We start from the raw sequence: 45,158 nt of genomic DNA on the forward strand, positions 1-45,158 counted from the left end.
GGCGTAGACCTCATCGAGCATCTTGGTCGCGTGCGCGTCGTCGACGCCGTACACGAGTCGATCCGGAGTGAGGGTGTCGGCCACCGCGAAGCCCTCCCGCAGGAACTCCGGGTTCCAGGCGACGAGCGCGTCGCAGCCTGCCTCCCTGATCCGCCTGACGAGGTCGGCGGCGGTCCCGACGGGGACCGTGCTCTTTCCCACGATGAGCGAGCCGGCGGTCGCCGCGCCGGCGAGCGCGTCGAATGCACCGTCGACGAACCGCAGGTCGGCGCCGTCGGCGTTCGGGAGTTGCGGGGTGCCGACCGCGACGAAATGCACGCGAGCGTCCGACGCCTCGGCGATGTCGGTCGTGAAGCGCAGGCGCCCCGACTCGATTCCCTCGCGCAGGAGCTCGTCGAGGCCGGGCTCGAAGAACGGCGCGGTTCCGGCGGTGAGCTTGGCCACCTTCGAGGCATCGGTGTCGATTCCGACCACGTCGTGGCCCAGCTTGGCCATGGCAGCGGCGTGCACCGCGCCGAGGTACCCGCACCCGATCACCGAGATCTTCACATCGCTCCTTGCTGTTCGACGGCCCCTGACATTCTCGCCCACGTTGCGGTCCCCGCCGACCGCCGGGCGCCCGCGCGGTCCGGATCCGGGCGGTAGCCTTGTCGGCATGACCACGGGCCGACGCGACGCGTACGCGGGCGCGTTCGCCACGTTCGCCCTCTTCACCGCCTTCGCCGGACAGTTCTGGCGCAACCTGCTGGGCTGGTGGGGCTTCGGCGCGATCGCCGCGCTCGTCGTGGTGGGTGCCGTCTGGCTGTGGCTGGCGTACCGCCCGCGCCTCGCGTGGCGGCGCGTGCCCAAGTCGACGCTCGCCTTCCTCATCGTCGCTACCGCCTCGATCGTGTGGTCGAACTACCCCGGCACGAGCGCGGTCGCCGTCGCGCTCACGCTCGCGACCACGTTCGTCGCACTCTCGCTGGCGTTGTCGCTCGGCTGGCACGGCTTCCTCCGCGCACTCGGCGGAGCGCTCAAGTGGCTCCTCGTCCTGTCGCTGCTCTTCGAGCTCTGGGTCGCGGTGTTCGTCCGCGAGCCGCTGCTGCCCAACTTCCCCGACTTCGATCCCGACGCCGGCACGCTCCCGATGGCGTTCTACTGGTCCCGCGCGCTGCTGTTCGAGGGCGGTCCGATCGAGGGGATCGTCGCGAGCCGGAACCTGCTCGCCATGGCGGCGCTCCTCGCCGTCATCCTGTTCGGCGCACTGCTGGCCAGCGGGGGCATGCGTCGCGCCCAGGGCATCGGATGGCTCGTGGTGGCCTCGCTCGTCCTCGCGCTCACGCGCTCGGCCACCGTCATCGTCGTGGCGGTCGTCGTCGCCGTCGCCCTCGCGTTCGCGCTCTGGGCGCGACGGGTCGGTCCGGATCGCCGGAGGGTCGTGTACGCGACGGCCGCCGCGACCCTCGCCGCCTCCATCGCCCTCCTCGCCGTCTTCTGGAACACCCTGCTCGACCTGTTCGGGAAGGGCGACGACCTCACCGGCCGACTCGACATCTGGGATGCCGTGATCGGACTCGCGACCGAGCGCCCGTGGCTGGGCTGGGGATGGGTGAGCTACTGGGCGCCCTGGGTCGAGCCGTACGACGACCTCGCCGTCCGCAAGGGCGTCGAGTACCTCCAGGCGCACAACGCCTGGCTCGACGTCTGGCTGCAGCTCGGCGTCGTCGGACTCATCGCCTTCGCGTCGATCGTGCTCGGCGCACTGTGGCGCACCTGGTTCCTCGCCGTCGACCCGCCGATGGACGAACGCGGCACGCGACTGGGCTACTCGGCGGCCTCGCTCATCCCACTGCTCGCTCTGGTCGCGCTCATCGGCCAGTCGTTCGCCGAGAGCCGCATCCTCATCGAGTCGGGCTGGGTCCTGCTCATCGCCATCGCGTGGGGCACGAAGCAGCGGCAATGGGCTCCCGAACCATTGCCCGCGATGGCGCCGACGCGCCGGCCGCGCCGGTTCGCCCGGCCGCGGGTGCGTCCGTGAGGGCGGCGCTGCGCGAGTTCGCCGGATCGGCACGATTCGCCCAGGCGCTCACCCTCATCGCGATCGGGCTCGCGTTCTCGACGCATGCGGTGCGCTCGCTGGTCGGCTGGCCCGGCCTCCTGTCCGCGCTCGCGGCGCTGCTCGTGCTCTGCGCGCTCTCGCTCGTGGCCCGATGGCGCGCCGTCGAGTGGTACGGCATCCTGCCCCTGACGATCCTCGTGTTCGTCGGATGGGCCGGCGCATCGGTCATCTGGAGCGACGTCCCCGGCACGACACTGCTCCGGTTCGCCTACCTCGTGGCGTTCGGCGTGCTCGGCATCTTCACGGCGCTCATGCGGGACACGATCCAGATCGTGCGGGCGTTCGGCGACGTCTTCCGCGTGCTGCTCGCCGCCTCCGTCGCGCTCGAGGTGCTCTCGGGCATCCTGCTGGACCTGCCCATCGTCTTCCTCGGCATCCGCGGCGACATCGCCTCGCTCGGACCGATCCAGGGCATCTTCGGCTCCCGCAACCTGCTCGGGTTCGTGGCGCTCATCGCCCTGCTCACGTTCATCATCGAGTGGCGCACGCGAAGCGTGCAGCGGGCCCGCGCCATCGCCTCGTTGGCGCTCGCGGCCGCCTGCATCGTCCTCGCCGGGTCGCCCGTCACCTGGATCGCGCTCGGCGCCTCGCTCGTCGCCCTCGCCGCCCTGTACGGCCTGCGCCGGGTCGCCGCGGCGACCCGGTGGCGCTGGCAGCTCGCCCTGCTGATCGCCGCGGTGGTCGGCCTGGTGACCGCTTGGGTCCTGCGCATCCGCATCATCGAATTCCTCGACGCGCGCGGCGAGTTCGACGTGCGCCTCGAGGTCTGGCGCGAGGTGTCGCGATACCTCGCCGCGAACCCGCTGCAGGGCTGGGGCTGGGTGGGACGCTGGCCTGACGCTCCACCCTACGTCTGGATCGAGCGCGCCGTCGGCCGCGACCTCACGTCGGCGCTGAGCGCCTGGATCGATGCGTACTTCCAGGTGGGCGTCATCGGCATGCTCCTGTTCGCCGCCCTCATCGGCGTCGCTCTGGTGCGCTCGTGGCTGCTCGCGTCGAACCGTCGCAGCGTGGTCTACCTCTGGCCCGCCCTGATGCTCGTCGCGATCTCGGTGACGAGCTTCGCCGAGAGCTTCGCCCTGCAGGAGGGCGGATGGATGCTGGTGGTCGTCTGCGCCGTCAAGGCGGCGCGCGACATGAGCTGGCGTGACGCGCTCACGCCGTCCGGGTGAGCACACCACCATCATCACCCCGGAGCACGGACAGGTGCCCAGCAGGGTGCCGCTACACTACCCCGAGTGACCACGCCCGCCCCTGCCGAGGACCTCGCGGGCTTCGACGTCCCGGGCAGCGGACGCGGAATCCTCGACGTGTTCCGCTACCGCTACCTGCTGCGACTCCTCGTCCGCAAGGGCATTCAGACCAGGTACCACGGCTCGGTCCTCGGCTGGACTTGGTCGTACGTGAAGCCGGCCGCCCAGTTCGCGATCTTCTACGTCGTGATGGGCGTGTTCCTCAACCTCAACCACGGCATCGACAACTTCCCGATCTACCTGTTCTCCGGGATCATCGTGGTCAACCTGTTCAACGAGGCCTTCAGCAACGCGACGAAGTCCATCGTGAACAACAAGGCGCTGGTGAAGAAGATCTATCTGCCGCGCGAGCTGTTCCCGATCGCCGACGTCTTCATCGCCTTCGTTCACTTCCTTCCGCAGCTCGCAATCCTGGTGGTGGTCGTCCTCGTCGCCGGCTGGGTTCCCACGCTCGTCCAGGTCGCCGGCGCCCTCCTCGCGATCGTCGTCGTACTGGCCTTCGCGCTCGGCCTGGGGCTCTTCTTCGGCGCGCTCAACGTGTCGTTCCGCGACGCCCAGAACGTCGTCGAGATCATCCTCCTGTTCGCGACGTGGACGGCGCCGGTGCTCTACTCGTTCACCGTCGTGCGCGACAAGCTGCCGACGTGGTTGTTCGAGCTCTACATGGCCAACCCGCTCACGGTGGCGGTGGAGTTGTTCCACTCCGCATTCTGGTTTCCGACGACCCCCGAGACGATGGAACGCCCCGAGAGCCTGTGGGTGCTGGCGGTCGTCGCGATGGTGATCGTGGTCGCCTGGGTCATCGTGGGCCAGCTCGTCTTCCGTCGGCTGGAGGGCCGTTTTGCCCAGGATCTCTGATTCGCGCCCGAGCATCATCGTCGAGGACGTCGCGAAGCGCTTCACGCTCCGTCACACGCAGTCGTTCAAGGAGCTCTTCGTCGCCTGGACCCGGCGCAAGCCCCTCACGAGCACGTTCGACGCGCTCCAGGGCATCGACTTCCGCGTCCAGGAAGGCGAATCGGTCGCGCTCCTGGGGTACAACGGCTCCGGCAAGTCCACCCTGCTGAAGCTCATCTCGGGAGTGCTCCGACCCGACCGCGGGCGGATCCTCACCCGAGGACGCGTCGCCGGTCTCATCGAGGTCGGAGCAGGATTCCATCCGGACCTTTCCGGTCGCGAGAACGTGTACCTGAACGCGGCCATCCTCGGCATGTCGCGAGCCGAGATCGAGGAGCGATTCGACGAGATCGTCGCGTTCTCCGAGATCGGGGAGTTCATCGATACGGAGGTCAAGCACTACTCCTCCGGGATGTTCGTCAGGCTCGCCTTCTCCGTCGCGATCCACACGCACCTCGACATCCTCCTCGTGGATGAGGTGCTCGCAGTCGGTGATGCCCCGTTCCGGGAGAAGTGCAAGACGCGGATCCGGCAACTGGCGGCCGAGGGCAAGACGATGTTCGTCGTGAGCCACGACCTGGGGATGGTCCAGGAGCTCTGCACTCGCGGCATCGTCATCCGACGGGGGGAGACGATCTTCGACGGCCCGGTCGAAGACGCCATCGCCGCACTGAAGGCGAGCGACCGATAGTGACCGTCGAGCACACCGTCGCCGTGGTGCTCGCCGGGGGCGTGGGCGCACGACTCGGCCTGGGCGTCCCCAAGCAGCTCATCCGGGTCGCCGGCAAGGCGATCGTCGAGCACACCATCGAATCGCTCCATCGGAACCCCTTGATCGACGAGATCCTCGTCATGATGCACCCCGACTCCTTGGACGAGGTCGACCACCTCGTCGGCAGCGCTCGGTTCCCGAAACTCAGAGCAGTGCTGCCCGGAGGCGCGACCCGCAACGACACGACGTGGCTCGCGCTGGAGTCCTTGCCCGACGACCCCCGGGTGAAGGTTCTGCTGCACGATGCGGTCCGGCCCTTCATCGACGATCGGATCATCAGCGACTGCGTCCATGCGCTCGACGAGTACGACGCGGTCGACACCGCGATCCCCTCGGCTGACACGATCATCCAAGTCGATGAGGGCCTGATCTCCGACATCCCCGTTCGCTCACGCCTTCGGCGCGGTCAGACCCCGCAGGGCTTCAGGCTCGGCACGATCCGACGCGCCTACGAGCTCGCGTCGTCCGACCCCGCCTTCGCCGCAACCGACGATTGCGGTGTCGTATTCAAGTACCTGCCCGAAGTCCCCATCCGCGTGGTCGAGGGATCGGCGGAGAACATGAAGGTGACCGAGCCGCTCGACCTGCACATCGCGGACAAGATCTTCCAGCTCCAGACCTCGAACGCGTCGACGGACGAGGCGACCGTCCCCGATCTGGCCGGCAGGACTCTCGTGGTGTTCGGAGGCAGTTCCGGCATCGGCGCGAGCATCGCGCGACTGGCGGCCGACACCGGAGCGCACGTGTTCGCGTTCAGTCGCAGCACGACGGGGACGGATGTCACCGATCGGGCGGCAGTTCGCCGCGCGTTGCATGCGGCATCGGCGACCGGACGGATCGACTACGTCGTCGTCACCGCGGGCGCACTCGCGATCGCGCCGCTCGCCGACCTCGACGAGAACACGTTGCGCTCCACCCTCCATGTCAACCTCCTCGCGCCTGCGGAGATCGCGCAGGAGGCGTTGCCGTTCCTCGCTCAATCAGGCGGACACCTGCTGCTCTTCACCTCGAGCTCGTACACGCGCGGGCGCGCGGGCTACAGCCTCTACTCAGCGACCAAGGCCGGGGTCGTGAACCTGACGCAGGCGCTCGCAGACGAGTGGACGCCGCTGGGCGTGCGGGTCAACTGCATCAATCCGCAGCGCACCCGCACCCCGATGCGAACGAACGCGTTCGGCGAGGAGCCGGCGCACACCCTCCTCGATCCGGACGACGTCGCGCGGGCGAGCCTGAGCGTCCTCGGGAGCGGCGTCACGGGCCAGGTCGTCGACATCCGACTCGCCTGATCTCCACGCCGCTCGCGTCGCCCGACGCCGATGTTCCCCGATGCGGACGTGGGCCGGCGATGCCCCGGCTGTGCGGTCAGCCTGCTGGCGGGCGGAGCCGCTCGAACACCAAATCGTAGAGCTCGGCGATCCGCGCCGAGTCGGCGCGGAGTTCGTCGAGTTCCGTCCGGAGCTCGAGGATCTGGCGTTCGAGCCGCTCCACGTCGGCCGAGGTCGTCGCCGGTCGCGGCACCAGCCGTCGCACGGCGTTCCGGATTCGCTTCACGTGATGATCTCCTCTGCAGGCGCGGGCGCTGATGCGGGTGCGGTCGCGGGCGACGCGCGCTCGCATTCGGCGGCTCGAAGCTCGACGGTCGTGACCAGGCGCAGGCCGGCCGACGTGCTGAGCCTGCGGCGATCGCAGACCACGACGTCGAGCCCGAATCCTGTGGCCTCCTCCCGGAGCCACCGGAGCGGGAGGTGCCAGGTGTCGGGCCGGTGATGGTCGTATCTCAGCGATGGATTGACCGGGAACGACGCGACGGCCACACCGCCGCTCGCGAGCAGCGCACGGAGCAGCAGCAGCACGTTGGCGCGGGACGATCGGGTCAGGTATGCGAGCACGTCGGACAGCAACACGTCCACGCGCCGGCCGCGAACGAGTTCGTCGGCCGCGAGCTCGAGCGTGGCGTGCCGGTCGGCGAGATTGAGCCGACGCACCTGGTACGTGCCCGCAGCGAGTGCGTGCGCCGCCGCCACCGCCGCGTCCGCATAGTCCACGGCGAGCACCTCGTGCCCGCGCTCTGCGAGATGGCGGGACAGGAGGCCCGGGCCGCATCCGAGGTCGAGCACGCGTCCTCCCAGGGGGGAACGCTCATGCAGGGCCTCGGCGTCCCACGCCCATGGCTCCCGCTGGGGGCCACGGGCCGTCCGCTCCCAGAAGTCGCGGTTGAGGTCGTAGACGCCGAACCAGTTCTCGAATCGACGACGCGTCGTCGACGGCGTGCTGAACCGGAAGGCGGGATCCGGGGTGCGCCACCCCGGGCCGTAGCAGAGTTCGAGCCACCCCTCCGGGTCGGCGACCGCCGGGTAGGCCCGTCCGTCCAGCTCGACGGAGCGGAGCGGCACTATCCGGTCCTCGCTGAAGGTGCCTCGAACGGCGATCGGCTGGTTGTAGGCGCCGGCGTGGACGAATCCGAGGAAGATGTCGACGTGCGCGGTCTCTGCTCCGGGGACGCCGACCAGTACCTGGAGGTGGGCGTCGCTGTGCCGGATCATGCGGTGACCGCGCGCGCGGAGCGACCGCTCGATCGCGTGGGACTCGAGCGTGACGTCGGCCGGATGCCTCAGCCCGAGGTACACGAGGAGGTCGACATCGTCGTCGCGTTCGAGGATCGCGCCCTGCCGTATCGCTCCGAGCAGGGTGCCGCCGGTGATGCTCGCGTCGTATCCGGCGGATTGCAGGTCGGCGAGGACCCGGTCCAGGCCCGCCATCAGGGCGCGGTGCAGCTTCCGAGTGGGCGCGACGACCAGCTTGCCCCACTTGTCGACCACGACCCCGTCCGCGGCGAGTTCGCGGATCGTCTTCCGATCCGCGGGCGAGCCGAGCGAGTAGCCGCCCAGGGCGACGACCTGGCCCGTCGACTGCTCGCGGAGCACGATCTCGCCCACGCCACCGAGATGACGGGCCAGCGCGCGGGGCCATACGAGGGCCCGCCGGCCGAAGCGACCCGGCATGGGGACGGCGGCGGACCAGAGGCGGCGGCCGTCGACCTCCACGTCGAGGACCCCGTCGCCGGTGGCGGCCGCCCAGGACAGCCGATGTCGGGTGACCAGCAGTGTCGCCGGACGCCTCGAGGCGGATCGTCGCGGTCTCGGCATGGCGGTCTGCGGTCTTTCTGGCGGGGTAGGGCGTAGTGGCCGCTCGCGAGACGGCCGCCACCAGTGTACGCAGGCGCGTGGGGCTTGCCCGGCCGCCGGTACTGGGCGCCGAGGCCCATGCGGCAGAATGGGGCGGATCAGCGCATGCCGACGGGCGCGCTGCCCGATCGATGAGGAGGACCGCATGCGCAGGGGCGTGATCGCGCGCGCGCTGGGCGGATACGGCCTCTCGGTCGTACTCAGCGGCATCGTGAGCCTGCTGGTCATCCCGGCGGTGATCATCGCCGCGGGCACCGAGTCGTGGGCCACGATCGCGGTCGCCCAGGCGGTGTCCGGGTTCGCGTTCGTGCTGGCCGTCTACGGCTGGGGCGTGGTCGGCCCGACCGAGGTCGCGTCGCGTCCGGTCGACGAGCGCGGCCGCTACTTCGCCGACTCCGTGCTGAGCCGCGTGTGGCTGAGCATTGTCGTCGTGCCGATCGCCGTGGTCTTGGCCATCGCGATCGTGCCGGCGCAGCCGCTGCTCGCGGCGCTGACGACGATCAGCGGCATCCTCGTCGCGCTCGGGGCCGGCTGGTTCTACGTCGGCGAGCGCAGCCCCATCCGCTTCCTCCTGCTCGACACCGCGCCCCGGCTCATCGGCACGCTCGCCGGCGCGGGCGCCGTGATCGCGACCGGCGACGCCGTCTGGTTCGCCGCCCTGCAGCTGGCCGGGGTCGTCGTCTCGGCGCTGGTCTGCACCGTCGACATCCTGCGCCGGCACGACGGGTGGCGAATGACGCTCTCCCCCGTCCGCGCGGTGCGCAACCTCAGGGGCCAGGGCCACACGGTCGCGATGTCGGCGACGTCCTCGGTCTACGTGAACGTGCCGATCGTGCTCGTCGAGCTGTTCGTGCCCGCGGCGACGGCGGTGTACGCGCTGGCCGAGCGGATGGTGCGGCTCGCGCTGTACGCAACCCGCCCGATCGTGCAGGTCGCGCAGGGCTGGGTGCCGCATCCCGACCCGGAGGTGCTCGCCGGACGTGCGCGGCGGGTCACGCTCATCGCACTCGGACTGGGCGCGCTCGGCGGACTCGCGTACGCGCTCCTCTCGCCATGGGCCGGCGGCATCCTCTCGGGCGGTTCGCTCGAGATCGGCTGGGACCTCGCGATCCCCATGGGCGTCAACCTCGCGGCGATCCTCGCCTCGCAGCTGACCGGCTTCGCGTGCCTGACGGCGCTCGGGATGTCGCGCGTGCTCTCGACCAGCACGATCGCCGGCGCGGTGGTCGGCACGGCGCTGATGATCCCGCTCCTGCTGCTGCTCGGCTCGCCCGGAGTGGCGTGGGGCCTGGCCGCGGCCGAGATGGCGGTGCTCGGCGTCCAGCTCTGGAAGCTCGCGCCACGCCTCCGGCCTCCGGTGGCGGTAGGCTCGTAGCGGCCGGCGGTCGTCGGTCCCACCGACTTCCCCGGAGAGCAAACCAGTGACCTCGACCTGGACCGAGCTGCAGCGCGTCGTCTTCCCGCAGGACGGCGACCCCGACGTCCTGCCCCTCTACGTCGACGCCGACGTGTGGGCCCGATTCGGCACGCGCGAGGTGCGCGTGAGCGACCGCGCGCACATCGACGACGTGCTCGGCCGTGACCGGTTCCGCGTGGCGTCCGGCGAGCGGATGTCCTTCGCCGGCTACTTCAACGCCTTCCCCGCCTCCTACTGGCAGCACTGGACGGTCGTCGACCGCATCCGCCTCCGTGCCACGCTCTCCGGGTCCGGCACCCTGCTCGTCTACCGATCCACCGCGCAGGGCGTGCCCCAGCGCGTGGCATCCGAGTCGTTCTCGGGCGACGGCTCGGTCGTGCACGTCGACCTGCCCGTGACCACGTTCGGCGACGGCGGGTGGTACTGGTTCGACATCGTCGCCGGGCGCGGCGAGGTCGTGCTGAGCGACGCCGCCTGGGAGACCGACGTGCCGGCCGTCCGCGACGGGCGCGCCTCGATCGGCATCACGACCATGAACAAGGCCGACTACTGCGTGCGCACGCTCGACGCGCTCGCCTCCGACGCGTCGGTCGGCGAGGTCCTCGACCGGGTCTACGTGGTCGACCAGGGCACGCAACTCGTCCGCGACCGCGACGAGTACCCCGGCATCGCCGAGCGCATGGGCGACCAACTCGAGGTGATCGAGCAGGCGAACCTCGGCGGCTCGGGCGGCTTCGCCCGGTCGATGCTCGAGACCCTCGAGGCGGGCGCGAGCGAGTACGTGATCCTGCTCGACGACGACGTCACGATCGAGCCCGAGAGCATCGCGCGCTCGGTCCGCTTCGCGCGGTACGCGACCCAGCCGGTGATCGTCGGCGGCCACATGTTCGACCTGCTCGACCGGCCCGTGATGCACGCGTTCGCCGAGAGCATGGACCTCGGACCCTTCATGTGGCACGCCCAGCCGCACGACGAGGTCCCCCACGACTTCCGGTTCAGCAACCTGCGCCAGACGCGGTGGATGCACGCCCGGATGGACACCGACTACAACGGCTGGTGGTTCTGCCTCATCCCGACCGCGACGCTGCGCGACGCGGGCCTGGCGCTGCCGGCCTTCATCAAGTGGGACGACGCCGAGTACTGCCTGCGCGCCCGCGCGAACGGCTACCCCACCGTGACGCTGCCCGGCGCGGCGCTCTGGCACGTGTCGTGGCTCGACAAGGACGACTCGATCGACTGGCAGGCGTACTTCCACGCCCGCAACCGGTTCGTCGCCGCGCTGCTGCACTCCCCGTTCGACGACGGCGGCCAGCTCATGGAGGACAGCTGGCGATGGGACCTCCGCCACCTGCTGTCGATGCAGTACTACCCGGTGACCCTCCGCCACCGGGCGCTGAAGGACGTGCTGCGCGGCCCGGCGCACATGCAGGCCGAGATCGGCTCGATCCTCGGCGAGCTCCGGGCCGAGGCGAAGCGCTTCCCCGAGAAGACCGTGCTGAAGACCGAGGAGGAGGTCCCCGCCACCGTCGAGGGCAAGAAGGTCTTCCCGCTGGGGCCCGACGGCAAGCCTGCGAAGGGGCCGCGCGGTATCCCGCTCGTGATCTTCACCGCACGGATGGTGGCGCGCCAGTGGTTCACGAAGCCGCAGCCGCGCAACATCGCCGCGCCGCAGGTCGAGCTCGCCAAGCGCGACGCGACCTGGTTCCGGCTGCCGGTCTACGACAGCGCCCTCGTCTCGACGGCCGACGGCACCGGAAAGGTGCGCTACACGCGCGACCCGCGCGAGTTCCGTCGGCTCGTCCGCCAGAGCCGACGGCTGCACCGCGAGCTGAAGCGCCGCTGGCCCGAGCTGTCGAAGCGGTACCGCGAGGCGCTGCCCGGGATCACCTCGCCCGAGGCCTGGCGCGACACGTTCGAGCGCTGAGCCCGAGCGGCCGCTAGGCCGAGAGGAAGGCCGCGTCGAGCACCTCGGCCGACCGGCCGCCGTCGTGCACCGAGCGCACGAACGCCGGTCCTTGCGCGGCGACGACGCGGAAGCGGTCCCGATCGGCGACGACGTCGCGGATGACGCCCTCGAGCTCGCTCGCGCGCGCCTGGACGATCGGCAGCTCCGCGCCTCCCTCCCGCCGCACGTGCTCGCGGACCTCGCCGCGCACGTGGCCGACGACGACCCGGCCGGACGCGAGCGCCTCGCACGCCGCCACGCCGTACGAGCCGAGCGCGAACTGGTCGAGCACGACGTCGGCCCGGCGGTACAGCTCGGGCATCGCGTCCGCCGCCACGCCCTCGCGGCGCTCGTAGCGGACCAGTCCCTCGGCGTCGAGCCGCCGCATGACGGGCTCGATCTCCGCGCTGCCCTTCAGCCCCGCACGGCTCGGGATGTGCACGACCGTCGGCACCGCAGCCTGCAGCACCGCCGGAGCATCCGCACCGGCGTCGTCGAGCCAGCGCTCCCCGACGACCACGGGCAGCCAGGTCGCGTCCGGGAGGTCGGCCAGCAGGTCGGGCGTCGAGACGAAGACCGGCGCGCCGACGCGGGCGAGGACGTCGAGGTTGCGCCGCGCCATCCGCTCGAGGTCGTCGGTGCCGTCGAAGCGGCCGGGGGCGAACGGGGAATCGGTGTCGAGGGAACGGTGCCGGCTGGGCAGCCGCACGTCGGAGCCGTGGGCGACCATGGCCACGCGCACCCCCTCGGCGCGCAGCGCGGCGACCTCGCGCGCGACGTCGCCGCGGAACAGTCCGCCGAAGATCGGGAGCTCGGCCTCGACGAGCACGTGCGTGAACCCGCTCGACACCGCGGCGAACTGCGCGCGCTGCCAGCCGCGGGAGCGCAGGAACGCGCGCGTGTCGACCTCGTAGTCGCTCCGGAAGCCGAAGCCCGCGGCGCCGCGGTGCGTCATGCTCCGTGCGCCGACGCCGTCGATCCGCTCGGCGGCGCGCGCCCACGCCCACCCCTGCCCCGCGAAGTTCGCGGGGGCGACGAGCAGGCGGCGTGCGCCGTCGGGCGGACGGATCGGCTCGGGCGCACGGCGCAGGTCCGGCACGGCCGACAGCGCGCGGTCGATGCCGCGCACCACCGGCCGGGGCAGCGCCGCGCGCACGCGTGCGGCGAGCGAGGCGGGACCCGGCGTCATCCGTCGCCGCCGATCACGTCAGGCCGGCCAGCGCCGCCTGGACCTTGAAGTCGGGCACCTGGGCGACGAGCTCGGCGAAGGTGCCCTTCGCGACGATGCGTCCGTCGTTGAGGTAGCAGAGCTGGTCGTTGTCGCGCACGGTCGACAGGCGGTGGGCCACCGACACCACCGTGACCTTGCCCTGGAGCTCGCGGATGGCGCGCGCCACGTCGGCCTCGGTCTTCGTGTCGAGGGCGCTCGTCGCCTCGTCCAGCACGAGCACGAGCGGCTCGCTGTACAGCGCTCGCGCGATCCCGAGCCGCTGGCGCTGGCCGCCGGAGAGCGAGATGCCGGCGTCGCCGATGCGCGAGTCCATGCCGCCGGGCCGAGCCTCGATCGCCGGCCAGAGCTGCGCCCGCTCCAGCGCGCGCCGCACCCGCTCGTAGTCGATCTCGCCCTCCCAGGAGAGCGCGACGTTCTGCGCGACGCTGCCGTTGAACAGCGCGACCTGCTGCGGCACGTAGCCCACGCGGTCGCGCCAGGCCGCGAGCACCCGCTCGAGCGGCATGCCGTCGACCTCGATCGTGCCCTCGGACGGGGAGATGAGGCCGAGCAGGATGTCGACCACGGTCGATTTGCCCGCTCCCGACGGCCCGACGAGTCCGAGGGTCGAGCCGATGGGGATGTCGAGGTCGACGCCCTCGATCGCCGGCCGCTCGGCGTCGGGGTACGAGAAGGCGACGTTGCTCAGCCGGAGGTGCTGGGGCTCGCCGCGCAGCGGCTCGTGGCCGATCTCCTCGGCGCGGCGCAGGTGCTCCTGTGCGTCCTCGACGTCGGTCACGACCATCTCGACGTGCGGGGCGTTCGCCTGGGCGTTGGTCAGCAGGCCCTGGAACGAGATGATCGACGGCACGATGCGGAAGCCGGCCACGCCGAACAGCGCGACCGCGGCGATCGCCTCGGAGAGCCCCCCGACGAGGTAGGCGGCGCCGCCGACGATCACGAAGCCGCCGACGAGGGCGCCGTCGAGCACGAACTTCGGCACGCCGCCGAGGAAGTAGAGGTTCGCGCGGGCCCGGGTCGAGGCGACGCGGTTGCGGTGCACGTTGGCCGCGACCTCGGCGGCCTTGTTGCGCAGCGTGATCTCCTTCAGGGCGTTGACCATGTCGGTCATGATCGCCGCGGCGCGGATCGAGTAGTCGCGGTTCACGCGCCCGGCCTGCACGGCGCGGCGCGACACCCAGCGGTAGAGCAGGAGGCCGATCAGGCCGAGGTAGACGACGGTGATGAGCGCCGTGAGCGGGGCCGCGACGAGCACGACCACGAGGACCGCGATGAACGTCGTGATCAGCGACGGCAGGGTGATCACCGGGAGCAGGAACCCCGCCGTCGTCGTCGCGACGCCCACGTCGACCAGCCGGACGAGCTGCGAGGTGCTGCGCGTGATGCGCTCGACCCAGGGCGCGCGGATGTACGCGTCGAACAGTCGGTCGCCGACCGCGAGCTCGTACTGCGCGAACTTGCGGGTCGCGACCCACTGCAGGAGCACGTTGAGGCCCGACTTCAGGATGATCAGCAGCGACACCGCGAGCAGCACCCACACGTAGCCGTCGATGCCGATCTCCCCGATGCCGGGCAGGTTGATCGGCGCCGACTGCACCATCGACCCCAGCGACAGCGCGAGGATGCCGAGGGCGAGGATGTCGAGCAGGGCGAGTGCGCTGGAGAGGACCACGAACCACCACAGGAACGTCCGTTCCTCCGGGGGCAGGATGGGCAGCAGGCGGCGCAAGGTCCGCCAGATGAGCTTCACGGAACCAGATTCTCCTCTCACGTGTCGCGGGGGTCATCCTCCCACACCGACGGTGCGTGCCCCCTGTACCGCCCGGCCCCCGGGCCCGTCGCCGGGCCCGCGGCCGTCGCCGCTGATACGATCCCTTCATGCTTCCGAGGCCCCAGGGCACGCTCATCGTGCTGCCCGCGTTCAACGAGGAGGCCTCGGTCGGAGCCGTGCTGGCGGAGATCCAGCGTGCGATGCCCGGGGTGCCCTGCCTCGTCGTCGACGACGGTTCGACGGATGCCACGGCCGAGCGCGCCGCGGCCGCCGGCGCGACCGTGCTGCGCCTGCCGTACAACCTCGGCGTCGGCGGCGCGATGCGCGCCGGCTTCCGGTACGCCCACGCGGAGGGCTTCCGCACGGTCGTGCAGCTCGACGCCGACGGCCAGCACGATCCGGCCGAGGTGCCCGAGCTGCTCGCCGCGCTCGACGACTGCGACATCGCGATCGGCGCGCGCTTCGCCGGCAAGGGCGAGTACGCGGCCCGCGGGCCGCGGCGCTGGGCGATGGTCGTGCTCTCGCGGGTGATCAGCGGCATCAGCCGCACCCGCCTCACCGACACCACGAGCGGCTTCAAGGCCAACGGCCCGCGAGCGATCGCGCTGTTCGCCCGCCACTACCCGGCCGAGTACCTCGGCGACACGGTGGAGGCGCTCGTCATCGCCGCCCGCGCGGGCCTGCGGATCCGCCAGGTCCCGGTCGCCATGCGCCCCCGCCAGGGCGGCGCCCCCTCGCACCACCCCGTCAAGGCGGCCGTCTACCTCGTGCGCGCCTTCGTCGCGCTCGCCTTCGCCCTGCTGCGCCCGCGCGTGGTCATCCCCGAGACCGGAGGAAGCCGATGAGCACCGGCACCTACCTGCTCGGCGTCGTCGCCGCCCTGATCGCCTTCGCCGCGGTCGTCGAACTGCTCCGGCGACGCCGGCTGCGGGAGCGGCATGCGGTGTGGTGGTTCTTCGCCGCCGTCGGCGCCCTCGTCATCGGGATCTTCCCGGGCCTGCTGACCTGGGTCGCCGACCTGCTCAACGTGGGCGTCCCGTCGAACCTCGTGTTCTTCGTGAGCATCGTGATCCTGTTCCTGGTGAGCCTGCAGCACGCGGGCGAGCTCACCGACCTCGAGGACCGCACCCGCACGCTCGCCGAGGAGGTCGCGCTGCAGCAGGTAAAGTTGGACCGCCTCGAACGAGCGTCCCGGCAGGGTGACGCCGAGACCGACTCCCCCGACTGATCACGGCCCGCGCCCGCCCGGGGCGCCGTGCCGGAAAGGACATCCTCGTGACAACGATCGCTGCGAGCGCGGACGTCGCCGACGACGCCGTCATCGGCGAGGGCAGCAAGGTGTGGCACCTCGCGCAGGTCCGCGAGGGCGCCCGCCTCGGTGAGAACTGCATCGTCGGCCGCGGAGCCTACGTGGGCAGCGGCGTCGTGATGGGCGACAACTGCAAGCTGCAGAACTACGCGCTCGTCTACGAGCCCGCCGAGCTCGGCCACGGGGTCTTCATCGGCCCCGCCGTGGTCCTGACCAACGACACCTACCCGCGCGCCGTGGGCCCGGACGGCTCGCTCAAGAGCGCGCACGACTGGACGCCCGTCGGGGTCACCATCCGCGACGGGGCGTCGATCGGCGCGCGCGCCGTGTGCGTCGCCCCCGTCACCATCGGCCGCTGGGCCACCGTGGCCGCCGGCGCGGTCGTCACGAAGGACGTGCCGGACTTCGCGCTCGTCGCGGGCGTCCCCGCGCGCCGCATCCGCTGGGTGGGCAAGGCCGGCGTGCCGCTCGAGCAGCAGGGCGACGCCTGGGTGTGCCCCGAGACCGGCGAACGCTACATCGAAGACGCAGGGATCCTGCGGGAGGAGCAGTCATGAGCGAGTTCATCCCGGCCGCGAAGCCGATCGTCGGTGACGAGGAGCGGGCCGCGGTCGACGCGGTCCTCGCCTCCGGCATGCTGGCGCAGGGCGCCGAGGTCGCCACGTTCGAGCAGGAGTTCTCCGACGTGCTGCTCGACGGCCGCGCCGTCGTCGCGGTGAACTCGGGCACGGCGGGCCAGCACCTCGGGCTCCTCGCCTCGGGCGTCGGTCCCGGCGACGAGGTCATCGTCCCGTCGTTCACGTTCGCCGCCACGGCGAACTCGGTCGCCCTCACCGGCGCGACGCCCGTGTTCGCCGACATCGAGCCGGACCACTTCTGCCTCGACCCGGAGGACGTCGCCGCCAAGGTCACCGAGCGCACGGTCGGCATCATGCCCGTGCACCTGTACGGGCACCCCGCGAACATGACGGCCTTCGAGGACCTCGCCGCCAAGCACGGCCTGGCCCTCTACGAGGACGCGGCGCAGGCGCACGGCGCGAGCCTCGACGGGCGCAAGGTCGGCACCTTCGGCCGGTTCGCCATGTTCAGCCTCTACCCGACCAAGAACATGACCAGCGGCGAGGGCGGCATGGTCTCGACCGGCGACGCCGGGGTCGAGCGGATGCTGCGGCTGCTGCGCAACCAGGGCATGGAGAAGCAGTACGAGAACGAGGTCGTCGGCTTCAACGCCCGCATGACGAACATCCACGCCGCCATCGGCCGCGTGCAGCTGACGAAGGTGCTCGGCTGGACCGAGAACCGCCGGCGCAACGCCGCGTTCCTCGATGCGAACCTCGACGGCGTGGTGACGCCCCCGGTCGCCGAGGGCGCCGAGCACGTGTACCACCAGTACACGATCCGCGTCCCGGAGGACCGCGACGGATTCGCCGCGGCGCTGCGCGAGCAGTACCAGATCGGCTCGGGCGTGTACTACCCGATCCCCAACCACCGGCTCCCCTCGTTCGGGCTCACGCTCGACCTGCCCGAGACCGAGCGCGCGGCCCGCGAGGTGCTGTCGCTGCCGGTGCACCCCTCGCTGTCGGACGGGGACCTCGAGCGCATCGTCGCCGCCGTGAACGCCCTCGCGAAGGCGGGTGCGTGATGGCTGAGCTCCGGATCGGCGTCATCGGCCTCGGCATGATGGGCCGCCACCACGTCCGCGTGACCCGCGAGCTCGAGGGGGTCCGCCTCGTCGCCGTCGCCGACGCGCAGGGCGACCCGCACGGCGTGGCGGGCGGGCTGCCCGTGCTGGAATCGGTCGCCGCGCTCATCGAGCAGGGCATCGACGCGGCCGTCGTCGCCGTGCCCACGGGCTACCACGAGGCGGTCGCGCTCGAACTGGCCGACGCGGGCGTGCACACGCTCGTCGAGAAGCCGATCGCGAGCGACAGCGCGGCCGGCGAGCGCGTGGCATCCGCGTTCGAGCGCGCGGGCCTCGTGGGCGCCGTGGGCCACATCGAGCGGTACAACCCCGCGCTGCAGGACCTCCGCCGCCGCGTGGAGGAGGGCGAGCTCGGAGACCTGTACCAGGTCGCGACCCGCCGGCAGGGCCCGTTCCCGGCCCGGATCGCCGACGTGGGCGTCGTGAAGGACCTCGGCACGCACGACATCGACCTCACGGCCTGGCTCGCGCAGTCCGCGTACACGAGCATCGCCGCGCGGACCACCACGCGCAGCGGGCGGCCCCACGAGGACATGGTGTCCGCGACCGGCCAGCTCGCGAACGGGGCGATCACGAACCACCTCGTCAACTGGCTGTCTCCGATGAAGGAGCGTGTCACGGTCGTCACGGGCGAGCGCGGCGCGTTCGTCGCCGACACGGTCACCGCCGACCTCACGTTCTTCGAGAACGGCACCGAGGCGACCGAGTGGGAGTCCGTCGCGGCGTTCCGCGGCGTCTCCGAGGGGTCCATGACCCGGTTCGCGCTGGCGAAGCGCGAGCCGCTGCGGTCGGAGCACGAGGCGTTCCGCGACGCCATCCTCGGTCGCGGCGAGAACACGGTCACCATGCGCGAGGGCCTGACCACCCTGCGCGTGGCGGAGGCCGTGGTCGAGTCGGCGCGCACCGGGCAGTCCCAGTCGCTCCCCGCCGCCTAGCGATGGCGGACGCTCCCCGGATCCTCATCGCCTCGCGCCTGTTCGCGCCCGAGGTGAGCGCCGGCGCGTTCCGGCTCCGCGCGCTCGCGCGCGGCTTCCTCCGCGCGGGATGCCGCGTGCGCGTGGTCACCACGACGCCGCCGCCGACCGCGCCCCCCACGCCCGTCGACGAGCCGGGGCTCGAGGTGTCGCGCCTGCCCGTGCTGCGCGACCGCGGCGGCAACGTGCGCGGATACGTGCAGTACCTGAGCTACGACGTGCCGCTGTTCTTCCGGCTGCTGTTCGCCCGGTTCGACGTCGCGGTCGCCGAGGCGCCCCCGACGACGGGCCTGGTGGTGTCGGTCGTGAGCGCGCTGCGCCGCAAGCCCTTCGCCTACTACGCCGCCGACGTGTGGACCGACGGGGTGATCTCGATGGGCGCGCCCGGGGTCGTGGTGCGCATCATGCGCGCGGTCGAAGGGCACGTGCTCCGGCGGGCCGCCGCCGTCCTGTCGATCTCCGACGAGGTCACCGACCGGCTGGTCGAGCTCGGCGCACGCCGCGATCGCATCGCCACCGTCGGCAACGGCGTCGACACCGGGCTCTTCTCCCCCGACGGTCCGGCGAAGGACGACGGCGGCCCGTACCTCGTCTACACCGGCACCATGTCGGAGTGGCAGGGCGCCGAGCTCTTCGCGAAGGCGATGCCCGCGGTGCTCGAGCGCCACCCCGGCGCGCGCCTGCGCTTCTTCGGCCAGGGTGCCTCCGAGGCGGCGATCCGCGCCGAGGCCGCACGCGTCGGCGGCGACCGGATCGTGCTCGGCGGCGTCGTCCCCCCGAGCGAGGCGGCCCAGTGGATCCGCGGCGCCGCCGCAGCGCTCGTCAGCATCGTTCCGGGCATCGGCTACGACTTCGCCCGGCCGACCAAGACCTACGCCGCCGCCGCGTGCGGCGCGCCCGTGATCTTCGCCGGCACCGGAAGCGGCGCGGCACTCGTGCGCGAACACGGCCTCGGCGAGGCGGTCGCCTTCACCCCGGAGGCGGCGGCCGAGGCCATGATCCGGGCGATCGACGCCCAGCTCGCGGGCGAGACCGAGGCCGGCCGCGCGGCGCGGGCGGGCTGGGTGCAGGCGAACGCCTCGCTCGACGCCGTGGGCGGTGCCGCCGCCGACGCGGTCCTGGCCGCCGTGCGCTGAGCCGTGGCATCCCCCACCGGCTCACACGAATCACGGATTCGCCGTCGAGTACGCTTGAACGTCGTCCCGAGAGGAACCCCCACCCCGTGAACACAGACCTGCTCGTCGTCGGATCCGGCTTCTTCGGCCTCACCATCGCCGATCGCGCCGCGCGCGACCTCGGCCTCCGCGTCACCGTCATCGACCGCCGCCACCACATCGGCGGCAACGCCTACAGCGAGAACGAGGCGCAGACCGGCATCGAGGTGCACCGCTACGGCGCCCACCTGTTCCACACCTCGAACGAACGCGTGTGGGAGTACGTCAACCGATTCACCACCTTCACCGACTACGTGCACCGCGTCTACACGCAGCACCAGGGCGAGGTGTTCCCGATGCCGATCAACCTCGGCACGATCAACCAGTTCTTCCGGGCGGCGCACGGTCCGGATGCCGCGCGCGAGCTGATCCGCGAGCAGGCGGGCGAGCTGGCGGGCACCGACCCGCAGAACCTCAACGACAAGGGCATCCAGCTCATCGGACGCCCCCTCTACGAGGCGTTCATCAAGCACTACACCGCCAAGCAGTGGCAGACCGACCCGAGCGACCTGCCGGCCGAGGTCATCTCGCGGCTTCCGGTCCGGTACACCTACGACAACCGGTACTTCAACGACACGTACGAGGGCCTGCCGACGGACGGCTACACCGCGTGGCTCGAGCGGATGGCCGACCACCCGAACATCGACGTGCGCCTCGAGACGGACTTCTTCGACGAGTCCCAGCCGTTCTCCAAGGGCAAGACCGTCGGGCAGGTGCCCGTGGTCTACACCGGCCCCGTGGACCGCTACTTCGACTACGCCGAGGGCGCGCTGCAGTGGCGCACGCTCGACTTCGAGGAGGAGGTGCTGCCGACCGGCGACTTCCAGGGGACGAGCGTCATGAACTACGCCGACGCCGACGTGCCGTACACGCGGATCCACGAGTTCCGCCACTTCCACCCGGAGCGCGACTGGTACCCGACCGACCGCACCGTCATCATGCGCGAGTACTCGCGGTTCGCCGAGCAGGGCGACGAGCCGTACTACCCGGTCAACACCGCCGCGGACCGCGAGCGCCTGCTGAAGTACCGCACGCTCGCCAAGCAGGAGCGCGACGTGCTCTTCGGCGGCCGCCTGGGCACCTACAAGTATCTCGACATGCACATGGCGATCGGTTCGGCGCTGACCATGTTCGACAACCGCCTGCGTTCGTTCCTCGACGGCTCCGCGCCGTTCGAGTCCGGCGACGGCGAGGACTGACCGAGGCCCACCCGCACTGATGAGCTGGCTCGAGGCGCTGCCCGCGGTCGCCGTGGCGATCGTGCTGTTCGTCGTCCCCGGTGCGCCGTTCGCGCTGCTCATCGGGCTCCGCGGCGCCGCGTTCCTCGGCGTCTCCGTGGCGGCGTCGGTCGCCGTCGTCGGCATCGCCTCGATCATCGCCCCGCTCGTGGGGCTCGGGTGGAGCCTGCTGCCCGTCGGGATCGCGGCGGTGGCCGCGGCCCTCGCCGGACTCGCACTGCGCAGGTGGACCCGCCGGCCCGACTCAGCCGACGCGGCCCGGTGGCGGGAGCTGCTCCCCGCCGGGGCCGGCGTGCTCGCGGGAGCAGCGCTGATCCTCGCGACCCTGCTGCCCGGCATCGGCTCGCCGGAGAACCCGTCGCAGACGTACGACGCCGTGTTCCACCTCAACGCGGTGCGCTGGGTGCTCGACACCGGCGACGCCTCGCCGCTGCACATGACGATGACCACCCCCGCCGCATCGTCGAGCTTCTACCCGACGACCTGGCACGCCTTCGCGGCGCTGACCGCCCAGGTCGCGGGATCCACCCCCGTGGTCACCGCGAACGCGCTCACCCTCGTGGTGGCCGGCATCGTCTGGCCCCTCGGATCCGTCGTCCTCGTGCGGTCGCTGTTCGGCTCGCGCCCCTTGGTCCTCGCCCTGGCGGGCGCGCTCAGCGCCGGATTCGCGGCCTTCCCGTACCTGCTCGCCTGGTACGGCGTGCTGTACCCGAACTCGCTCGCGATCGCCCTCGTCCCCGTGGCGCTCGGCGCCCTCACGGCGATGCTCCGCGGCGGCGCACGCCGCGTCGACGGCACCACCCGGACGCGCACGGTCGACGCGCCGCCCGTCGCGCTCGACGGCGGACTCTCGACCCTCGGCTGGGCGGTCGTCGCCGCGGCCGCGACCGGGGCGGCCACCCTCGCGCACCCGAACGCCCTCTTCTCGATCTTCGTCCTCAGCGCGCCGCTCGTCATCGCCGCCGCCGTGCGCGCCGTGCGCGAGGACGCGCGGACCTCACGTCGCCTCCTCGTCATCGACGGCGCCCTCGCGGTGTTCGCGATCGAGCTCTTCATCTGGACCCGGTTCCAGACCGGCGACAACGGCTGGCCCTCGGTCCGGCCGTTCTACGTCTCGTTCGCGGAGGCCCTGCGCAACAGCCCGCTCGACATCACGGTCGGCTGGGTGGCCACGCTCCTCGTCGCCGTCGGCGTGGTGGGCGGCCTCCTGCTGCGGCGCACGCCCGGATGGCTCGTCGCCTCGTGGCTGCTCGCGGCCGTGATGTTCGCCGTGGCGAACGGCTGGCCGGAGGGCGCCCTCCGCACCGCGATCACCGGGCTCTGGTACAACGACGCCTTCCGCCTGGCCGCGCTCGGCCCGGTCGTGGCGGTCCCGCTCGCCGTGGTCGGCCTCGTGATCGCGGCCGACTGGATCGCGGCCGGCTTCGACCTCGCCGCTCGGCGCCGCGGAGCCGAGCCCTCCGCGGGCCTGCGCGCGACGGTCGTCGCGCTCGTCGCATCCGTGGCCGTGGTGGGCACCCAGTTCGGCGCCATCCAGAGCATCGACGGCAACCTCGCCGACGCGTACCGCCTCGACGCCGACAGCCCGTCGCTGAATCCCGACGAGATCGCGCTGTTCGAGGATGTCGCCGAGCTCGTCCCGGACGACGCGGTGATCGCCGGCAATCCGTGGAACGGCAGCGCGCTCGTGTACGCGTACACCGGGCGCCGGGCGCTGTTCCCGCACGTGGGCGGGGCGTACACCGAGGCCCACCGGGCCGTCGCCGAGGGACTCGCCGACGCGACGCCCGAGGCGTGCGCCGCGGCCGAGGAGCTCGGCGTCACGCACGTCATCGACTCCGACCCGCGGATGCTGTTCATCGGCGACGCGCGAGCGGAGCTGTATCCGGGACTCACCGACCTGCCGCGCGACCCCGCGGGCCTGGCATTGCTGGCCGAACGGGGCGACGCGAGACTGTACGAGGTGACGGGCTGCTGAGGCCCGTCGCGCACACGAGGAAGAGAGCATCACTGTGAAGATCGCCGTCATCGCCCTGGGCAAGATCGGGCTGCCGCTGGCCGTGCAGTTCGCATCGAAGGGGCACGACGTCGTCGGCGTCGACGTCAATCCGCGCACCGTCGAACTCGTGAACGCCGGACTCGAGCCCTTCCCCGGCGAGGCGCGCCTGCAGGAGCTGCTCTCGGAGCTGGTGCCCGCCGGCCGGCTGCGCGCCACCACCGACTACGCCGACGCCATCCCCGGCGCCGACGCCGTCGTGCTCGTCGTGCCGCTGTTCGTCGACGCGGAGGCGCGCCCCGACTTCGGCTGGATGGACGCCGCGACGCGCTCGCTCGCCGAGCACCTCACGCCGGACACGCTCGTGGCGTACGAGACGACCCTGCCCGTCGGCACGACCCGCGGCCGGTGGAAGCCCATGCTGGAGGAGGTCTCGGGCCTGGTCGAGGGCCGCGACTTCCACCTGGTGTTCTCGCCGGAGCGCGTGCTCACCGGCCGCGTGTTCGAGGACCTCCGCAAGTACCCCAAGCTGGTCGGCGGGCTGTCCGAGGCCGGCGCGCAGCGCGCGGTCGAGTTCTACGAGGCCGTCCTCGACTTCGACGAGCGCACCGACCTGCCGCGCCCGAACGGCGTGTGGGACCTCGGCTCGGCCGAGGCGTCCGAGCTCGCCAAGCTGGCCGAGACGACCTACCGCGACGTCAACATCGGCCTCGCGAACCAGTTCGCCCGCTTCGCCCAGAAGTCCGGCATCGACGTGTACAAGGTCATCGAGGCCTCGAACTCGCAGCCCTACAGCCACATCCACCAGCCCGGCATCGCCGTGGGCGGGCACTGCATCCCGGTCTACCCGCGCCTGTACCTCTGGAACGACCCCGAGGCGACGGTCGTGCGCGCGGCGCGCGAGGCGAACCTCGACATGCCCGACTACGCGGTCGGCATGCTGGAGGGCGCGTTCGGCGACCTCTCCGGCGCGCGCGTGGTGGTACTCGGCGCAGCGTACCGCGGCGGCGTCAAGGAGACGGCCTTCTCGGGAGTGTTCGACACCGTCGCCTCCCTCGAGCGGCGCGGCGCCCAGGTGCTCGTCCACGACCCGCTGTACGCCGCCGAGGAGCTCGCGGGGTACGGGTTCACCCCCTACCGCCTGGGCGAGCCGGTCGACGCGGCGATCGTCCAGGCCGACCACGCCGAGTACCGGTCGCTGTCGCCCGCCGACCTGCCGGGCGTCCGGGCCTTCATCGACGGCCGCCGGGTGAGCTCGCCCGAGGCCTGGGGCGACGAGGTCATCTACCGCGTCATCGGGCGCGCCTAGCATCCGCACGGGCTCGCCCGCCCGCAGGCCGGACCTAGCGGCGGGCGAGCACCGTCGCGGTCATGTACCGCAGCGGCGCCTCGCGCGCCCCGACGAACCGGAGGCGGCGCGTCAGGAGGGCCTCGGGCGTGAGGAACCGCCGGCGAGCCAAGGCACGTCGATCGAGTTCCCCGTCGGCGATCGCGGCGTCGACGGCCGCATCGACGAGATCGCGCTCCAGCCGGGACAGCCGGTCGAGGGCGTCCGGCGCGAACTCCGCCAGCGCCGTGGCGAGCGCCGCGAGCGCGACGCGATCCTCGGGCGCCCACGGGCGCCCGCTGCGATAGAAGAGCGCGCCGAACACGTTGATCCGCCACGTCTTCACGGCCCACGCGGTCCGCAGCGGGCGCGCGGTCCGGGCCAGCCACGGCGCCGCCAGCAGCCGGGGCACGTACGCCAGCTCGTCGTCGATCGAGCGCGGCGTGAACGTCACCCTCGTCTCGGCGTCGTCGTGCACGAGGTAGGCGGGCGCGCGCCGCGCCAGGCTGATGCGCGCCCCCGAGCTCCAGAGCCGGCCCGAGTAGTCGAGGTCCTCCCCCACTCGCAGCCCCACCGACAGCCGCAGGTCGCCGAAGCGCTCGCGGGCGACCAGCCCGAGAGGGGCGCTGCGGTAGTTCAGCCGGTCGCGGACGGGGTCGAGGCGTCGTCGTCGGAGCGGCCGAGCGGGAGGGGTCGGGATCCGAGCACCGCTCGCGTGCCGGAGGGGCGGGATGACCACGTCGGCCCCGTCGCCGTCGGCGACGCGCAGCCATGCGTCGATCGCCCCCGGCTCGAGCTCGTCGTCCGATCCCATGATCGAGGTGAACCGAGCGGTCGCCGCGTCGAGGCCCGCGTTGAACGGACCGGCCGGGCTGGGCACCCCGTCGTGGTGCTCGATGAGGCGCACGCGGGGGTCGTCCGCGAGCGCCCCGAGCCGGTCGGCGACCGCGTCGCGCCCGAGCCCGTGGCAGACGACCGTCACGCGGAGGGGCGAACGGGATCGGAGCGCCGAGCCGACGGCGCGGTCGATGGCGCGGGTCGGGTCGTGCACTGCGATGACGACGTCGACCTCGGGCTCAGCCATGCGCGCGCACCGCCTCGCGGTACGCGGACCCGTACGCGGCCGCGCGGGCCTCGGGGCCGAATCGAGATCGCAGCGGCGCCGCGATCTCGTCGGCGCTGCGGTCCCGGGCGAGGTCGAGCGAACGTTCGACGGCATCGGCGTACGCGGCGCCGGTGCGCTCCCCGACGAGGACTCCGTCCGGTTCGCGGACGAAGTCGCGCTGGCCGCCGTTCGCCCCGACGACCACGGGCCGCCCGCTGAGCAGGGCCTCGGCGATCGAGACGCCGAAGGTCTCGACCGAGGTCGGCAGCAGGAACAGGTCGGATGCCGCGAGGGCGTCGAGCACCCCCTCGGGCGACCGGCCGCCGGCGAGGTCGACCGCGTCGGCGACGTCGAGCCGTGCCGCGAGCGCCTCGGCCTCGCTGCGCGACGGGCCCTCGCCGATCCAGGTGAGCCGGGCGTCGTGCCCGCGTCGGCGGAGCTCCGCGGTCGCCTCGATCGCGATGAGCGGGCCCTTGCGCGGGATCAGGCCGCCGACCGCGACCATCCGGAGCGGGCCGCCCGGACCGGCGCGGGGCGTGAGGACCTCGGGTGCGTCGACCGCGTTGGGGATCACCTCGACGTCGCGGCCGAGCCGTTCCGCGAGGTGCCCGGCCAGCGCGGTGCTGACAGCGACGACGACGTCGGGGCGCCGCATGATCCGGAGCGCCGCACGCAGGCCGAGGCGCGCCGGGAGGCCCACCGTCGCGGTGTCCAGCAGCGCGGACCAGTGCTCGGTGTGCACCCAGGGCACGCCGACCCGGAGGAGTCCGAACGGCAGGAGCGCCGAGGGCGACATCGTGTGCACGAGGTCGTACCGCTCGAGCCCGGCGCGCAGCGCCCGGGCGGCCCGCAGCACGTCGGCGGGATTCGACGGGGACATCGCCAGCCGGCGGACGCCGGGTGCGGCATCGGCCGGACCGACGGCGCCGGGCGGATGCAGGTGCAGCACGTCGACCTCGTGCGTCCTGCGGAGCAGCTCGACGTCGCGTCGGACGAAGACCCCGGAGGCCGGTGCGGACGCGGACGGGAACCACGTGGACACGACCAGGACCTTCACCCGAATACGCTAGCACCGGCTCGGCACGTAGAATCGTGGCCCGTGAAGGTCATCAGCGTCGTCGGTGCTCGCCCCCAGTTCGTCAAGCTCGCCCCCATCGCGCACGCGGCCGCCGCCGCCGGCGTGGACCACGAGATCGTGCACACCGGGCAGCACTACGACCCCATGCTCTCGGACGTCTTCTTCGACGACCTCGGCATCCCCGCCCCGGGCGTGCACCTCGGCGTCGGCTCGGGCAGCCACGGCGTGCAGACCGGGGCGATCCTCGGCGCCCTCGATGCCGTCTTCGAGGAGCACGCGCCCGACTGGGTCCTGGTCTACGGCGACACGAACTCCACACTCGCCGCGGCCCTGAGCGCCGTGAAGCTGCACCTCCCGGTCGCGCACCTCGAGGCCGGCCTGCGCTCCTTCAACCGTCGGATGCCCGAGGAGCACAACCGCGTGCTCACCGACCACGCCGCCGACCTGCTGCTCGCCCCGACCGAGGTCGCCGCGGGTCACCTCGCCGACGAGGGCCTCGCCGAGCGCACCGTGGTCGTGGGCGACGTGATGACCGACGTTCTGATGCAGGTGCGCGACGCGCAGCAGGGCCGCCCGGTCGCCCTCGTCGACGAGCTCGGGCTCGAGCCCGGCGCGTACTCCGTGGCGACCATCCACCGCGCGGAGAACACCGACGACCCCGCGCGCCTCCGGATGATCGTCGAGTCGCTCTCGGCCATGGACCATCCGGTCGTGCTCCTCGCCCACCCGCGCGTGATCGCGCGCGCCCAGCAGCACGGCATCGACCTCGCCGCCGGGTCGCTCGTGTCGCACGCCCCGCTGGCGTACCCCGACCTCATCAACGCCGTGCTCTCGGCCCGCGGCGTCGTGACCGACTCGGGCGGGCTGCAGAAGGAGGCGTTCCTGCTCCGGGTGCCCTGCACGACGGTCCGCACCGAGACCGAGTGGGTCGAGACGGTCGAACTCGGCTGGAACGTCCTCGCGAACAGCGCCGACGAGATCCGGACCGCCGTGGCCCGGCCCGCGCCGCAGCCGACCGAGGCCACGCCCTACGGCGACGGCCGCGCGGCGGAGCGCGTCATCGAGGAGCTCGTGCGCCGGTCACGCTGAGCCGGGGCGCGCGGCGAGCGCGTCGATCGCGCGACGCCACACCTCGACCTGGCTCGCGCTCGAGAGCTCGTGCGCGGCCGCGTGCGAGGCCGCCTTCCAGCCCGCGACCGCGGTGGCATCCATCCGGTCGATCTCGGCGGCGAGCTCGGCCGCGCCGAATCCGCTCGCGACGGCGCCGATCCCGTGGGCCTCGACGACCCTCGCCATCTCTGGCGACGGGCCGATGAGCACGCCGAGGCGGGCCTGCACGTAGTCGAAGAGCTTGTTGGGCAGCGCCCAGCGGTTGTTGAAGCTCGTCGGGGGCAGGGCGTGGATGCCGACGTCGTACCCGTTGAGCGTGGCCGACAGCTCCGCGTACGGCACCGGCGGGTGCAGCGTGACCCGATCCGACTGCCGGCCCCGGAGCTCCTCGATCAGGCTCGGGTCGTTCTCGGTGAGGTACAGGTCGAGCGTCACCGGCGACGTCGCGGCCTCGACCGCCTCGACGAGCGCCATGATGTTGCGGTCGCGCAGGCCGGCGCCGCTGTGCACGAGCCGGATCGGATCGCCGACCGGCCCGGGCTCGGCGTCGACGTAGGGTGCGGCGTTCGTCGCCACGCCGGCGTCGATTCCGAAGACCCGGCGGTACTCGTCCGCGATCCCCTGGCCGACGGTCGTGACCGAATCGGCCCGCGTCGCGAAGCGGCGCACGAGCCAGGTCATGAGCGGGCCGAGGAAGAGGCGCCAGACCAGCACGTCCTCCTTCTGCCGGGGCGAGTACTCGTGCAGGTCGGCGTGCACGCCCTTCGCGGGCGCGAGGCGGAGCGCGATCGGCACCGTGTCGACGTCGTCGGCGAGCACGACGTCGAACCGGCGACCCTCCAGGCCCGCCCAGGCCGCGGCGACCGCCGCGTTCGACCAGTACGCGCGCCGGAACCGCCGCAGGACGACCGCGGCCTTGTCGTACCGCCATGCGGGCGCATCGTCCGGCAGTCGCACGTGGTCGACGACGCCCTCCGGCGCCGGGCCGTAGCCGCAGGTGGTCACGTCGTAGTCGGGCGTGAACTCGCGGATCTGCTTGAGGACCCGGGCGTCGGAGACCAGGTTGGAGAACGAGACGATGAGCAGCGACGTCCGCGTCATGCCGCCGCCCCCCGCCCTGCGAGCAGGCGGTCGACGGCCGTCTCCCAGACGTGCTGCTGCTGCTCGGCGGAGACCTGCGCGGCCGCGTCGTGCGACGCCTGCTTCATCCGCCGCACCTCGTCGGCGTCGAGCGCGTCGATGGCGCGGGCGAGGGCCTCGGCGCTGAAGTCGTCGGCGACCGCGCCGAGGCGGTGCTCCCGCACGTAGTGGGCCATCTCCTCGGACGGGCCGACGAGCACGCCGAGGCGCGCCTGGATGTAGTCGAAGAGCTTGTTCGGCAGCGCCCAGCGGTAGTTGAAGTTCACCGGCGGCAGCACGAAGACGCCGACGTCGTAGTCGTTGAGCGTCGCGATGAGGCGGTCGTAGGGCACCGGATCGTGCAGCCGCACGCGACTGCTGCCCTCGGCGTGCCGTCGGATGCGCTCGACGTAGTCGGGATGGTTCGGCGTGAGGTACAGGTCGAAGGTCACGTCCCGGCGCGCGAGCTCGACGCCCTCCACCATCGTCATCAGGTTGCGGTTCGCGAGGCCGGCGCCGCTGTGCACGAGGCGGATGGGATCGCCGACCGGCCCGGGCGCGAGGTCCGCGTACGGCGCGGCGTTCGTCACGACCTCCGGGGCGAACCCGAACTGGCGTTCGTACTCCCGGGCCAGTCCCCCGCTCACGGTGGTCCACGACGCGGCGCGTGCGGCGAAGCGCCGGGTGAGCCACTCGTAGAAGGGGCGGAGCCGGCGGTTCCACGCGGCGTGCTCCTCGTGCAGGCGCGGCGCGTACTCGTGCAGGTCGGCGTGCACGCGGTTCCCGCGCGCGACGCGCAGCGCCAGCGGCACCGCCTCCAGGTCGTTCGCGAGCACGGCGTCGTACCGGCGCCCGGCGAGCGCCGCCCGCACCCACCGCACCGCCGGGAGCGCCTCGTACGCGCGGCGGTACCAGTGCAGCGTGATGAGCCGCCCGTTCAGCGCCGTGGCCGAGAGGCCGTCGGGGATGGCGATGTGCTCCGCGACGCCCTCGGGGGCCGGCCCGTAGCCGCAGGTGGTCACGGCGTAGCGATCGCGGAACAGCCGGACCTGCTTCAGCACCCGCGCGTCGCCGGCGATCGGCGAGAACGACAGGATGAGCAACTCGGGTCGGGACATCGTTCCCCTCTCGTCCGGCGCGCCGCCGGTCATCGTGGCCACCCCAGGTAGCGGAGCATGCGACGCAGGTCGGACTCGCGCGCCAGCACGTGTCGGAGGTCGCGCGGGAGCAGGCGGTCGATGCGGCCGGCGCGGTTGCGCCGAAGCCCGGCCTCGCGCAGCGCATCGAGGTCGGCCGGTCCGTCGGCGACGAGCAGGTCGAGGATGTCGCGATCGCGGCGCGACAGCGGTGCGAGCGCCCGCGGGGCGAGGCGGAGCCCGGCGAGCGCCATCCGCCGATACGCGTCGTGCTCGCGCGCACCGAGCGAGCCGTCCGTCGCCCGTCGGACCACCGAGGCCATCAGGTGGATCCGCAGCGTCTTCACCACGATCGCCTCGCGCCCGGGGGCGGGCAACGCCGCCACCCACGGCGATGCCAGGAGCTCGAGGAACGGCCCGGTCTCGTCGTCGACGTCCATCGGCCCGGTCGTCACCCGCTCCACGGCATCGGCTCCGATGACGTACCCGGGGTCGGCCGGGTGGAAGTCGATCCGACGCGCGAGGTTCCACAGCCGCGCCGAGAACATGGCGTCGTCGCCGGTCCGCCACTCCGTGAGGAACCGGAGGTCGAGCTCGGAGCGCAGGCGGCTCTCGATGAGGGCGAGCGGCGCGGTGCGGTAGGCGAGCCGGTCCTGCACCGGGTCCAGGCGACGGTGGCGCCATCGCCGGCTCAGCGGATTCGGCATCGGCGGGCCGTCCTGGTAGCGCAGCGGGAACACGAGCACCTCGGGCGCGTCCTCGTCGAGGTGGCGCACCAGCGCCTCCACGGCGCCCGGGTCGAACCAGTCGTCGGAGCCCATCACGCCGACGTACGGCGCCTCGGCGACGTCGAGGCCGTGGTTGAACGGCCCTGCCGGGCTGCGGATCCCGTCGTGCAGTTCGACCCAGCGCACGGGCCGGGACCGGAAGCGGTCGACCACGTCGCCGAACTCGTCGACGGAGATGTTGTGGCACACGACGACGACGCCGATGCGCCCCGCGGGGCCGGGCCCCTCGCCGACGATGGAGGCGATCGCGCGGCCGACCGGGCGTCGCACGTCGTGGACGGCGATGACGATCTCGGCGACCGGACCGGCCGCGTCCGTCACTCGCCTGACCTCGCGCAATTCACCCGACGATCCTAGCGGACCCCTGCCGGGCCGCCACGGCCGGGCGAGGACTCAACCGATGAGCTCCATGACGCCCCAGCCGTTGCCGATCTGCCGGACGGACAGCCAGCCGCCGCGGCCGTTGCCGGGGTAGATCCGCAGCGCGCCTTCGGCGGTGCGCGCCAGGACGTCAGGTCGGAGATCGCCGTCGAAGTCGCCGGGGCTGCCCACCCAGGTCATCCCCTGCCACCCGTTGCCGATCGTGACGGGAGACGCGTACCCGGTCGTGCCGCCCCGGTAGAGCCGCATGTCGCCCGCCGCCGTGATCGCGATGATGTCGGACCGGCCGTCGCCGTCGAAGTCGCCCGGGCTGAAGACCCAGAGCATGCTCTGCCAGCCGCTGCCCAGGCTGCGACGCGGTTCGAACCCTCCGGCGCCGTCCCCGGGGTACAGCCAGAGCGTGCCGCCCGTGTCGCGCGCGATGAGGTCCCAGTCCCGGTCCCCATCGGCGTCGCCGGCGCCGAAGATCGTGAAGTCGCTCCACCCGTTCCCGGCCTTGACGCGCGCCGCGAACCCCCCGGCGCCGTCGTTCGGGTACCGCCAGAGGTCGCCCGCCGCGTCGCGTCCGAGCACGTCGCGGTGTCCGTCGCCGTCGAAGTCGCCGCCGCTGATGAGCGCGTCGATCCCCGACCACTCGCCGGGCGCCTCGCGCCGGGGAAGCCACCCGCCGCTGCCGTTGGACGGGTAGATCCAGGTCCCGACGCCGTCGTCCTGGGCCAGGATGTCGCGCGTGCCGTCGCCGGTGAGGTCGCCCATGCCCGTCGTGAGCGGCACCGCGGAACCGGACTTCGGCCCCGGGCCGCCGATGACGTTCATCGTGTTCCATCCGCTGCCGACGACCTTCGGGGCGCGCCATCCGCCGGACCCGTTGCCCGGATAGAGCCAGAGCGCACCCGCCGCATCGCGTGCCAGCACGTCGGCGGCCCCGTCGCCGTCGAAGTCGCCGGGCGTGAGGATCCGGCTCATCACGTTCCAGCCGTTGCCGACCCGCACGCCCGTGCCCCAGCCGGCCCGCCCGTTGCCCGGGTAGAGCCACAGCCCTCCGGAGGCGTCGCGGCCGAGGACGTCGATCCGGCCGTCGCCGTTGAAGTCGATCGCCCCCACGATCAGGTTGAAGACGTTCCAGCCCGACCCGACCCGCTTCGGGGCGAACTGCCCGGCGCCGTTGTTGCGGTGCAGCATGAGCACGCCGTCGGCATCCCGGGTGAAGAAGTCCTGGTCGCCGTCGGAGTCGAAGTCGCCGGCTGCGAACAGCGCGGTGACGTCCTCGAAGCCGGTGCCCGCCGCGATGCGGGTCCGGAAGGTGCCCACGCCGTCGGTCGGGTAGATCCACAACGCGCCGGCGCCGTCGATCGCGAGGACGTCGCGGAAGCCGTCGCCCGTGACGTCGCCGGCGCCCTCGACGAACTCCATGCTGTTCCAGCCCGACCCGACCTGCAGCCGGGTGCGCCACGCGCCGGTGCCGGTGCCCGGGTACAGGTAGAGGGCGCCCGCCGCATCGGTGGCGTAGACGAGCGGGATGGTGCTCGTGGGGACGGCGGTCGGCGCCGGCGCGGCCGGGGTGCTCGTCGAGCCGAACCAGTCGGTGAACATCCGCCAGAAGTTGCGGTTGCCGTAGCTCGAGCACGCGTCGCCGGTGCCGTAGAGGTTCGCGAGCGCAGCGGCGTTCGGCCGGTAGGGCGTGTAGATGTAGAGGCCGGCGGTGGCCTGGTTCTGGATGTAGACCTGAGACGAGCCGCACGCGGTGTTCGGATGCCACAGGATCGTGTTGTACCGGCCGGCCTGGTAGGCGCGGATGCCGGGGTTCGCGCGGTACTTCCGGAACTGCCAGGCCGCGTTGTACACCTGGTTGAAGAAACCGTAGTACGTCGTGTCGCAGTCCGCCGTGTCCGGGCAGCCGTAGCCGGTCGCGGACCGGTACTGCCGCGAGGACGGCGTGGCGTCCGTGATGAGGCCCTGCTCCTTCTCGATCAGCACGATCAGCGAGCGCGGGTTGATGCCGCAGGCCCGCGCGACCTTGTAGATGATCAGGGCCGCCGACTCGCTCGACTGGCCGGCGTACGCCGCGCACCCCTCGCTGCGCGCCGGCTGGCTCGTCGTGGCCTGCGAGTAGTCCTTGAGGCACACGTACCCGCTCGCGCACGAGGGCACCCGGGCGTTCAGGAAGCTCTGGATCTGCGCCACCGTCATCGTCGAGCTGTCGTAGAAGACCTGGTCGCTGATGATCATGCCGGCGTTGAAGTCCTTGGGGTCGGCCGCCGCCGCCGCGCGGGGCACCGGTCCGGCCACGCTCGCGGTGAGCACGCCGGCGACGAGCGCGACCACCGCCGCCACCGCCGTCGCCATCGACCGAACCGACATCGGAATTCCCCCCGACCGTCCCCGCGCGCGGGGACACGGGCCCCATGGTAGGGGCGGTCGGGGGCGCGCCGGGGTCAACCCCGCTCGGCGCGTCGCGATGCCGTGGGCCGGCGCCGACGGGCCGCGCGAGGCGGGCGGAGGCCCGGGTCAGGCGTGGTCGGCGCTGGAACCGCGGGCGATCAGCCGTCGGTACGCGAGGCGGCGGATGGGCTCGGGCACGAAGCGGTAGGTGCCGCGCACGAGCACGTTCCGGGCGAACTGGAGGCGCGTCGTGAACCCGATCCGGCGCAGCGCCCGCTGCAGCTGCATCTCGCTGCGCCACTGCGCGCGGCCGCCCCGGCGCGCGTAGGCCCCCGCGCCGACCCGGTACATCACGAGCGGCTCGGCGACGTTGCCGACCCTGGCCCCGGCGTGCAGCATGCGGGCGAACAGCCAGTAGTCCTCCATCAGCCCGAGCGGGCGGTACCCGCCCGCGCGTTCGACGGCCGAGCGGCGGTACACCACCGTCGGGTGGCTGAACGGGTCGTGGAACCGGGCGAACCGCTCGATCTCCTCCTGCGAGGTGCGCGGCACGCGCCGTCCGACGATCGACCCGTCGTCGTCGAGGAACTCGAGCATGCCCGTGCCGACGAGGTCCAGTCCGCCCTCGACGAGCGGCACCTGCGACGCGAAGCGCTCGGGGAGCGAGATGTCGTCGGCGTCCATGCGGGCGACGATGTCGTGGTCGCACCGCGCGAGGCCCTCGTCGAGGGCCCGCGCGAGCCCGACGTTCTCGACGATGCGGTGGTGCACGACGGGCACGGGCGAGGCGGCGACGGCCGTCTCGATCGCGCCCTCGAGACCCGGCGAGACCGGCCCGTCCTGCACCAGGACGACCTGCGCGGGACGCAGGGTCTGGGACTCGACGCTCGAGGTGAACGCCTTGGCGAAGTGCACCGGATGGTCGCCCCGGTAGACCGACATCAGGAGGCTGAACGGCTCGCTCACCGCGCCTCCACCGCCGCCACCGCGTCGGAGGCCCGTCCGAGCCCGGCCAGCGCGTCGGCGTTGGGGCGCGGCCGGTAGCGGGTGCCGTCGCGCCATCCGCGCCGCCAGCCGTCGGCGAGCACGGCGCGCTCGTCCGAGCGGAGCACGGTCCGCAGCCACCGCAGCGCCGTCGAGCCGCCGTAGAGCGCCTTCTCCCAGGCCGCGAGGCTCCGCGAGCGGCGGAACATCCACAGCTTGTTGCGGACCTCGTAGTAGAACCGGGCGCCGGGGTCGGCGTCGGTCGAGCCGAGCACCCGCGTCTTGTGCACCACGACGGATGCCGGGACGTGCACCCCGCGTCGGCCGCGCAGCACGCGCGTCGAGTACTCGAAGTCGTCGTTCCAGATGAAGTAGTCCGCGATGGGCAGCCCCACCGCGCGCACGACGTCGGCGCGGACCAGCATCGACACGAACGAGGTGCTCCGGATCGGCATCGCGCCCCGGCCGGCGGCGGCCGTGCGCTCGCCGCGCGACGCGAACGGCTTCGGCCGCGGCGTGTTCATCGGGTGCTCGGTCCCGTCGAACCACTCGACCCGCGACCCGGCCACGACCGTGTCGGTGCCCTCGACCGCGTCGAGGAGCGCGCGCAGGGCGCCGGGCTCGGGCACGGTGTCGTCGTCCATCAGCCAGATCCAGTCGGGGCGATGGTCGGTCAGCGCGACCGCCGTGCCCGCGGCGAACCCGCCCGCGCCGCCGGTGTTCCGCGGCAGTTCGACCAGGTCGACGAGCTCGCCGGCGTCGCGGGCGACCTCGGACGAGCCGTCGGTGGAGGCGTTGTCGACGACGACCACGCGGGTCAGGGGCGTCTCCTGGGCGGCGAGCGCGGCGAGCACCTCGGCGAGCAGGTCTCGGCGGTTGTACGCGACGACCACGGCGACGACGCGCGCTGACGGGGTGCTGGGAGTCATTCGCTCTCGATCTCGGCTGGACGGGACCCATCCATCTTGCCCTGTCCGGGCGCGCTCGCCGTCCACAGGCGCGACGCGGCTGCCGAGATCCCGCGGGCCCGGCCGCTACAGTGGTCGGGCCGCCGAACGAGCGCCCGAGGGAGAGGCATGCCCACCACACTCCGCGTGATCGTCGACCAGGTCGTCGCACCCGTGCCCGGACCGATCGGGCGGTACGCCGAGGCGCTCACGCGCGGGCTGATCGCGACGGCGCCCCGGGGCTGCCAGGTCGAGGGCGTCGTCTCGAGCTCCCTTCCGAGCGACTACCAGCGTCTGCTCGACGTCCTCCCGGGCCTCTCCGGCCTCTACAAGTCGAGCCTCGCCCGCCGCGAACTGGCGGCCGCGTGGCAGTTCGGCCTCACCACGTCGCCCGGCGGCGGCATGATCCACGCCCCGAGCCTGTTCGCCCCGCTCCGCCGTCACGACCGCACCGTGCCCGGCGAGCAGGTGGTCGTGACCGTCCACGACCTCCTCGCCTGGACCCACCCGGAGTCGCTGACCTCCACCTCCGTCGCGTGGCAGAAGGCCATGCTCAAGCGCGCCCGGCGGCACGCCGACGCGGTCGTCGTGCCGACCCATGCGCTCGCCGAACGGCTCGCGATGGTCGTCGACCTCGGCGACCGGGTCCGGGTCATCGGGACGGCGCCGCGCGCCGGCCTCGTGGCGCCGCCGGATGCTCGCGACGTGGCCGCGCGGCTCGGCCTTCCCGCCGAGTACGTCGCGGTCGAGGGCACGCTCGAACCGCGGAAGGGCGTGATCGACCTGCTCCACGCGCTGGGCCGGCCCGGGGTCCCCGAGATCCCGCTCGTGGTGATCGGGCCCGAGTCGTGGGGCGAGCAGCACATGGCGACCGTGGCCGAGGAGGCCGGCGTCGCGCCGTCGCGCGTGACCGCGGTCGAGCCGGCGGACGCGGGCGAACTCGCCGCGGTGCTCTCCGGAGCCACCGCGGTCGTCGCCCCGAGCCACGACGAGGGCGACGGCACGTCCATCATCGAGGCGTTCAGCCTCGGGGTCCCCGTGATCCATTCGGACACGCCGGCATACTCCGAGGTCGCCGCCGACGCCGGGATCGAGGTCCCGGTCGGCGTCGGGGGCGGCTACGTCGAGCGCCTCGCCGCCGCCGTCACGGCCGTGGTCGAGCAGCGCGACGTGGCCGAGCGGCTCTCGATCGCCGGCAGCGACCGGGCGCAGGCGTTCGACTGGCGCGATTCCGCCGAGCGCGTGTGGCAGTTGCACGCCGACCTCTGACCGGCACGCCGGTCGTGTCGGCCGCGTCGGCCGGGGCTCACCCCGCCGAGGGCGTGGCCGTGGGTTCGGCGGTGGCGGAGGCCAGGGCCTCGTCGATCAGGCCGTGCACGACCTCCCAGTCCGGGTACCCGGGATCGACGCCGTTCTCGGGCGTGAGCTCCACCGTCTGGATCGGCAGCGCCCGCGTCTTGCCCGCCAGGTCGACGAAGTAGCCCAGCATCGACTGGGGGATGTCGGTGCGCACGGTCTCGGCGCCGGCCTGCGCCACCGCCTGGAACTTGGCCAGCACGTTGGACGGCGTGGACTGGCGCAGGATCGCCTCCTGCAGCACCCGCTGGCGCTGCATGCGGTCGTAGTCGGTGGCGCTGTAGCGCGACCGGGCGTACCAGAGCGCGGTGTACCCGTTCATCCGCTGGGTGCCCGCCTCGACCCATCCGTCGACGTTCTGCAGGTTCTCGTCCCCGCCGATCGGCAGCCGCTCCTCGACGGTGATCTCGACGCCGCCGAGCGCGTCGATGAGGGCCTCGAACCCCTGCATGTCGATGAGCACGTAGTACTGGATCGTGAGCCCCGTGACGCCCTCCGCGGCGTCGCGCATGGCGTCGAGGCCGGGCGAGCTGTTCCGCGTCGCCGCGTCGGGGTAGAGCTCGGGCGTGACCTGCTCGGCCTCGGTGTAGATCGAGTTCAGCAGGCACACGTCGACGAGGCAGCCCTGCTCCGTGCCGTAGCCGTCCGGGTAGGCGGCGGCCATGGGCGAGTCCGCCGGGAAGTGGATGTCCTCGAGGTTGCGGGGCAGCCCGATGAGGACGGCCTGGCCGGTCTCGGCGTCGATCGAGGCGACCGTCATGCTGTCGGGTCGGGTGCCCTCCCGGTCGGGACCGGTGTCGGCGCCGAGGAGGAGGATGTTGTACCTGCCGTCGACGGGCGGTTCACTCGGCCCCGCCGCGAACACGGTCGACAGGAATCCGCTCGCGGTGGTCGCGACGTAGGCGGCGTAGGCCGCACCGCCCGAGGCGAGGACCAGCACCACGGTCGCGAGCGCCGCGATCGGCGCGCGGGCCGAGGGCTGGGTCCGCACCAGGCGCACGAGCCTCAGCGTGTCGAAGGTGAGCACGAGCCAGAGCACGGCGTAGAAGACGAGCCCGAGTGCGACGACCCACAACGCGATGCTATTCGACGCGACCGTGTAGACGATCGTCGGCGCGACGAACCACGTCACGACCGCCGCGACGACGACGAGCCAGAGCACCAGCGTCGCCCCGAGACCGAACCGGCCGAGCCGGCGGTCTCCGGCGAGCACCTGGGCCGACCCCGGGATGAGGATGTTCATCCCCACGAGCCACCATCCGCGCCGCGTCATGAGCGGACGGGACGCCGTGTCGGGATGGCGGATGGGGCTGTCGGCGAGGGTCATCGGCTCGACTTCAGGCGTTCGTTCTTCTCCTCGACGAGCGCCGCGAGCCCGGCGGCGTACGCCTCGAGCGCGTCGCGGAGCCGGTCGTCCGCGGTCGCGAGGATCTTCACCGCGACGAGCCCGGCGTTCTTCGCGCCGCCGATCGAGACGGTCGCGACGGGCACGCCCGCGGGCATCTGCACGATGGAGAGCAGCGAGTCGAGGCCGTCGAGCCGCGAGAGCGGCACCGGGACGCCGACCACGGGCAGGGTCGTCACCGAGGCGAGCATGCCCGGCAGGTGCGCCGCTCCGCCGGCGCCGGCGATGATGACGCGGATGCCGCGCTCCGCCGCCTCCTTGCCGTAGGCGATCATCTTCTCCGGGGTGCGGTGCGCCGACACCACCTCGACCTCGTGCGCGACGCCGAACTCCTCGAGCAGCTCGGACGCCTCGCGCATGACGTTCCAGTCGGAGTCGGAGCCCATGACGACGCCGACGAGGGGTGCGGGGGAATTGCCTGCGATCACCCGTCGATAGTAGGGCCGACGGCTGGAAGAACCGTGATGCGGCTCGCGCGTCTAGTCCTGCAGTGCCGCCGCGACGGCGCGCGCCTCGTAGACGGCCTCGTCGAGGTCGGGTCCGGTCGCGGTCACGTGCCCGACCTTCCGGCCGGGACGGGGCTCCTTGCCGTAGTTGTGCACCTTCACCGTCGGGTGGCCCGCCAGGGCGTCGGCGTACCGCTCGGTGAGCGTGCCCTCGGCCGGCCCGCCGAGCAGGTTGACCATGACGGCCCATTCGTCGTGGCAGCCGGTGCCGCCCAGCGGCAGGTCGAGCACTGCGCGCAGGTGCTGCTCGAACTGGCTCGTCGTCGCGCCGTCCATCGTCCAGTGCCCGGAGTTGTGCGGACGCATCGCGAGCTCGTTGACGAGCACGCGGTCGTCGGTGGTCTCGAACAGCTCGACCGCGAGCACCCCGGTGACCCCCAGCCCCTCGGCGACGGCGATCGCCACGTCGGCCGCGACGTCCGCGAGCCGCCCAGCCGCGTGCGGCGCGGGGGCGATCACCTCGCTGCACACGCCGCCGACCTGGACCGTCTCGACGAGCGGCCACGCGACGACCTCGCCGGAGGGCCGGCGGGCGACCAGCTGCGCGAGTTCGCGACGGAAGTCGACGAGCTCCTCGACGAGCAGCGCGCCCTCGCGGCCGTCCTCGTCGAGGGTGGCGAACCACTCGGCGACCTCGGCCGCGCCGCGGACCACCCGCACGCCCTTGCCGTCGTAGCCGCCACGAGGGGTCTTCACGACCGCCGAGCCGCCGTGCTGCTCGATGAACGCGTCGAGCTCGGCGGGCGTGGACACGCGCGCCCACTCGGGCACCGGGAGCCCGAGTTCGTCCAGGCGAGCGCGCATGAGGAGCTTGTCCTGCGCGAAACGCAGCGCCTCGGGACCCGGATGCACCGGCACGCCGGCCTCGACGAGGGCACGGAGGACGTGCTGCGGGACGTGCTCGTGGTCGAACGTGAGCACGTCGACCTCGCGCGCGAACGCCAGCACCGTCTCGGGGTCGGTGTAGTCGCCGACGCGGTGCGCCGCCAGCGCGGCCGACATCCCGTCGCCTTCGGCGAGCACCCGGAGCTCGACGCCGAGTTCGATCGCCGCGGGGATCATCATGCGGGCGAGCTGCCCGGCCCCGACCACTCCGACTCGCACCGGTGTCACCGTCCGTCCTCGGTGCCCCGTGCACCGCCGGAACCATCCTAGGCCGCGCCCGCCGTAGGATCGTGGGGTGCCAGCGACGTTCCGCACCGTGGCGATGCGGGCGTGGAACGGATTCCTCGCCTACCTCGTGAAGTTCGGCGTGGTCGGACTCATCGGGCTGCTGATCGACGTCGCCCTCTTCAACGCGCTGCGGCTCGGGCTGCTCGGCAGCGACACGTGGGCCCAGTCGGCCATCGGCGCGAAGACCGTGTCGACGACCGTCGCCATCGTGTTCAACTGGCTCGGCAACCGCTACTGGACCTTTCGCCGGCACCGACGGCGGCACGCGCTGCGCGAGTTCGCCGAGTACGCGATCGTCTCGCTCGGCGGCATGGGCATCGCGCTGCTGTGCCTCTGGGTCAGCCACTACGTGCTCGGGTACACCAGCCTGCTCGCCGACAACATCGCCACCAACGTGGTGGGGCTCGCGCTGGGCACGGCGTTCCGCTTCCTGCTCTACCGCTACTGGGTGTTCGGGCACCACCGCGCCGACGGCCTGTCGAACCTCGCCCGGGTCGAGGAGGCCCAGCGGGCCCTGTTCGAGGAGCCGCCGCTCGACCCGGCGCCCGAGGTGGTCTCGGGCGCCGTCGCGGACGACGTCCCTCCCGGGACTACTCCGCCGCCTGGAACCACGGCGGGTACACCGCCACGCGGGTCTTCGAGCCCACCGCCTGCAGGGCGGCCCTGACCCGGTCGCGGACCCGGTCGTTCGCGACCGCGACGAGCGCGACCCGCTCGAGCGGCACGCTCCCGCGGACGAGGACCTCGGCGGCGCGCAGTCCCGCGCCGTCGTCCGCGAGGGTCAGGCGCACGAGGGTGCGCTCGGCCTCCGGCCAGCCGTCGGCGAACGGCGCACCGCCGACCGCGGCATCCGTCTCGGACACCACGACCTCGCCGGGCGTGCGCAGCCTCGCGCCGGCCGCGGCCGCGACGGAGGTGACGAGGATCACGTGGTCGGCGATCGGGCGGCCGACGGCCTCCGCGGTCAGCCGCGGGTCGGCGGCGCCCGTGCGGATCGAGTCCCACACGTGCGCGTCGGTGCTGAGGAGGAAGGGGACGTACTCGGCGACCGTCGCGCCGGTCTCCCCCACCGTCGCCGAACGGCGGAAGGCGCGCGCCGCGGGCGCCGCGAGGTCGACGACGGGCTCCGCCGGCGGATCGCCGGCGTCGGCCAGGAGCGCGCCGGCCCCCAGGATCCGGCCGAGGTTCTCGATGTGGGTCACGTGGTAGAGCCGCGAGGCGGCCGCGTCGACCGGCGCCTCGTGCACGCCCGCGGAGCCCCGCCCCGCGCGCGCCGAGGCGGCCGGCCGGCCCCCGCGGGCGGTCGCGGCGGCTCGGGCCGACGCCTTCGCGGTGGCGGCGCGGGCCTCGGCCGCGGCCGCCGCGGCGTGGGAGGTGCCCGGGGTGCGCGTCTGGCGGCTTCGCGCCGTGGTGACCGCCGGGTCGGGTTCAGCCGGCGGCGAGCAGATCGCGCAGAGACCCTCGTCGAATCCGTGGATGCATTCCTCGCCCAAGTGGTGCCTTTCGTCGCTCGGCCCGCGGGGAGGGCGAGCCGCCCGACTACAGTACGCGTTCCAGCCGAGCGGTCCGCATCGATGGCCCCGGCGCACGCCGCGCGCGGGCCGGCCGGGGGCCCGCGCGGCGCCGGGACTCAGGCCCGGAGCCGGGGAGCGGTGTCGCCGTCGAGCGCGGTGCCGGGCCCCACCGCCGGGGCTCCGAGCGCGTGCGCCGACGCCATGAGCTCGTGCAGCGCCGCCTGGACCCGGAGCGGGTCGGGGACGTCCCGGAGCACGACGGGCACGTCGTGCCCGGTCTCGAGCCGGACGTCGCCGGACCCGGCGACGCGCTGCAGCCATCCGCGGCTGACCTGCACGTCGTAGCCGCGGCGGTGCCACAGCTCGCGGCGCACCCGGACGAAGAGTCCGCGCCGCACGATGACGCGTCGCGAGGTGACGGTCGTGCGCGCGGCCAGCCACGACAGGTACGGCAGGACGCAGCCGAGGAGCACCACGAGCGCGGCCACCACCAGCGCGGCGAGGCGGGGCCAGCCCTCATCGAGCACCGGCAGGCCGAACCCCGACGCGCCCGCGACCCCGATCAGCAGCAGCGCGGGCAGGACGAGGACGCGGGCGTGCCGTCGGAGCCGCGCGACGACGTGCTCCCCCTCCGGCAGGCCGGGCGTACCGCTCGCCTCCCCCATGGCCCCATTAATACCGCAGGTGCGTGACGTCGCCCGCCGCGACAGCCTGCACCTCGCCGTTCTCACGATCGCGCACGACCAGCCGCCCGTCGGGCGCGACCGCCTCGGCGACGCCGAGCAGTTCGCCCCCGCCCGGCAGCTCGACGCGGACGTCCTGCCCGATGGTGCCGCACACGTCGGCGAGGCGCTGCGCGGCCCCGCTCGCGACCGCGTCGCCGCCGGCGTCGACGAAGGCGTCCACGAGGTCCAGCAGTCGGCGCAGGTAGTCGGCGAGCACCGCGTCGGCATCCGGACGCCGACCCGTCACGAGCAGCAGCGAGGTCGAGGTCAGGGTCGGCAGGTCGTGCTCGTCGAGCGTGAGGTTGAGTCCGGAGCCGACCACCACGGCGCCCGGCTCCAGCAGCTCGGACAGGATGCCGCAGACCTTGTACCCCGAGACGAGCACGTCGTTCGGCCACTTCAGCTCGACCTCGACGCCGCCGGTGCCGTCGTCCTCCCCGCCCCGATCGACGGATGCCGCGGCCACCGCCGACCGCACCGCCTCGGTCATCGCGATGCCGGCGAGCAGCGGGATCCAGCCGTACGCGTCCGGCTCGAGCCGGTCGCCCGGGCGGAGCACCACCGAGATCGCCAGCGTCTTGCCGGTCGGGGCGAGCCAGGTGCGGCCGAGGCGCCCGCGGCCCCGGGTCTGGTCGTCGGTCGCGATGACGGAGCCGTGCGGCCAGGACGCGGCATCCGCGCCGGTCGCATGCTCGCGGGCGAGGTCGTTCGTCGACCCGGCCGTCTCGAGCCATTCGAAGCGCGGGACCGCCGCCCGCGACCGCTCCCACTCCATGCGCGCCTCCCGATCCGTCGCCCTCAGGCTAGTGTCCGGTGCCACGCGAGGTGCCGAACGGCACCACACCCCCGCGCGTTTTTGTGGGAAACCGTCAACGAAGCGGCCCGGAGGCAGGCCGGTAGAGTGAACCTTCGTGACCGAATCGACGAACGACGGCCCCGACCTCTCCACCACCGCGGGCAAGCTCGCCGACCTCAAGCATCGCTACCACGAAGCGGTGACGGCCTCCGGCGAGGCGGCGATCGAGAAGCAGCACGCCAAGGGCAAGATGACCGCGCGCGAGCGCATCGCCGAGTTGCTCGACGCGGGCTCGTTCGTCGAGTTCGACGAGTTCGTGCGGCACCGCACCCACGCCTTCGGCATGGAGAAGAAGCGGCCCTACGGCGACGCCGTGGTCACCGGCGTCGGCACCATCCACGGCCGCCAGGTCGCCGTGTACTCGCAGGACTTCACCATCTTCGGCGGCTCGCTCGGCGAGGTCGCCGGCGAGAAGATCATCAAGGTGATGGAGCACGCGCTGAAGACCGGCGTGCCGATCATCGGCATCCTCGACTCCGGCGGCGCCCGCATCCAGGAGGGCGTCGTCGCCCTGGGCAAGTACGGCGAGATCTTCCGCCGCAACACCGCGGCCTCCGGGGTCATCCCGCAGATCTCGATCGTCTGCGGCCCTGCGGCGGGCGGCGCCGTGTACTCCCCCGCGCTCACCGACTTCGTGATCATGGTCGACAAGACGAGCCAGATGTTCGTCACCGGGCCGGACGTCATCAAGACGGTCACCGGCGAGGACGTCGGAATGGAGGAGCTCGGCGGGGCGCTCACCCACAACACCGTCTCGGGCGTCGCGCACTACCTCGCGAGCGACGAGTCGGATGCGCTCGACTACGCCCGCACGCTCGTGTCGTTCCTGCCCGACAACAACATGTCGGAACCGCCCGTGTACGACAGCGAGACCGAGCTCGAGATCACCGACGGCGACCGCCGGCTCGACACGATCATTCCCGACTCGCCGAACCAGCCCTACGACATGCACTCGGTCATCGAGGGCATCGTCGACCACGGCGACTTCCTCGAGGTCCAGCCGCTGTTCGCGCCGAACATCGTCGTCGGGTTCGCGCGCGTCGAGGGCCGCTCGGTCGGCATCATCGCCAACCAGCCGAGCCAGATGGCCGGCACGCTGAACATCGCCGCGGGCGAGAAGGCGTCGCGCTTCGTGCGGTTCTGCGACGCGTTCTCGATCCCGATCCTCACCCTCGTCGACGTGCCCGGCTACCTCCCCGGCACCGACCAGGAGTGGACCGGGGTCATCCGCCGCGGCGCCAAGCTGCTGTACGCATACGCCGAGGCGACGGTCCCGCTGGTGACCGTCATCACGCGCAAGGCGTACGGCGGTGCCTACATCGTGATGGGCTCGAAGCAGCTCGGGGCCGACATCAACCTCGCCTGGCCGACCGCCGAGATCGCCGTCATGGGCGGCCAGGGCGCCGTCAACATCCTCTACCGGGGCGAGATCAAGCGGGCCGAGGAGGCCGGCGAGGACGTCGCGGCGGTGCGCACCCGGCTCGCCAACGAGTACACGTACAACGTCGCGTCCCCGTTCCTCGCCGCCGAGCGCGGCGAGCTCGACGGGGTCATCGAGCCGTCGGCCACTCGCGTCGCGGTCACCAAGGCGCTGCGGGCGCTGCGCACCAAGCGCGCGAGCCTGCCGCCGAAGAAGCACGGCAACATCCCGCTGTAGGAGGCGTCATGAGCATCGCTGCCGCTGGACCGAACGGCGACGAGTCCGTCGACCTCCGGTTCGTCACCGCCGACGTGTCGCCCGAGGAGGCCGCGGCCGTGACCGCCGTGATCGTCGCCGCCGTGCACGAGGAGCAGGCGGCGCCGCCGCCGCCGGCCCGGAGCGCGTGGTCGCACCCGAGGAACGCGTTGCGTCCCCCGATCGAGGTCGGCGCGGGGCGGTGGTCCGCCGCCCTGCGGTGACCGATCGGGGTCCGTGTCCCCCGAAATGCTGACTTCCGCTCGCCGCTCCGATCCGTAGCATGGTGAGTGCGCACTCCGAGGAGTCGCTCCGCCGACGGCTGGGTACCGCCGGCGTTTTCTGGGGGCGAGTCAGCGCGGTGTTTCGGGTTCACCGCCGTGACTCGGGCTCGGGGGGGGGGGGGGGGGGGGGAGAAACCCACCCCCCCGGCGGGGCGGGGGGTGGGGGAGGGGGGGGAGGAGTGTGGGGGGGCCAGGGAGGGGGGGGTGGGGAAGGAGAAAGGGGGACAGTGGGGAAGGGGATTCGGCTTGAGCGATGACCGTGCGGGCGCGTTCGTGGAGCTCTTCGCCGATCAGGTCGGTTG

General features: G+C 72.6%; 40 protein-coding genes (1 of these 40 running past the window's edge). 21 read left to right on the top strand and 19 right to left on the bottom strand.

What is annotated here, in order from left to right:
* A protein-coding gene (locus ACUY4T_RS10260) for a UDP-glucose dehydrogenase family protein (RefSeq protein WP_446018830.1) crosses the window boundary here: on the bottom strand, positions 1-549 show its start. 753 nt of this gene lie to the left of the window's left edge; only the first 549 of its 1,302 coding nucleotides appear in the window; it begins with the start codon at positions 547-549; the stop codon falls past the left edge of the window.
* A gap of 106 nt (positions 550-655) precedes the next feature.
* On the opposite strand from ACUY4T_RS10260, the gene ACUY4T_RS10265 reads away from it, so the two are divergent.
* From ACUY4T_RS10265 to ACUY4T_RS10285, 5 genes are all read left to right on the top strand, one after another.
* Positions 656-2,020, top strand: a complete 1,365-nt coding sequence (locus ACUY4T_RS10265; protein ID WP_446018831.1) for an O-antigen ligase family protein — start codon at positions 656-658, stop codon at positions 2,018-2,020.
* Positions 2,017-3,273 (top strand): O-antigen ligase family protein, encoded by a 1,257-nt coding sequence (locus tag ACUY4T_RS10270; RefSeq protein ID WP_446018832.1) that lies wholly within the window; start codon positions 2,017-2,019, stop codon positions 3,271-3,273. The genes ACUY4T_RS10265 and ACUY4T_RS10270 overlap by 4 nt, the downstream gene beginning before the upstream one ends.
* A gap of 66 nt (positions 3,274-3,339) precedes the next feature.
* Entirely contained in the window at positions 3,340-4,212 is an 873-nt protein-coding gene (locus ACUY4T_RS10275; RefSeq protein ID WP_446018833.1) for an ABC transporter permease, read from the top strand.
* The gene (locus ACUY4T_RS10280; protein WP_446018834.1) at positions 4,196-4,942 is read left to right on the top strand and encodes an ABC transporter ATP-binding protein; all 747 of its coding nucleotides are present in this window, start codon (positions 4,196-4,198) and stop codon (positions 4,940-4,942) included. Before ACUY4T_RS10275 ends, ACUY4T_RS10280 begins: the two co-directional genes overlap by 17 nt.
* Entirely contained in the window at positions 4,942-6,309 is a 1,368-nt protein-coding gene (locus ACUY4T_RS10285) for an SDR family NAD(P)-dependent oxidoreductase (protein ID WP_446018835.1), read from the top strand. Before ACUY4T_RS10280 ends, ACUY4T_RS10285 begins: the two co-directional genes overlap by 1 nt.
* A gap of 76 nt (positions 6,310-6,385) precedes the next feature.
* On the opposite strand, the gene ACUY4T_RS10290 is transcribed toward ACUY4T_RS10285, so the two are convergent.
* Complete coding sequence (locus ACUY4T_RS10290) at positions 6,386-6,574, bottom strand: DUF6752 domain-containing protein (RefSeq protein ID WP_446018836.1); 189 nt, start codon at positions 6,572-6,574, stop codon at positions 6,386-6,388.
* Positions 6,571-7,959, bottom strand: a complete 1,389-nt coding sequence (locus tag ACUY4T_RS10295) for a class I SAM-dependent methyltransferase (RefSeq protein WP_446018837.1) — start codon at positions 7,957-7,959, stop codon at positions 6,571-6,573. Before ACUY4T_RS10295 ends, ACUY4T_RS10290 begins: the two co-directional genes overlap by 4 nt.
* A gap of 394 nt (positions 7,960-8,353) precedes the next feature.
* Between ACUY4T_RS10295 and ACUY4T_RS10300 the strand changes: the two genes are divergently transcribed.
* Together ACUY4T_RS10300 and ACUY4T_RS10305 are read left to right on the top strand one after the other, a co-directional pair.
* Positions 8,354-9,583: a lipopolysaccharide biosynthesis protein gene (locus tag ACUY4T_RS10300; protein WP_446018838.1), complete on the top strand. Its 1,230-nt coding sequence runs from the start codon at positions 8,354-8,356 to the stop codon at positions 9,581-9,583.
* A 46-nt stretch (positions 9,584-9,629) separates the two neighbouring features.
* Positions 9,630-11,549 (top strand): glycosyltransferase, encoded by a 1,920-nt coding sequence (locus tag ACUY4T_RS10305; protein WP_446018839.1) that lies wholly within the window; start codon positions 9,630-9,632, stop codon positions 11,547-11,549.
* A gap of 13 nt (positions 11,550-11,562) precedes the next feature.
* Here the strand turns inward: ACUY4T_RS10305 and ACUY4T_RS10310 are convergent, their stop codons facing one another.
* The gene (locus ACUY4T_RS10310) at positions 11,563-12,759 is read right to left on the bottom strand and encodes a glycosyltransferase (RefSeq protein ID WP_446018840.1); all 1,197 of its coding nucleotides are present in this window, start codon (positions 12,757-12,759) and stop codon (positions 11,563-11,565) included.
* A gap of 13 nt (positions 12,760-12,772) precedes the next feature.
* Positions 12,773-14,551 carry an ABC transporter ATP-binding protein gene (locus ACUY4T_RS10315; protein ID WP_446018841.1) on the bottom strand — a complete coding sequence of 593 codons (1,779 nt, stop codon included), beginning with the start codon at positions 14,549-14,551 and terminating at the stop codon, positions 12,773-12,775.
* Between the two features lie 128 nt (positions 14,552-14,679).
* Here ACUY4T_RS10315 and ACUY4T_RS10320 point away from each other — a divergent pair, with 128 nt between their 5' ends.
* The 9 genes from ACUY4T_RS10320 (at position 14,680) to ACUY4T_RS10360 (ending at position 24,314) form a co-directional block, all read left to right on the top strand.
* Positions 14,680-15,417: a glycosyltransferase family 2 protein gene (locus tag ACUY4T_RS10320; RefSeq protein ID WP_446018842.1), complete on the top strand. Its 738-nt coding sequence runs from the start codon at positions 14,680-14,682 to the stop codon at positions 15,415-15,417.
* Positions 15,414-15,800 (top strand): DUF2304 domain-containing protein, encoded by a 387-nt coding sequence (locus tag ACUY4T_RS10325; protein WP_446018843.1) that lies wholly within the window; start codon positions 15,414-15,416, stop codon positions 15,798-15,800. Before ACUY4T_RS10320 ends, ACUY4T_RS10325 begins: the two co-directional genes overlap by 4 nt.
* A 47-nt stretch (positions 15,801-15,847) precedes the next feature.
* Positions 15,848-16,438 carry an acyltransferase gene (locus ACUY4T_RS10330; protein ID WP_446018844.1) on the top strand — a complete coding sequence of 197 codons (591 nt, stop codon included), beginning with the start codon at positions 15,848-15,850 and terminating at the stop codon, positions 16,436-16,438.
* Positions 16,435-17,523, top strand: a complete 1,089-nt coding sequence (locus ACUY4T_RS10335) for a DegT/DnrJ/EryC1/StrS family aminotransferase (RefSeq protein WP_446018845.1) — start codon at positions 16,435-16,437, stop codon at positions 17,521-17,523. The genes ACUY4T_RS10330 and ACUY4T_RS10335 overlap by 4 nt, the downstream gene beginning before the upstream one ends.
* Positions 17,523-18,518 carry a Gfo/Idh/MocA family protein gene (locus tag ACUY4T_RS10340; protein ID WP_446018846.1) on the top strand — a complete coding sequence of 332 codons (996 nt, stop codon included), beginning with the start codon at positions 17,523-17,525 and terminating at the stop codon, positions 18,516-18,518. The genes ACUY4T_RS10335 and ACUY4T_RS10340 overlap by 1 nt, the downstream gene beginning before the upstream one ends.
* 2 nt (positions 18,519-18,520) lie before the next feature.
* Complete coding sequence (locus ACUY4T_RS10345) at positions 18,521-19,693, top strand: glycosyltransferase (protein WP_446018847.1); 1,173 nt, start codon at positions 18,521-18,523, stop codon at positions 19,691-19,693.
* An 86-nt stretch (positions 19,694-19,779) separates the two neighbouring features.
* Positions 19,780-20,970 (top strand): UDP-galactopyranose mutase, encoded by a 1,191-nt coding sequence (gene glf / locus ACUY4T_RS10350; RefSeq protein WP_446018848.1) that lies wholly within the window; start codon positions 19,780-19,782, stop codon positions 20,968-20,970.
* 19 nt (positions 20,971-20,989) lie between these two features.
* Positions 20,990-22,987, top strand: a complete 1,998-nt coding sequence (locus ACUY4T_RS10355; protein WP_446018849.1) for a DUF6541 family protein — start codon at positions 20,990-20,992, stop codon at positions 22,985-22,987.
* A 34-nt stretch (positions 22,988-23,021) separates the two neighbouring features.
* The gene (locus ACUY4T_RS10360) at positions 23,022-24,314 is read left to right on the top strand and encodes a nucleotide sugar dehydrogenase (RefSeq protein WP_446018850.1); all 1,293 of its coding nucleotides are present in this window, start codon (positions 23,022-23,024) and stop codon (positions 24,312-24,314) included.
* A gap of 34 nt (positions 24,315-24,348) precedes the next feature.
* Here ACUY4T_RS10360 and ACUY4T_RS10365 read toward each other — a convergent pair whose 3' ends face one another.
* Positions 24,349-25,416 carry a glycosyltransferase gene (locus ACUY4T_RS10365; protein WP_446018851.1) on the bottom strand — a complete coding sequence of 356 codons (1,068 nt, stop codon included), beginning with the start codon at positions 25,414-25,416 and terminating at the stop codon, positions 24,349-24,351.
* Positions 25,409-26,494, bottom strand: a complete 1,086-nt coding sequence (locus ACUY4T_RS10370) for a glycosyltransferase family 4 protein (protein WP_446018852.1) — start codon at positions 26,492-26,494, stop codon at positions 25,409-25,411. Before ACUY4T_RS10370 ends, ACUY4T_RS10365 begins: the two co-directional genes overlap by 8 nt.
* Positions 26,495-26,536: 42 nt before the next feature.
* Here ACUY4T_RS10370 and wecB point away from each other — a divergent pair, with 42 nt between their 5' ends.
* Positions 26,537-27,604, top strand: coding sequence for a non-hydrolyzing UDP-N-acetylglucosamine 2-epimerase (gene wecB / locus ACUY4T_RS10375; RefSeq protein ID WP_446018853.1), 1,068 nt, complete (start codon positions 26,537-26,539; stop codon positions 27,602-27,604).
* Here wecB and ACUY4T_RS10380 read toward each other — a convergent pair.
* From ACUY4T_RS10380 to ACUY4T_RS10405, 6 genes are all read right to left on the bottom strand, one after another.
* The gene (locus tag ACUY4T_RS10380) at positions 27,596-28,726 is read right to left on the bottom strand and encodes a glycosyltransferase (protein WP_446018854.1); all 1,131 of its coding nucleotides are present in this window, start codon (positions 28,724-28,726) and stop codon (positions 27,596-27,598) included. The genes wecB and ACUY4T_RS10380 overlap by 9 nt on opposite strands.
* The gene (locus tag ACUY4T_RS10385) at positions 28,723-29,862 is read right to left on the bottom strand and encodes a glycosyltransferase (protein ID WP_446018855.1); all 1,140 of its coding nucleotides are present in this window, start codon (positions 29,860-29,862) and stop codon (positions 28,723-28,725) included. The genes ACUY4T_RS10380 and ACUY4T_RS10385 overlap by 4 nt, the downstream gene beginning before the upstream one ends.
* Positions 29,863-29,891: 29 nt before the next feature.
* Positions 29,892-30,989 (bottom strand): glycosyltransferase, encoded by a 1,098-nt coding sequence (locus ACUY4T_RS10390; protein WP_446018856.1) that lies wholly within the window; start codon positions 30,987-30,989, stop codon positions 29,892-29,894.
* 72 nt (positions 30,990-31,061) lie between these two features.
* Complete coding sequence (locus ACUY4T_RS10395) at positions 31,062-33,395, bottom strand: FG-GAP repeat domain-containing protein (RefSeq protein WP_446018857.1); 2,334 nt, start codon at positions 33,393-33,395, stop codon at positions 31,062-31,064.
* Between the two features lie 162 nt (positions 33,396-33,557).
* Positions 33,558-34,397 carry a glycosyltransferase gene (locus ACUY4T_RS10400; RefSeq protein WP_446018858.1) on the bottom strand — a complete coding sequence of 280 codons (840 nt, stop codon included), beginning with the start codon at positions 34,395-34,397 and terminating at the stop codon, positions 33,558-33,560.
* A complete protein-coding gene (locus tag ACUY4T_RS10405; RefSeq protein ID WP_446018859.1) occupies positions 34,394-35,344 on the bottom strand; it encodes a glycosyltransferase in 951 nt (316 codons plus the stop codon). Before ACUY4T_RS10405 ends, ACUY4T_RS10400 begins: the two co-directional genes overlap by 4 nt.
* A gap of 147 nt (positions 35,345-35,491) precedes the next feature.
* Here ACUY4T_RS10405 and ACUY4T_RS10410 point away from each other — a divergent pair, with 147 nt between their 5' ends.
* Positions 35,492-36,631 (top strand): glycosyltransferase, encoded by a 1,140-nt coding sequence (locus ACUY4T_RS10410; protein WP_446018860.1) that lies wholly within the window; start codon positions 35,492-35,494, stop codon positions 36,629-36,631.
* A gap of 37 nt (positions 36,632-36,668) precedes the next feature.
* Here ACUY4T_RS10410 and ACUY4T_RS10415 read toward each other — a convergent pair whose 3' ends face one another.
* The 3 genes from ACUY4T_RS10415 to ACUY4T_RS10425 form a co-directional block, all read right to left on the bottom strand.
* Positions 36,669-38,045 (bottom strand): LCP family protein, encoded by a 1,377-nt coding sequence (locus ACUY4T_RS10415; RefSeq protein ID WP_446018861.1) that lies wholly within the window; start codon positions 38,043-38,045, stop codon positions 36,669-36,671.
* Entirely contained in the window at positions 38,042-38,509 is a 468-nt protein-coding gene (gene purE / locus ACUY4T_RS10420; RefSeq protein ID WP_446018877.1) for a 5-(carboxyamino)imidazole ribonucleotide mutase, read from the bottom strand. Before purE ends, ACUY4T_RS10415 begins: the two co-directional genes overlap by 4 nt.
* Before the next feature lie 93 nt (positions 38,510-38,602).
* Positions 38,603-39,742 (bottom strand): 5-(carboxyamino)imidazole ribonucleotide synthase, encoded by a 1,140-nt coding sequence (locus ACUY4T_RS10425; RefSeq protein ID WP_446018862.1) that lies wholly within the window; start codon positions 39,740-39,742, stop codon positions 38,603-38,605.
* Positions 39,743-39,809: 67 nt separating this feature from the next.
* Here ACUY4T_RS10425 and ACUY4T_RS10430 point away from each other — a divergent pair, with 67 nt between their 5' ends.
* Positions 39,810-40,469, top strand: a complete 660-nt coding sequence (locus ACUY4T_RS10430) for a GtrA family protein (RefSeq protein ID WP_446018863.1) — start codon at positions 39,810-39,812, stop codon at positions 40,467-40,469.
* On the opposite strand, the gene ACUY4T_RS10435 is transcribed toward ACUY4T_RS10430, so the two are convergent.
* The 3 genes from ACUY4T_RS10435 to ACUY4T_RS10445 form a co-directional block, all read right to left on the bottom strand.
* A complete protein-coding gene (locus tag ACUY4T_RS10435) occupies positions 40,393-41,295 on the bottom strand; it encodes a DarT ssDNA thymidine ADP-ribosyltransferase family protein (protein WP_446018864.1) in 903 nt (300 codons plus the stop codon). The two genes, ACUY4T_RS10430 and ACUY4T_RS10435, sit on opposite strands and share 77 nt — an antisense overlap.
* A gap of 137 nt (positions 41,296-41,432) precedes the next feature.
* Entirely contained in the window at positions 41,433-41,981 is a 549-nt protein-coding gene (locus tag ACUY4T_RS10440) for a PH domain-containing protein (protein WP_446018865.1), read from the bottom strand.
* Between the two features lie 7 nt (positions 41,982-41,988).
* Positions 41,989-42,861, bottom strand: a complete 873-nt coding sequence (locus tag ACUY4T_RS10445) for a biotin--[acetyl-CoA-carboxylase] ligase (protein WP_446018866.1) — start codon at positions 42,859-42,861, stop codon at positions 41,989-41,991.
* A gap of 91 nt (positions 42,862-42,952) precedes the next feature.
* Between ACUY4T_RS10445 and ACUY4T_RS10450 the strand changes: the two genes are divergently transcribed.
* Complete coding sequence (locus tag ACUY4T_RS10450) at positions 42,953-44,554, top strand: acyl-CoA carboxylase subunit beta (RefSeq protein ID WP_446018867.1); 1,602 nt, start codon at positions 42,953-42,955, stop codon at positions 44,552-44,554.
* Positions 44,555-44,562: 8 nt separating this feature from the next.
* Entirely contained in the window at positions 44,563-44,796 is a 234-nt protein-coding gene (locus ACUY4T_RS10455; RefSeq protein ID WP_446018868.1) for an acyl-CoA carboxylase epsilon subunit, read from the top strand.
* Positions 44,797-45,158: the final 362 nt, after the last annotated feature.

This window comes from Agromyces arachidis (genome assembly GCF_052805135.1).

What these genes read in the sequence shown, in the direction of transcription:
- ACUY4T_RS10265 (WP_446018831.1), top strand. Translation starts at nt 656, where the DNA reads ATGACCACGGGCCGACGCGACGCGTACGCGGGCGCGTTCGCCACGTTC.
- ACUY4T_RS10300 (WP_446018838.1), top strand. Translation starts at nt 8,354, where the DNA reads ATGCGCAGGGGCGTGATCGCGCGCGCGCTGGGCGGATACGGCCTCTCG.
- ACUY4T_RS10310 (WP_446018840.1), bottom strand. Translation starts at nt 12,759, where the DNA reads ATGACGCCGGGTCCCGCCTCGCTCGCCGCACGCGTGCGCGCGGCGCTG.
- ACUY4T_RS10320 (WP_446018842.1), top strand. Translation starts at nt 14,680, where the DNA reads ATGCTTCCGAGGCCCCAGGGCACGCTCATCGTGCTGCCCGCGTTCAAC.
- ACUY4T_RS10325 (WP_446018843.1), top strand. Translation starts at nt 15,414, where the DNA reads ATGAGCACCGGCACCTACCTGCTCGGCGTCGTCGCCGCCCTGATCGCC.
- ACUY4T_RS10335 (WP_446018845.1), top strand. Translation starts at nt 16,435, where the DNA reads ATGAGCGAGTTCATCCCGGCCGCGAAGCCGATCGTCGGTGACGAGGAG.
- ACUY4T_RS10340 (WP_446018846.1), top strand. Translation starts at nt 17,523, where the DNA reads ATGGCTGAGCTCCGGATCGGCGTCATCGGCCTCGGCATGATGGGCCGC.
- ACUY4T_RS10345 (WP_446018847.1), top strand. Translation starts at nt 18,521, where the DNA reads ATGGCGGACGCTCCCCGGATCCTCATCGCCTCGCGCCTGTTCGCGCCC.
- ACUY4T_RS10355 (WP_446018849.1), top strand. Translation starts at nt 20,990, where the DNA reads ATGAGCTGGCTCGAGGCGCTGCCCGCGGTCGCCGTGGCGATCGTGCTG.
- ACUY4T_RS10365 (WP_446018851.1), bottom strand. Translation starts at nt 25,416, where the DNA reads ATGGCTGAGCCCGAGGTCGACGTCGTCATCGCAGTGCACGACCCGACC.
- ACUY4T_RS10380 (WP_446018854.1), bottom strand. Translation starts at nt 28,726, where the DNA reads ATGACGCGGACGTCGCTGCTCATCGTCTCGTTCTCCAACCTGGTCTCC.
- ACUY4T_RS10385 (WP_446018855.1), bottom strand. Translation starts at nt 29,862, where the DNA reads ATGTCCCGACCCGAGTTGCTCATCCTGTCGTTCTCGCCGATCGCCGGC.
- ACUY4T_RS10395 (WP_446018857.1), bottom strand. Translation starts at nt 33,395, where the DNA reads ATGGCGACGGCGGTGGCGGCGGTGGTCGCGCTCGTCGCCGGCGTGCTC.
- ACUY4T_RS10405 (WP_446018859.1), bottom strand. Translation starts at nt 35,344, where the DNA reads ATGACTCCCAGCACCCCGTCAGCGCGCGTCGTCGCCGTGGTCGTCGCG.
- ACUY4T_RS10410 (WP_446018860.1), top strand. Translation starts at nt 35,492, where the DNA reads ATGCCCACCACACTCCGCGTGATCGTCGACCAGGTCGTCGCACCCGTG.
- ACUY4T_RS10415 (WP_446018861.1), bottom strand. Translation starts at nt 38,045, where the DNA reads ATGACCCTCGCCGACAGCCCCATCCGCCATCCCGACACGGCGTCCCGT.
- purE (WP_446018877.1), bottom strand. Translation starts at nt 38,509, where the DNA reads ATGGGCTCCGACTCCGACTGGAACGTCATGCGCGAGGCGTCCGAGCTG.
- ACUY4T_RS10440 (WP_446018865.1), bottom strand. Translation starts at nt 41,981, where the DNA reads ATGGGGGAGGCGAGCGGTACGCCCGGCCTGCCGGAGGGGGAGCACGTC.
- ACUY4T_RS10455 (WP_446018868.1), top strand. Translation starts at nt 44,563, where the DNA reads ATGAGCATCGCTGCCGCTGGACCGAACGGCGACGAGTCCGTCGACCTC.